General features: G+C 74.3%; 56 protein-coding genes and 2 tRNA genes (2 of these 58 only partly in view). 31 read left to right on the forward strand and 27 right to left on the reverse strand.

Annotated elements, in window-relative coordinates; all coding sequences use genetic code 11:
• Together ACWDXC_RS37035 and ACWDXC_RS37040 are read right to left on the reverse strand one after the other, a co-directional pair.
• On the reverse strand, positions 1-673 hold the 5' portion of the coding sequence (locus ACWDXC_RS37035) for a DEAD/DEAH box helicase (protein WP_364181866.1). It extends 1,826 nt beyond the left edge of the window; the window shows 673 of its 2,499 coding nt (coding positions 1-673); the start codon lies at positions 671-673; its stop codon lies beyond the left edge, outside the window.
• A gap of 44 nt (positions 674-717) precedes the next feature.
• The gene (locus ACWDXC_RS37040; RefSeq protein ID WP_449990174.1) at positions 718-1,986 is read right to left on the reverse strand and encodes an acyltransferase family protein; all 1,269 of its coding nucleotides are present in this window, start codon (positions 1,984-1,986) and stop codon (positions 718-720) included.
• 185 nt (positions 1,987-2,171) lie between these two features.
• Between ACWDXC_RS37040 and ACWDXC_RS37045 the strand changes: the two genes are divergently transcribed.
• Both ACWDXC_RS37045 and ACWDXC_RS37050 read left to right on the forward strand, forming a co-directional pair.
• Positions 2,172-3,419 carry a sensor histidine kinase gene (locus ACWDXC_RS37045; RefSeq protein ID WP_449990177.1) on the forward strand — a complete coding sequence of 416 codons (1,248 nt, stop codon included), beginning with the start codon at positions 2,172-2,174 and terminating at the stop codon, positions 3,417-3,419.
• Entirely contained in the window at positions 3,410-4,057 is a 648-nt protein-coding gene (locus ACWDXC_RS37050; protein WP_219519206.1) for a response regulator transcription factor, read from the forward strand. Before ACWDXC_RS37045 ends, ACWDXC_RS37050 begins: the two co-directional genes overlap by 10 nt.
• Before the next feature lie 160 nt (positions 4,058-4,217).
• Here ACWDXC_RS37050 and mihF read toward each other — a convergent pair whose 3' ends face one another.
• The 3 genes from mihF to ACWDXC_RS37065 all read right to left on the reverse strand — a co-directional run bounded on the left by mihF (position 4,218) and on the right by ACWDXC_RS37065 (position 6,370).
• On the reverse strand, positions 4,218-4,523 hold the full coding sequence (gene mihF / locus ACWDXC_RS37055; protein WP_049567253.1) for an integration host factor, actinobacterial type: 306 nt from the start codon (positions 4,521-4,523) through the stop codon (positions 4,218-4,220).
• Between the two features lie 105 nt (positions 4,524-4,628).
• Entirely contained in the window at positions 4,629-5,012 is a 384-nt protein-coding gene (locus ACWDXC_RS37060; protein ID WP_364181856.1) for a heme-binding protein, read from the reverse strand.
• A gap of 152 nt (positions 5,013-5,164) precedes the next feature.
• A complete protein-coding gene (locus tag ACWDXC_RS37065; RefSeq protein ID WP_449990182.1) occupies positions 5,165-6,370 on the reverse strand; it encodes an ROK family protein in 1,206 nt (401 codons plus the stop codon).
• A gap of 24 nt (positions 6,371-6,394) precedes the next feature.
• Here ACWDXC_RS37065 and ACWDXC_RS37070 point away from each other — a divergent pair, with 24 nt between their 5' ends.
• From ACWDXC_RS37070 to rbsK, 10 genes are all read left to right on the forward strand, one after another.
• Positions 6,395-7,615, forward strand: a complete 1,221-nt coding sequence (locus tag ACWDXC_RS37070) for an MFS transporter (RefSeq protein WP_449990185.1) — start codon at positions 6,395-6,397, stop codon at positions 7,613-7,615.
• A 165-nt stretch (positions 7,616-7,780) separates the two neighbouring features.
• Complete coding sequence (locus tag ACWDXC_RS37075; protein ID WP_449990187.1) at positions 7,781-8,851, forward strand: LacI family DNA-binding transcriptional regulator; 1,071 nt, start codon at positions 7,781-7,783, stop codon at positions 8,849-8,851.
• Positions 8,848-9,759 (forward strand): carbohydrate ABC transporter permease, encoded by a 912-nt coding sequence (locus ACWDXC_RS37080; RefSeq protein WP_449990190.1) that lies wholly within the window; start codon positions 8,848-8,850, stop codon positions 9,757-9,759. The genes ACWDXC_RS37075 and ACWDXC_RS37080 overlap by 4 nt, the downstream gene beginning before the upstream one ends.
• On the forward strand, positions 9,756-10,574 hold the full coding sequence (locus ACWDXC_RS37085; protein WP_219519715.1) for a carbohydrate ABC transporter permease: 819 nt from the start codon (positions 9,756-9,758) through the stop codon (positions 10,572-10,574). The genes ACWDXC_RS37080 and ACWDXC_RS37085 overlap by 4 nt, the downstream gene beginning before the upstream one ends.
• 10 nt (positions 10,575-10,584) lie before the next feature.
• Positions 10,585-11,895 carry an ABC transporter substrate-binding protein gene (locus ACWDXC_RS37090; RefSeq protein ID WP_364181843.1) on the forward strand — a complete coding sequence of 437 codons (1,311 nt, stop codon included), beginning with the start codon at positions 10,585-10,587 and terminating at the stop codon, positions 11,893-11,895.
• Complete coding sequence (locus tag ACWDXC_RS37095; RefSeq protein WP_449990195.1) at positions 11,892-12,890, forward strand: ADP-ribosylglycohydrolase family protein; 999 nt, start codon at positions 11,892-11,894, stop codon at positions 12,888-12,890. The genes ACWDXC_RS37090 and ACWDXC_RS37095 overlap by 4 nt, the downstream gene beginning before the upstream one ends.
• 5 nt (positions 12,891-12,895) lie before the next feature.
• Complete coding sequence (locus ACWDXC_RS37100; protein ID WP_449990197.1) at positions 12,896-13,864, forward strand: ADP-ribosylglycohydrolase family protein; 969 nt, start codon at positions 12,896-12,898, stop codon at positions 13,862-13,864.
• A complete protein-coding gene (locus ACWDXC_RS37105) occupies positions 13,861-15,000 on the forward strand; it encodes an ADP-ribosylglycohydrolase family protein (protein ID WP_219501974.1) in 1,140 nt (379 codons plus the stop codon). Before ACWDXC_RS37100 ends, ACWDXC_RS37105 begins: the two co-directional genes overlap by 4 nt.
• Before the next feature lies 1 nt (position 15,001).
• Positions 15,002-16,330 (forward strand): ADP-ribosylglycohydrolase family protein, encoded by a 1,329-nt coding sequence (locus ACWDXC_RS37110; RefSeq protein WP_449990199.1) that lies wholly within the window; start codon positions 15,002-15,004, stop codon positions 16,328-16,330.
• Positions 16,327-17,211 (forward strand): ribokinase, encoded by an 885-nt coding sequence (gene rbsK, locus ACWDXC_RS37115; protein WP_449990201.1) that lies wholly within the window; start codon positions 16,327-16,329, stop codon positions 17,209-17,211. The genes ACWDXC_RS37110 and rbsK overlap by 4 nt, the downstream gene beginning before the upstream one ends.
• 55 nt (positions 17,212-17,266) lie before the next feature.
• Here rbsK and ACWDXC_RS37120 read toward each other — a convergent pair whose 3' ends face one another.
• Entirely contained in the window at positions 17,267-17,872 is a 606-nt protein-coding gene (locus tag ACWDXC_RS37120) for a DinB family protein (protein ID WP_364181831.1), read from the reverse strand.
• A 101-nt stretch (positions 17,873-17,973) separates the two neighbouring features.
• Between ACWDXC_RS37120 and ACWDXC_RS37125 the strand changes: the two genes are divergently transcribed.
• Positions 17,974-18,213 (forward strand): hypothetical protein, encoded by a 240-nt coding sequence (locus ACWDXC_RS37125; RefSeq protein ID WP_449990204.1) that lies wholly within the window; start codon positions 17,974-17,976, stop codon positions 18,211-18,213.
• 15 nt (positions 18,214-18,228) lie between these two features.
• Here the strand turns inward: ACWDXC_RS37125 and ACWDXC_RS37130 are convergent, their stop codons facing one another.
• Positions 18,229-18,918: a FadR/GntR family transcriptional regulator gene (locus ACWDXC_RS37130; RefSeq protein WP_449990206.1), complete on the reverse strand. Its 690-nt coding sequence runs from the start codon at positions 18,916-18,918 to the stop codon at positions 18,229-18,231.
• A gap of 173 nt (positions 18,919-19,091) precedes the next feature.
• On the opposite strand from ACWDXC_RS37130, the gene leuA reads away from it, so the two are divergent.
• Positions 19,092-20,819 (forward strand): 2-isopropylmalate synthase, encoded by a 1,728-nt coding sequence (leuA, locus tag ACWDXC_RS37135; RefSeq protein WP_449990208.1) that lies wholly within the window; start codon positions 19,092-19,094, stop codon positions 20,817-20,819.
• On the opposite strand, the gene pyrF is transcribed toward leuA, so the two are convergent.
• A complete protein-coding gene (pyrF, locus tag ACWDXC_RS37140; RefSeq protein WP_449990210.1) occupies positions 20,783-21,589 on the reverse strand; it encodes an orotidine-5'-phosphate decarboxylase in 807 nt (268 codons plus the stop codon). The genes leuA and pyrF overlap by 37 nt on opposite strands.
• A gap of 159 nt (positions 21,590-21,748) precedes the next feature.
• Between pyrF and ACWDXC_RS37145 the strand changes: the two genes are divergently transcribed.
• Positions 21,749-22,243 carry a DUF6968 family protein gene (locus tag ACWDXC_RS37145; RefSeq protein ID WP_449990213.1) on the forward strand — a complete coding sequence of 165 codons (495 nt, stop codon included), beginning with the start codon at positions 21,749-21,751 and terminating at the stop codon, positions 22,241-22,243.
• Here the strand turns inward: ACWDXC_RS37145 and ACWDXC_RS37150 are convergent.
• Positions 22,240-22,683 (reverse strand): hypothetical protein, encoded by a 444-nt coding sequence (locus tag ACWDXC_RS37150; protein WP_449990215.1) that lies wholly within the window; start codon positions 22,681-22,683, stop codon positions 22,240-22,242. The genes ACWDXC_RS37145 and ACWDXC_RS37150 overlap by 4 nt on opposite strands.
• A gap of 63 nt (positions 22,684-22,746) precedes the next feature.
• On the opposite strand from ACWDXC_RS37150, the gene ACWDXC_RS37155 reads away from it, so the two are divergent.
• Positions 22,747-23,544, forward strand: a complete 798-nt coding sequence (locus ACWDXC_RS37155) for an HAD family hydrolase (protein WP_449990218.1) — start codon at positions 22,747-22,749, stop codon at positions 23,542-23,544.
• On the opposite strand, the gene ACWDXC_RS37160 is transcribed toward ACWDXC_RS37155, so the two are convergent.
• Positions 23,534-23,887, reverse strand: coding sequence for a winged helix-turn-helix transcriptional regulator (locus tag ACWDXC_RS37160; protein WP_449990221.1), 354 nt, complete (start codon positions 23,885-23,887; stop codon positions 23,534-23,536). The two genes, ACWDXC_RS37155 and ACWDXC_RS37160, sit on opposite strands and share 11 nt — an antisense overlap.
• 82 nt (positions 23,888-23,969) lie before the next feature.
• On the opposite strand from ACWDXC_RS37160, the gene ACWDXC_RS37165 reads away from it, so the two are divergent.
• Positions 23,970-24,629, forward strand: coding sequence for an NADPH-dependent F420 reductase (locus tag ACWDXC_RS37165; protein ID WP_449990223.1), 660 nt, complete (start codon positions 23,970-23,972; stop codon positions 24,627-24,629).
• A gap of 295 nt (positions 24,630-24,924) precedes the next feature.
• Entirely contained in the window at positions 24,925-25,299 is a 375-nt protein-coding gene (locus ACWDXC_RS37170) for a hypothetical protein (RefSeq protein WP_219501997.1), read from the forward strand.
• Between the two features lie 35 nt (positions 25,300-25,334).
• Here the strand turns inward: ACWDXC_RS37170 and ACWDXC_RS37175 are convergent, their stop codons facing one another.
• Entirely contained in the window at positions 25,335-26,006 is a 672-nt protein-coding gene (locus ACWDXC_RS37175) for an endonuclease V (RefSeq protein ID WP_449990226.1), read from the reverse strand.
• 126 nt (positions 26,007-26,132) lie between these two features.
• On the opposite strand from ACWDXC_RS37175, the gene ACWDXC_RS37180 reads away from it, so the two are divergent.
• Genes ACWDXC_RS37180 through ACWDXC_RS37190 form a run of 3 tightly spaced genes read left to right on the forward strand, consistent with a single transcriptional unit; the run spans position 26,133 to position 29,384 of the window.
• Positions 26,133-27,257: an alpha/beta hydrolase gene (locus ACWDXC_RS37180; protein WP_375074055.1), complete on the forward strand. Its 1,125-nt coding sequence runs from the start codon at positions 26,133-26,135 to the stop codon at positions 27,255-27,257.
• 36 nt (positions 27,258-27,293) lie between these two features.
• Positions 27,294-28,634 carry an FAD-dependent oxidoreductase gene (locus ACWDXC_RS37185; RefSeq protein ID WP_449990229.1) on the forward strand — a complete coding sequence of 447 codons (1,341 nt, stop codon included), beginning with the start codon at positions 27,294-27,296 and terminating at the stop codon, positions 28,632-28,634.
• Between the two features lie 9 nt (positions 28,635-28,643).
• Positions 28,644-29,384 (forward strand): sulfite exporter TauE/SafE family protein, encoded by a 741-nt coding sequence (locus ACWDXC_RS37190; protein ID WP_449990232.1) that lies wholly within the window; start codon positions 28,644-28,646, stop codon positions 29,382-29,384.
• Positions 29,385-29,403: 19 nt separating this feature from the next.
• Here ACWDXC_RS37190 and ACWDXC_RS37195 read toward each other — a convergent pair whose 3' ends face one another.
• The 6 genes from ACWDXC_RS37195 to ACWDXC_RS37220 are packed head-to-tail and all read right to left on the reverse strand — an operon-like array spanning position 29,404 to position 34,497.
• A complete protein-coding gene (locus tag ACWDXC_RS37195) occupies positions 29,404-30,081 on the reverse strand; it encodes a type 1 glutamine amidotransferase (protein ID WP_449990235.1) in 678 nt (225 codons plus the stop codon).
• A gap of 33 nt (positions 30,082-30,114) precedes the next feature.
• Positions 30,115-30,948 (reverse strand): bifunctional 5,10-methylenetetrahydrofolate dehydrogenase/5,10-methenyltetrahydrofolate cyclohydrolase, encoded by an 834-nt coding sequence (locus ACWDXC_RS37200; RefSeq protein ID WP_449990237.1) that lies wholly within the window; start codon positions 30,946-30,948, stop codon positions 30,115-30,117.
• Positions 30,945-31,550 (reverse strand): cyclodeaminase/cyclohydrolase family protein, encoded by a 606-nt coding sequence (locus ACWDXC_RS37205; RefSeq protein ID WP_449990240.1) that lies wholly within the window; start codon positions 31,548-31,550, stop codon positions 30,945-30,947. The genes ACWDXC_RS37200 and ACWDXC_RS37205 overlap by 4 nt, the downstream gene beginning before the upstream one ends.
• 28 nt (positions 31,551-31,578) lie before the next feature.
• Positions 31,579-32,160, reverse strand: coding sequence for a hypothetical protein (locus ACWDXC_RS37210; RefSeq protein ID WP_449990241.1), 582 nt, complete (start codon positions 32,158-32,160; stop codon positions 31,579-31,581).
• A 32-nt stretch (positions 32,161-32,192) separates the two neighbouring features.
• Positions 32,193-33,197 (reverse strand): LacI family DNA-binding transcriptional regulator, encoded by a 1,005-nt coding sequence (locus tag ACWDXC_RS37215; protein ID WP_449990244.1) that lies wholly within the window; start codon positions 33,195-33,197, stop codon positions 32,193-32,195.
• Positions 33,178-34,497 (reverse strand): rhamnulokinase, encoded by a 1,320-nt coding sequence (locus ACWDXC_RS37220; RefSeq protein WP_449990322.1) that lies wholly within the window; start codon positions 34,495-34,497, stop codon positions 33,178-33,180. The genes ACWDXC_RS37215 and ACWDXC_RS37220 overlap by 20 nt, the downstream gene beginning before the upstream one ends.
• 170 nt (positions 34,498-34,667) lie before the next feature.
• Between ACWDXC_RS37220 and ACWDXC_RS37225 the strand changes: the two genes are divergently transcribed.
• The 4 genes from ACWDXC_RS37225 (at position 34,668) to ACWDXC_RS37240 (ending at position 40,852) form a co-directional block, all read left to right on the forward strand.
• The gene (locus ACWDXC_RS37225; RefSeq protein ID WP_364181786.1) at positions 34,668-34,979 is read left to right on the forward strand and encodes an L-rhamnose mutarotase; all 312 of its coding nucleotides are present in this window, start codon (positions 34,668-34,670) and stop codon (positions 34,977-34,979) included.
• A gap of 13 nt (positions 34,980-34,992) precedes the next feature.
• Entirely contained in the window at positions 34,993-36,138 is a 1,146-nt protein-coding gene (gene rhaI / locus ACWDXC_RS37230) for an L-rhamnose isomerase (protein ID WP_449990247.1), read from the forward strand.
• Entirely contained in the window at positions 36,138-38,177 is a 2,040-nt protein-coding gene (locus tag ACWDXC_RS37235) for a bifunctional aldolase/short-chain dehydrogenase (protein ID WP_449990250.1), read from the forward strand. The genes rhaI and ACWDXC_RS37235 overlap by 1 nt, the downstream gene beginning before the upstream one ends.
• 362 nt (positions 38,178-38,539) lie before the next feature.
• The gene (locus ACWDXC_RS37240; RefSeq protein ID WP_449990253.1) at positions 38,540-40,852 is read left to right on the forward strand and encodes a DUF4132 domain-containing protein; all 2,313 of its coding nucleotides are present in this window, start codon (positions 38,540-38,542) and stop codon (positions 40,850-40,852) included.
• 97 nt (positions 40,853-40,949) lie between these two features.
• On the opposite strand, the gene ACWDXC_RS37245 is transcribed toward ACWDXC_RS37240, so the two are convergent.
• From ACWDXC_RS37245 to ACWDXC_RS37280, 8 genes are all read right to left on the reverse strand, one after another.
• Positions 40,950-41,591 (reverse strand): FMN reductase, encoded by a 642-nt coding sequence (locus ACWDXC_RS37245; protein ID WP_449990256.1) that lies wholly within the window; start codon positions 41,589-41,591, stop codon positions 40,950-40,952.
• Positions 41,592-41,604: 13 nt separating this feature from the next.
• Positions 41,605-42,708 carry an LLM class flavin-dependent oxidoreductase gene (locus tag ACWDXC_RS37250; protein WP_449990325.1) on the reverse strand — a complete coding sequence of 368 codons (1,104 nt, stop codon included), beginning with the start codon at positions 42,706-42,708 and terminating at the stop codon, positions 41,605-41,607.
• Between the two features lie 75 nt (positions 42,709-42,783).
• A complete protein-coding gene (locus ACWDXC_RS37255; RefSeq protein ID WP_449990258.1) occupies positions 42,784-43,404 on the reverse strand; it encodes an epimerase in 621 nt (206 codons plus the stop codon).
• Positions 43,401-44,165: an IclR family transcriptional regulator gene (locus ACWDXC_RS37260; protein ID WP_449990260.1), complete on the reverse strand. Its 765-nt coding sequence runs from the start codon at positions 44,163-44,165 to the stop codon at positions 43,401-43,403. The genes ACWDXC_RS37255 and ACWDXC_RS37260 overlap by 4 nt, the downstream gene beginning before the upstream one ends.
• Positions 44,166-44,219: 54 nt before the next feature.
• Positions 44,220-44,291: transfer RNA gene (locus ACWDXC_RS37265), tRNA-Val, on the reverse strand.
• Between the two features lies 1 nt (position 44,292).
• Positions 44,293-44,367, reverse strand: a tRNA-Gly gene (locus ACWDXC_RS37270).
• Positions 44,368-44,401: 34 nt separating this feature from the next.
• The gene (locus tag ACWDXC_RS37275) at positions 44,402-44,875 is read right to left on the reverse strand and encodes a hypothetical protein (RefSeq protein ID WP_449990263.1); all 474 of its coding nucleotides are present in this window, start codon (positions 44,873-44,875) and stop codon (positions 44,402-44,404) included.
• 104 nt (positions 44,876-44,979) lie between these two features.
• Complete coding sequence (locus ACWDXC_RS37280; protein WP_449990265.1) at positions 44,980-45,714, reverse strand: SDR family oxidoreductase; 735 nt, start codon at positions 45,712-45,714, stop codon at positions 44,980-44,982.
• Between the two features lie 57 nt (positions 45,715-45,771).
• Here ACWDXC_RS37280 and ACWDXC_RS37285 point away from each other — a divergent pair, with 57 nt between their 5' ends.
• Both ACWDXC_RS37285 and hutH read left to right on the forward strand, forming a co-directional pair.
• Positions 45,772-46,506, forward strand: coding sequence for an ArsR/SmtB family transcription factor (locus tag ACWDXC_RS37285; RefSeq protein WP_449990268.1), 735 nt, complete (start codon positions 45,772-45,774; stop codon positions 46,504-46,506).
• 17 nt (positions 46,507-46,523) lie between these two features.
• Positions 46,524-48,074, forward strand: a complete 1,551-nt coding sequence (gene hutH / locus ACWDXC_RS37290; protein WP_449990271.1) for a histidine ammonia-lyase — start codon at positions 46,524-46,526, stop codon at positions 48,072-48,074.
• Here hutH and ACWDXC_RS37295 read toward each other — a convergent pair.
• Positions 48,071-49,234 (reverse strand): NAD(P)-binding domain-containing protein, encoded by a 1,164-nt coding sequence (locus ACWDXC_RS37295; RefSeq protein ID WP_449990274.1) that lies wholly within the window; start codon positions 49,232-49,234, stop codon positions 48,071-48,073. The genes hutH and ACWDXC_RS37295 overlap by 4 nt on opposite strands.
• Before the next feature lie 57 nt (positions 49,235-49,291).
• Here ACWDXC_RS37295 and ACWDXC_RS37300 point away from each other — a divergent pair, with 57 nt between their 5' ends.
• The 4 genes from ACWDXC_RS37300 (at position 49,292) to ACWDXC_RS37315 (ending at position 52,820) form a co-directional block, all read left to right on the forward strand.
• Positions 49,292-50,209, forward strand: a complete 918-nt coding sequence (locus ACWDXC_RS37300; protein WP_449990276.1) for a LysR family transcriptional regulator — start codon at positions 49,292-49,294, stop codon at positions 50,207-50,209.
• Positions 50,179-51,189 (forward strand): chorismate-binding protein, encoded by a 1,011-nt coding sequence (locus ACWDXC_RS37305; protein ID WP_449990279.1) that lies wholly within the window; start codon positions 50,179-50,181, stop codon positions 51,187-51,189. The genes ACWDXC_RS37300 and ACWDXC_RS37305 overlap by 31 nt, the downstream gene beginning before the upstream one ends.
• Positions 51,186-52,016 (forward strand): aminotransferase class IV, encoded by an 831-nt coding sequence (locus tag ACWDXC_RS37310; RefSeq protein WP_449990282.1) that lies wholly within the window; start codon positions 51,186-51,188, stop codon positions 52,014-52,016. The genes ACWDXC_RS37305 and ACWDXC_RS37310 overlap by 4 nt, the downstream gene beginning before the upstream one ends.
• A gap of 102 nt (positions 52,017-52,118) precedes the next feature.
• Positions 52,119-52,820, forward strand: a complete 702-nt coding sequence (locus ACWDXC_RS37315) for a hypothetical protein (protein ID WP_449990285.1) — start codon at positions 52,119-52,121, stop codon at positions 52,818-52,820.
• Here ACWDXC_RS37315 and ACWDXC_RS37320 read toward each other — a convergent pair.
• Positions 52,814-53,510: the 3' portion of an LVIVD repeat-containing protein gene (locus tag ACWDXC_RS37320; protein WP_449990328.1), read on the reverse strand. The gene runs 677 nt beyond the window's last position; 697 of the gene's 1,374 nt are visible here — the last part of the coding sequence; its start codon lies beyond the right edge, outside the window; it ends in the stop codon at positions 52,814-52,816. The two genes, ACWDXC_RS37315 and ACWDXC_RS37320, sit on opposite strands and share 7 nt — an antisense overlap.

Below are 53,510 nucleotides of genomic sequence, written 5' to 3' on the forward strand. Positions count from 1 at the left end.
CCTCCAGCGACTCGTGCAGCGGCGTCATCCGGTAGGAGTAGACCAGCGGGACCGGCCGCTCGGCGTGCTTGACCACGGCCGTCGGCCGCCCGGTGCGCCGGGTCAGGTCGCGCTCGAACATCGACACGTCGCCGAGCGTCGCCGACATCAGGATGAACTGCACGTTCGGCAGCTCCAGCAGCGGCACCTGCCAGGCCCAGCCCCGGTCGGGCTCGGCGTAGAAGTGGAACTCGTCCATCACCACCTGGCCGATGTCGGCCGCCGCGCCGTCGCGCAGCGCCACGTTGGCCAGGATCTCGGCGGTGCAGCAGATGATCGGCGCGCCCGCGTTGACGCTCGCGTCGCCGGTCATCATGCCGACGTTCTCGGTGCCGAAGATCGCGCACAGGTCGAAGAACTTCTCCGACACCAGCGCCTTGATCGGCGCGGTGTAGAAGGTGCGCACGTCCCGGGTCAGGGCGGCGAAGTGGGCCCCGGCGGCCACCAGGCTCTTGCCCGAGCCGGTCGGCGTGGCCAGGATCAGGTTGCTGCCCGACACCACCTCGATCAGCGCCTCCTCCTGGGCGGGATAGAGGGTGAGCCCCCGTTCGGAGTTCCAGGACGCGAAGGCGTCGAAAATGGCGTCGGGATCGGCGTCGATCTCTTCCGGCAGGCGGTCAACGAGAAGGCTCACACCCCTATCCTGCCGAAGTTCACCGCGTGGTCGAACCGGCGCCCTCACATCCGGGTGCGCGGCCCGGTCAGGAGCAGCCCGCCCAGGACCGCGATGACGCCCAGGAACGGCACCCCGCCGGGCGCGAACCCGGCGACCGTGAGCGCCAGCAGCCCGCCGCCCGTCAGCGCCGCCGACGTGAGCGCCGTCGCCCAGGTGGCCTTCCCGTACGGCAGCACGGGCGGCTCCTCGAACCGGGAGAACCAGCGCAGCAGCGGCCACAGCAGCAGGCACAGCGCGCCGAACCACACCGGCCACCCGGCCAGCCAGAACGCGCTGCCCGGCGTGGGCGTCTGGACCCGCATCGCCACCACGACCACGCCCGTCACCGCGAACAGCGCCGGCATGTGCCACAGGTATGCGGTCATGATGCGCGGCCCGGCCCAGGCCAGCACCCGATTCAGCGGCAGCCGCACGATCCACGGCCGCAGCAGCGCCGCCAGCCCCACCTGCCCGAACGAGACGGCCAGCATCGCCAGCGTGGGCGGCGCCATGTTCGACATCTCCGCGCCGGGCAGCCCGATCATGCTGCCGGGGTAGGGCCCGTACGCCACCAGGAGCGCCGCCGCGCCGAAGCCGCCCGCCGCCATGAGCACGGGCAGCCGCAGCCGGCCGCCGGCGTACAGGAAGCCGAGCTGGTGCACCGCCAGCCACACGAACACGATGTTCGCGTAGCCCAGCGCGTCCACGCCGGTCGAGAAGCGCACCACGTCGGTCAGCACCGCGGCCGCCGCCAGCACGGCCACCACCCGCCACCCGTGCGCGGCGTGCAGCCGCAGCAGGTACGGCGTCGCCGTCACCGCGATCAGGTAGACCGCCAGGAACCACAGGAGCTGCCCGGTGAGGCGAGCCCCCACCTCCAGCGGCTGTTCCGGCACGCCCAGCGTCATCAGCACGTGGGGCAGCGGCAGCCACACCGCCGCCAGCGGCAGCAGCGGCCACGCCAGCCTGCGCACCCGCGTGACGATCCACTGCGGCCCGCCGTGCGCCGCCCGCCCGAAGCTGATCGCGTTGGCCGCCCCGCCCGCGAAGAACACCAGCGGCATCACCTGGCTGATCCACGTGACCACCCACACGCCCGGCTCGGCCAGCGCGTTGCCGGTGGTCAGCCGCGCCCCGTCGTAGTCCAGGACCGGGATCGTCCAGTGCTGCAGCACGACCAGCGCCATCCCGAACACCCGCAGGATGTCGATGAACGGGTCCCTGGCCCGGCGCGGAGAACCGGTGCGCGCCGGCTGCTCGCGCAGGGCGGGCCGCTCCAGCAGGACGGTCATGGAAGCCTCGTTTCATCGGGGGTGGGGCGATGTCCCAAGGCTTCCGTCCGGGCGGCTCACGCACATTGCCGCGAACCACCGTCTTGCGGTCGGCCCGCCACCACCCCGGGGGTGGGGCTGGCCCTACCATCGCAAGACCGGCGCACCGGTTCGAAAACGGCTTTCCGGGGCTCTAGCGTGGAGGCATGCGCTCCCTGATTCGGCGGGTCATGCTCGACACCCGCTACACCCTGGTGGGGTTCCCCACCACGCTGATCGGCTTCGCCGTCACCCTGGTCGGCCTGTCCGCCGGCGTCGGCACCGCCGTGGTGTGGATCGGCGTGCCGGTGCTCGCGGCCACCCTCCTGGCGGCCAGGGGATTCGCCGACGCGGAGCGCGGCTGGCTGTCCGACGTGCTCAAGCGGCCCCCGGTGCGGCCCCGCTACAAGCCGGCCCCGCCCGGGGCGGGCCGCTTCCGGCGGATCGTCAACCCGCTCACCAGCGGGCAGTCCTGGCTCGACCTGCTGCACTCCATCGTGAACTTCCCGCCCGCGCTGATCGCGTTCGTGCTCACCGTGGTCTGCTGGGCGCTGCCGCTGGCCGGCCTGACCTACCCGATCTACGGGCTCATCACCTCGCGCATCGAGGACAACGTGGAGCTGCCCGAGCTGCTCGGCCTGGGCGACGGCTACCTGATCAACTCGATCTTCTACGTGGCGCTGGGGCTGCTGTTCCTGCTCATCCTGCCCTTCACCGTGCGCGGGGCGGCGCTGGTGCGCGCCGGGCTCGGCCGGGCCCTGCTCACCGGCGTCGCCGAGCTGCAGGAGCGCATCGACGACCTGGCCCAGGGCCGCGCCGCCGCCGTGTCGGCCGAGGCCAACGCGCTGCGCAAGCTGGAGCGCGACATCCACGACGGGCCGCAGCAGCGCCTGGTGTCGCTGGCCATGGAGCTCTCGCGAGCCCAGCGGCAGCTGAAGAAGGACCCCGAGGCCGCCCAGGCCACGCTCACCTCCGCGATCTCCGCCACCCGCGAGACGCTCGACGAGCTGCGCGCGCTCTCGCGCGGCATCGCCCCGCCCATCCTGTCCGACCGCGGCCTGGCCCCGGCGCTCGCCGCCCTCGCCGGGCGCTCGATCGTCCCCGTCGAGCTGGACGTGCGCGCCACCGGCCGGTACGAGGCCGCGGTGGAGAACGCCGTCTACTTCGTCGTCGCCGAGACCCTCACCAACGTCGCCAAGCACAGCCAGGCGACCGTGTGCACCATCCGCCTCACCCACACCGACGACGCCCTCGTGCTGACGATCGTGGATGATGGGGTCGGCGGCGCCCACGTCGCCAAGGGACATGGTCTCGCCGGGCTGTCCGACCGGCTCCGCGCGGTCGACGGGGAGCTGGAGGTGCACTCGCCCGACGGCGGGCCGACGGTGATAGCAGCGGAGGTACCGTGCGCGTAGTCGTGGCCGATGACGCGGTTCTGATCAGGGAGGGCCTGGTCAGGCTGCTCGAGGAGTTCGGCTGCGAGGTGGTCGCGACCGTCGGTGACGGCGACGGCCTCGTCGAGGCGGTGGCCGAGCACCGGCCCGACGTGTCGGTGGTGGACGTGCGCATGCCGCCGTCCTTCACCGACGAGGGGCTGCGCGCCGCCGTGGAGGCGCGCCGCCGGGTGCCGGGCGCGCCGGTGCTCATCCTGTCGCAGTACGTCGAGGTCTCCTACGCCGACGACCTGCTCGCCGACGCCCGGGGCGCGGTGGGCTACCTGCTGAAGGACCGGGTCGTCGACGTGGACGAGTTCATGGAGGGCCTGCGGCGGGTCGCCGCGGGCGGGACCGTGTTCGATCCGCAGGTGGTGTCGCAGTTGATGGTGCGCAGGCGCAAGGACGACCCGCTGGCCCAGCTCACACCGCGGGAGCGTGAGGTGCTCGGCCTGATGGCGGAGGGCAAGTCCAACCCCGCGATCGGCCGCCAGCTCGTGATCAGCGACGGGGCCGTGGAGAAGCACATCAGGAGCATCTTCAGCAAGCTCGGCCTCTACGCCGACGACAGCGACCAGCATCGGCGCGTGCTCGCGGTGCTGGCCTACCTGCGCAGCTGAGCGCCCGGCCCTCCCGGGGGCGGCACCGGGGAGGTCCCTGGCGGGGGCGTCGCGGATCTCTCCGGGAGGCGGCCGGTGATGCGGAGGGGTGTGCCGGTCTCCTGGAGCGTTGCCGGCCGGTCCGCGCGGCGCTGCGCGCGGACCTGGCCGCCCGGCCGGTTTAGCCGAGCGCGTCGACCAGCTTCTTGCGCTGCTGGGCGCCCAGGCCGCCGAGGCGGCGCTTCTCGTCGACGCCCGCCTCCTCCATGAGCGCGGTGGCCTTGGCCGGGCCGACGCCCTTCACGGCGCGCAGCGCCTGCGACACCTTGATCTTCTTGGCGATGTCGTCATCGCGCTCCAGCAGCTGCGAGAACGACAGCTCGCCGGTCTTGACCTTGGCGAGCAGGGCGGTGCGGGCGGCGCGAGCCTCCGCGGCCTTCTCCAGCGCGGCCTTGCGCTGCTCTGGGGTAAGAGTGGGAAGTGCCATCTGCTGTTCTCTCCTCGGGGAGTTGACGATCGGGGTTTCTGTTACCCGTAGTGCAGTGGCTAATCATGGCGGATACCAGCGGTTCGTGTTGCCCAAAGCGCCCGGTCAACGTGTCCGCCACACCGAGGCGGCCGCTTCGGCGCACGCCTGGTCCTGCTCCGGGGTGCCGCCGCTGACCCCCACGCCGCCGGCCACGCACCCGCTCCGGCCGCGGCCGGACCACAGCGGCAGGCCGCCCGGCGTGCGCTCCCACGGCCCGGCTCCCGGGCCGCCCGTCCCGGGCAGCTCGGCCGTCGGCCTGCGGTGGGCCGCGGCGGCGCTCGCCCGTCCGGGCGCGAGCGTGGTGCCGGCGAACCCCGCACCCGCCATACGCTGGAAAGACACCAGATGTCCGCCGGCGTCGACCACCGCCACGGAGATCGCCGAACCCTCCCGGGAAGCCTGCCGCAACGCCGCCTCGCACATGCGCAACGCGATCTCCAAGTCCATCGGCCGTCCCCCTCGCGTCAGGTCACCTGCCTGCTCGACGCCTCACCGCCGCCGCCGGTGCACAGACCCGCCGGGATCGCCGTACGGATCACGTACGGGATGGTCGTTTTCAGCCTTAAAGCGTGCTTTCTAGCGATATTTCGTGGTATGCATCACACTGTGCTCCCGGGCGTGTCGCGCGCGAGCCAGCCGGCCAGGCCCTCCGGGGTCAGGAACGCGTCGAAGACCGACTCCATCGCGCCCACCAGCGAGGCGCGCCGGCCCATCGCGGCCGGGGTGACGAGCGGCGGGCGCTCGCGGCGGATCGTCATCAGCCCGCCCGTCAGCGACTCCGCGAGCACCGCGCCGGCCTGTCCGTGCAGGTCGGCGGCCAGCCCGGAGAGCGTCACCACCTCCGGGTCGTGCGCGTTGACCAGGGCGGCCGCGCCCCGGCCGAGCGCCCGCGCGGCGGCCGCCACCGCGCGCGCCGCGGCCGGCTCGCCCGCCCGTGCCGCGGCCATCACCCGCTCGGCCTGCTCGCGGCCCCGGCCGCCGCCGTGGGCCAGGCCCATGTGGCGCAGCAGCGCGTTCGCGCCCACGTCGAGCGCCCAGCAGCCCGTCGCGCCGCACGCGCACGGCAGCGAGCCGCCCGTCAGCGGCATGTGGCCGAACTCGGCGCCCATCCCGCCGGCGCCCTCCAGCGGCCGGCCGCCGACGACGAGCACGCCGCCCAGGTCGAAGTCCACGTGCAGGTGCAGGCCGACCCCGACGCCGCGCAGCAGCCCGCGCCTGGCCTCGGCCAGCCCGGCCAGCGCGGTGTCGTTGCCGACCCGGGCCCAGCCGGGCGGCAGCCCCAGCAGGGCGGGCACGTCGACCGCGCGCCAGCCGAGGTGCGGCACGTCCGCCAGGCCGCCGGGGCCGATCGGGCCCGCCACCGCCACGCCGGCGCCCACGGCCCGCCCGCGAAGGCGCGCCCGGTGCGCGCGCAGCGCGGCCCCCAGCGGCTCCAGCGCGCCGCGCGGGGTGCCGTCGTGGCCGCGCACCTCCAGCACGGCCGTCCGGCCGCCCAGCTCGCACGCCGCCAGCTCCCAGGCGTCCTCCCGCAGGTCGGCGGCCAGCACGACGGGACCTCGCGGATGCGGTCCCGGCACCATCGTCGGGCGGCCCCTGGCCTGCTCGGGGGCCGGCTCCTCGTGCAGCAGCGCGTCCTCGGCCAGGCCGCCGACCAGCACCGACGCGGTGCCTCTGGCCAGCTCCAGATCGCGGGTGAGCCGCGACCTGGTCAGCGTGGCCCCGCCGTCGTGCACGGCGCGCAGCAGCCGCACCCGGTTGTGCGCGCGCAGCTCGCCGGTCGTCGTCGCTCCACTGTTCCCAGACATCGTGACTCTCATTATGCTCTAGACGTGAACAAAAGACGCGATGACGCTCGACGTGCCCGTATCGGGGTGTTCGGCTTCTTCTTCCTGGCGGGACTCGTCATGGGCCTGTGGGCGGCCGGGCTGCCGTCGCTGAACGACCGGCTGGACCTCGGCCCGGCCCGCCTGGGCAGCGTGCTCCTGCTCATCTCGGGTGGCGCGCTGGTGTCGATGCTGGTGGCCGGGCCGCTGGTGGACCGGTGGTCCAGCCGGGCGGTGTGCTGGTTCGCCGGGCCGGCGTCGGCCGTGGTGCTGCTCGGGCCCGCGCTCGCGCCCGACTACCTGTGGCTGGCGGTGCTGGCGGTGCTGTTCGGCCTGGGACTGGGCGTCACCGAGGTGGCCATGAACGCCCACTCGGTAGAGGTCGAGCGGCGTTACGCGCGGCCGATCATCTCGGCGTTCCACGGCACCTGGAGCCTCGGCGGGGCGGCCGGCGGCGCGATCACCGCCCTCGTGCTGCAGGCCGGGCTGGACGCCCAGGCGCTGCTCGTCGTGGCGGGCGTGGTGGTGCCGTTCCTGTACCTGCCGGCGGCGCGGCTGCTGCTGCCCGACCCGCCCCCGCACGCCGCCGAGCGGCAGGCCGCCCGGTCCGGGTCGCCGCTGAAGTGGGGGCTGATCGCGCTGCTCGGCGTCGCCGCGTTCGCCGGGCACCTGGCCGAGGGCGCCGCCATCGACTGGGCCGCGCTGCACGCCCGCTGGGTCCTCGACGCCGACCCGGCCGCCGCGCCGCTGGCCTACACGGTCTTCGCCGTCGCCATGACCACCATCCGCCTGCTGGGCGACCCGATCCGGGCCCGCCTCGGCTCGATCCGCACCATCCAGCTCGCCGGGCTGCTCGCCACCTGCGGCTACGTGCTCGTGCTCGTCGCCCCGGCGACCGGCTCGCTCGCGCTGGCCTGCGCCTGGACCGGCTGGGCCCTGGCGGGCGTCGGCCTCGCCACCGTCGTGCCGGTGATCTTCAGCGCGGTCGGCGCCGCGGGCGGGCCCGTCGGCAAGGCGCTCTCGCTGGTGACGGCCTTCGGCTACAGCGGGCTCCTGGTCGGCCCCGCCGTGCTCGGCTACGTGGCGGAGGCGTCCTCGCTGCCGATCGCGCTGATCGTGCCCGCCGTCCTGTCGGCCGTCGTGGCCCTCACCGGGGCCCCGTCCATCCGCTCGCTCGACCGGCTGACGCCCGCCCCCGACCCGGTGCCCGCCACGGCCCGCGACTGACGCTCCGTAGCCGTCCGCCTGGCCCCGATTTGGGAGACAGCCTCCTGACCTGGTGTTATGGGATCGTGACTTGACCCTGCGGTTACGGGGGCTGTTTCATGTGCCAAACACCGTAAACGTTTACAGCAGGTGTCTGAAATCGTTTACGACTCTGGAAGGACAGCCTTGGCCGACGGACCCACGATCACCACGATCGCCGAGCGCGCCGGTGTCTCCATCGCCTCGGTGTCGCGGGTGCTCAACGGCCTGCCGACCAGGCAGGAGACCGTGCGCAAGGTGATGGCCGCCGCCGACGAGCTCGGCTACGTGCGCAACGCCGTGGCCCGCTCGCTCAAGTCGCGCCGCACCCACCAGGTCGCCTTCGCCATGGCCGACGTCGGCAACCCCGCCTACCTCGCCATGCTCCGGCAGATCCAGCCCGTGCTCAAGGCCGCCGGCTACCGGCTCGTGCTGCACTCCACCGACGCCGTGGCCGCCGACGAGATCGACGTGCTGCACAGCCTCGGCGAACGCTACGTCGACGGGCTCATCATGAGCCCGCTGCGCGTCACCGAACAGCACCTGCAGATGCTGCGCGCCGCCCGCGCCCCCGTCGTGATCATCGGATCGGTGCCGGAGGGCACCCCGGTCGACAACGTGCGCGCCGACTCGCGCACCGGCGTCAAGCTCGCCGTCGACCACCTGCACGCGCTCGGGCGGCGGCGCATCGGCATGGTCAACGGCCCGCTCGACACCGTGCCCGGCGCGGCCCGCGGCGCCGCCTACCGCGAGGCGCTGGAGGCGCTCGGGCTGCCCTACGACGAGAACCTGGTCGAGATCGGCGACTTCTACCGCGCCGAAGGCGCCCGGGCCGTCGCCGAGCTGCTGCTCCGCGAGCCCGGGGTCGACGCGCTCATGTGCGCCAACGACCTCATCGCGCTCGGCGCCCTCGACGTGCTGCGCGCCGCCGGCCGGCGGGTGCCCGAGGACGTGGCCGTGGTCGGCATGGACGACACCGACCTGGCCGCGGCCTCATGGCCGTCGCTGACCAGCGTCTCGCTCGGCTCGGCCGAACGCGGCAAGGCCGCGGCCGAGCTGCTGCTGGACCGGCTGCAGCACGGCGACCGCGAGCCCCGCCTGGTGACGGTCCCGCCCCGCCTGGCGGTGCGCGCCTCGACGACGGGGGAGGAGCCCTACCCGGCTTCCCGGGCGGCGGGCCGTACACGAGCTGACAAGAGGGAGGGGGGCAGGTCATGACGGCCACCGCGACGAAGCCGGCGCCGCCGGCGCGGCACGCGCGCGGCCGGCAGCGGCCGAGGCAGACCCGCGAGATGTGGGTGCTGATGCTGCCGGCGCTGGTGCCGGTGGTGCTGTTCAGCGTGGGCCCGCTGCTGTACGGGATCGGGCTGGCGTTCACCGACGCCGAGGCCGGGCGCAACCACGAGACGAGCTTCGTCGGCCTGGAGAACTTCGCCGACCTGCTCGGCGACGGCGACTTCTGGTCGTCCATGCGGATCGGCCTCATCTGGTCGGTCACCGTGACCGTGCTGCAGTTCCTCGCCTCGCTGGGGCTGGCGCTGCTGCTCAACCAGAAGCTGTTCCTGCGCGGCCTGGCCCGGGTGCTCGCCGTCGTGCCGTGGGCGATGCCGCCCGTGGTCATCGGCCTGATGTGGCGGCTCGTCTACCACCCCGACGCCGGCATCGTGAACAGCACGCTCGGCACCGACATCAACTGGCTGGCCGACTTCTCCTGGGCGCTGCCCGCCATCATCGTCATGGGCATCTGGAGCGGCATGCCGCAGACCACCGTGGTGCTGCTGGCCGGCCTGCAGAACGTGCCCAAGGAGCTGTACGAGGCCGGCGCGATGGACGGCGCGGGCACCTGGCGCAAGTTCTGGAGCATCACGCTGCCCCAGCTGCGCCCGATCATCGTCACCATCACCTCGCTCGACTTCGTGTGGAACGTCAACCAGTTCAGCCTGGTCTACGTGCTCACCCAGGGCGGGCCCGGCGGGCAGACGCGGCTGCCGATGCTGTTCGCCTACGAGGAGGCGTTCCGCTACGGCTTCTTCGGCTACGCCGCCGCGCTCGGCGTCAGCATCGTCATCGTCGTGCTCGGCCTGCTCGGCGTCTATCTGTGGCGGCAACTGAGGGAGGCGTCATGAAGAAGATCCCCCAGTACGTCGCGCTGCTGGCGTACATGGTGTTCCTGGCCTTCCCGCTGGTGTGGCTGCTGTCGACGGCGCTGAAGACGCCGCAGGAGATGGCGAGCCTCGACCCCACGTGGATCCCGCGCAGCCCGACGCTGGCCAACTTCTCCGACGCGTTCAGCGAGCAGGACCTCGTCGGGGCCGGGCTGCGCAGCCTGGTCGTGGCCCTGGCCAGCTCGGCGCTGACGGTGGCCGTGGCGCTGCCCGCCTCCTACGCGCTGGCCCGCTACCAGGGCGCGCTCAAGCGGGTCGCGCTCGGCTGGGTGCTCGTCAGCCAGGTGTTCCCGTTCATCCTGATCATCATCCCGCTGTTCATGGTGCTGCGGCAGCTCGACCTGGTGAACACCCTGCCGGGACTCGTCGTCGTGCACGTGACGTTCACGCTGCCGTTCGCGCTGTGGATGCTCCAGGGCTACGTGCGCTCGGTGCCGCGCGAGCTGGAGGAGGCCGCCTCCGTCGACGGGGCGACCCGGCTGCGCGCGATCGTCAGCGTCGTCGCGCCGCTGCTCGCGCCCGGCGTGGTGGCGACACTGCTGTTCTCGTTCATCTCCTCGTGGAACGAGTTCCTGTTCGCGCTCGTGGTCCTGAAGGACCCGGACGTGATGACGCTCCCCCTGACGCTGGTGAGGTTCACCGGCCCGGAGGGCGTGTCGAGGCTCGGCCCGCTCGCCGCGGCGTCGCTCATGGCGACGATCCCGAGCCTGATCTTTTTCGCAATCATCCAGCGCAGGCTGAGGTCAGGTCTGATGGCCGGCGCTGTGAAGGGCTAGGAGGGCTCACATGCGTATCAAATCCGCGTTGGCTGCGGCGGCGGTCGTCGCGCTGGCCGCCGGGTGCGGCGGCAGCGGCGGGGACAGCGGGTCCTCCGGCACCCCGAACGAGCCGGTCAAGCTCGACTTCCTCAGCCTCGCCTGGCAGAAGGAGTCGGTCGCGGCCAACAAGGCGCTCGTCGAGGAGTGGAACAAGGCCAACCCGAACATCCAGGTCACCTACGTCCAGGGCAGCTGGGACAACGTCAACGACCAGCTCGTCACCTCCTTCGAGGGCGGCGACGCGCCGGACGTCATCCACGACGACTCCCCGGCGCTGTCCGGCTTCGCCTCCAAGGGCTACCTGCTCGACCTGACCGGCAAGGTGCCGGACGAGCTCAAGTCCGACATCCCGCAGGCCGCCTGGGACACCGTCACCTTCGACGACGGCAAGGGCAACCAGGGCGTCTACGGCGTGCCGTTCCTGCAGGAGTCGCAGGTCATCATCGCCAACAAGAAGCTCCTGGACGCCGCCAAGGTGCGCATCCCCACCGCCGGCGAGCCGTGGACGTGGGACGAGTTCGCCGAGGTCAGCAAGAAGCTCACCAAGGGCGACACGTTCGGCGTCGCCTGGCCGATGAAGTCGCCCGTCAACAAGACGCTCAACCTGGCGCTCAACTTCGGCGGCACCTTCTTCCAGACCGGCGCCGACGGCAAGACCACCGTCAAGGTCGGCGCGGAGGAGAAGGAAGTCCTCCAGCGCATCCACGACCAGCTCTACAAGGACAAGACGGCCGACACCTCGGCGCTCGGCATGGGCACCGCCGACCCGCTGCCCGGCTTCTTCGCCGACAAGTACGCGATGCTGCCCGTCGGCGTCTACCTGCGCCAGCAGGTCGCCGAGCAGGCGCCCGACGGCTTCGAGTGGGTGACGCTGCCGCCGCTCAAGGGCACCACCACCGAGCAGGGCGCGGTCTCCCAGACGCTGTCCATCGCCGCCGACAGCAAGCACCCGGAGGAGGCCATGAAGTTCATGGCGTTCTTCCTCAACGGCCCCAACCAGGCCAAGCTCGCCAAGGGCGACTGGCTGCTGCCGACCTCGCAGAAGGCCGCCGCCGACCCCGCCATCACCACCGAGGAGAACGGCTGGGACGTGGCCACCGCCTCCGCCAAGAGCCTCGTCGTCGCGCCGTTCCTCAAGGTGAACGGGTTCGACGAGTGGAAGAGCAAGGTCGCCACGCCGGTGCTGCAGGAGTTCTTCGCCAACAAGATCACCCTGGACGAGGCGGCCAAGCGGCTCGTCGAGGAGGGCAACGAGGTGCTGGAGCGGTACCAGCGGTGACGAATCGCGACAGGGCCCGGGGGTGTCTGCTCGGCCTGGCGGCCGGCGACGCCCTCGGGGCGCCCGCCGAGAACCTGACCCCCGCCGAGATCCGCCGCCGCTGGGGGCGGCTCACCGAGATCGAGGGCGGCGGCACCGACGACACCGAGTACGCCATCTTCGCCGCGTCGCTGCTGGTGGCGCACGGGCACGAGCTGACCCCGGCCGACGTGGCCGCCGCCTACCGGGAGCGGATCATCCCGCTGGTGACCGGGCCGATGCGCGGCGCCGGGTTCTCCGAGCTCGGCACCATCGAGGCGCTGCGCCGCGGGCTGGAGCCGCCGCTGACCGGGATGGTGCACCAGCACGGCTGGTCCGACGGGCTGGCCATGCGGGCCGCGCCGTACGGGATCTTCTGTCCCGGCGACCCGGCGGAGGCGGCGCGGCTGGTCGAGCAGGACGGGCTCGTCAGCCAGTCGGGCGAGGGCATTCTCGGCGGCCGCGCGGTCGCCGGGGCGGTCGCCGCCGCCATGGGCGGCGCCGCGCCGGGCGACGCGGTCGGCGCGGCGCTCGCGGTGGTGCCCGCCGACTCCTGGACGGCGCGGGCGATCGGCCGCGCCGTCGCGGTGCTGGAACGGTCCGGCCCGCCGTCCCCGGACGGCGACGACGGGCCGCTGGTCGAGGCGCTGCACGAGGCCGTCGTCGTACGCCACTACCCGTGGACCGACGTGGCGCCGGAGGCCGTCGCGCTGGCGCTGGCCGCCTACCTGGCGGGCGGCGGCCAGGTGGAGGCGTCGGTGACGTTCGGGGTCTCCCTGGGCCGCGACGCCGACACCATCGGCGCCATCGCCGGAGCCGTGGCGGGCGCGACCTCCGGAGAGGGCGGCGTGCCCGGGAGGTGGGCGGCCCGCATCGGCCCGGTCACCGGGAAATGCCTGCCCGTCGTGGCCGGGAAGCACGTGCTGGACGTCGCCGACGAACTGGCCGGGGCCGTGGCAGACACGAGAGGACGCTGAGGACGATGTCGGGGGACAGGATCACGGGGGCCTTCGCGGGGCTCGCCGTGGGCGACGCCGCGGGCTGGCCCGCGAGCAGGCACCGGGCGGCGCTGCACGCGCCGTGGAGCCGGCGCCTGCACCGCGAGCTCGACGCGTTCGCCGAGGAGCACCAGGTCACCACGCTGCCGGTGCCGTTCGCGCTCAACCAGCCGATCGCGCCGCTGGCCGTCGGCCCGTCCGACGACGCCGAATGGCTCGCCTGGACGGCGCTCACCATCGACCGGCCCCGCGCCGAGGCGTTCCGCGCCCTGGCCGGCCGCGACGACCTCCGGGCGCGCGTGTCCGTGGCCACCGCGCTGGACAACCTCGCCCGGGGCGTCGAGCCGCCCGCGAGCGGCCACGACAACCCGCACCACTTCGACGACGCCGCCGCCGTCCGGGCGGTCGCCTTCGGCGCGCTCGGCCGCGACCCCGGCGACGACGCCCGGGTCACCAACGCGGGCGACGGCGTCCTCGGCGCGCTCGCGATGGCGGCGGCCGTGGCCGAGGCGGTCGCCACCGGCTCGGCCACCCGCGCGGTGGCCGCCGCGCTGGACGTCCTGCCCGAGGACACCGCCATCGGGCACAACGCCCGCGTGGCGCTGGCGGCGGCCCGCGCGGCGGGCGACCCGTTCGCGGCGGTGCCCGCGCTCGACGCCGCGCTGCTCGACCACGTCTACAGCTACGGGGTGGGCGCCGCGCAGACGGTGCCCGTGGCGCTGGCCCTGACCGAGGCCGCCCAGGGGGCGCTCGTCCGGGCCGTGCCGGCCGCGGCCTGCCTGGCCGCGCTCGCCGACTCCGCGCCGGCGCTGACCGGCGCGATCACCGGCGCCTGCGGGGGGTACGGTGCGATCCCGGAGGGGTGGACCGCATCGGCCCGCAGGCTGGCCGGCTGCTGCCTGCCCGAAACGGCAGGCCAGGATCTCATCGACATTGTGGAGGGACTTTCATGACGCCGCTTGACGACAGGGCGATCGGCTGCGTGGCGGGGGCGGCGGTCGGTGACGCGCTGGGCGGCGCCACCGAGGGGTGGACCCCCGAGCAGATCGTCGAACGCTACGGCGGCCAGGTCGAGGGCATCGTGCCGCCGTTCAACGAGGACTGGCGCAACGCCCGGCCCATCGCCCCGTACCACAAGGGCGACGGCCACATCACCGACGACACCCTGATGACGCACGCGCTGATCCGCGTCTACGAGAAGGTCGGCGGCCACCTCGGCGCGTACGCGATGGCCGAGCACCTGGTGCCCGAGCTCATGGGGCAGCGCCAGTGGATCCCCGAGCTGGAGGCCGAGGCGCTGCCGCTGCAGCGGATCTTCCTGGCCGAGAAGTGGATCGTGGCCCGGCTGCACTACGGGCACGTCGACCCGCGCGAGGCGGGCGTCGGCAACATCGTCAACTGCGGTGCCGCCATGTACGTCGCCCCGGTCGGCATCGTCAACGCCGCCGACCCCGACGCCGCCTACGCCGAGGCCATCGACCTGACCGGCGCCCACCAGTCCAGCTACGGCCGCGAGGCCGCCGGCGTCATGGCCGCCGCCGTCGCCGAGGCCATGCGGCCCGGCGCCACCCCCGACTCCGTCGTCGCCGCCTGCCTGCGCCTGGCCAAGGACGGCACCCGTGCCGCCATCGAGGCCGTGTGCGAGGCGGCCCGCGGGCTCGGCCACTGGGACGGCTCGTTCGCCACGCTGCGCGCCGCCATGCGCCCGTACGACACCGTCGCCGACACCTACCGCGACCAGGGCCTCGGCGCCCGCCGCCCGAGCCGCACGCACAGCATCGAGGAGCTGCCGCTGGCGCTGGCCTTCCTCGTCATCGCCAAGGGCGACTACCGCGACACCGTGCTCGGCGGCGTCAACTACGGCCGCGACGCCGACTCCATCGCCTCGATGGGCGGCGCGATCGCGGGCGCCCTCGGCGGCCTGGCCGCCGTCCCCGCCGAATGGGTCGAGCAGGTGGGCACGGCCAGCCGCACCGACATCGTCGGGCCCGGCCGCGTCATCGCCGAGGTGGCGCGCCGCGTCCACGCCGGCGACCTGGCCCGCCGCCGCGCCCACGAGGCGGCCTTCGCCGGTCTCCTGGAGGACTGACATGATCCGGCTGACCTGGGTGCAGCCCGAGGACCTGGTGGGGCACGAGCTCCGCCAGGCCGCCGAGGACGGCCGTGACGCGAGCGCCGTCGCGGCGCGCTGGCACGAGGCCGGGGGCCACGACGCGCCGCCGCGCGCCGGCGCCTCCGAGCCCGGCGCGCAGCGGCTGCGCGGCCTGGCCGAGGAGCTGCTGGACGAGCTGGCCGCCGTCCCGTCCCCGCTCGACGAGCCCGGCGAGCTGGCCGCCGTCATCGACGCCTGCCCCGGCTGGCCGGCGCCCAAGCCCCGCGCGGCCGTCTCCCCGGAGCGGGTGCTGGGCGCCTGGCAGGGCCGGGCGGCGGGCTGCGTGCTCGGCAAGCCGGTGGAGAAGATCCCCCGCGCGGGCATCAGGGAGATCGCCGAGGCCACCGGCAACTGGCCGATCCGCGGCTGGTTCACCGCCGAGGGCCTGCCCGCCGACGTGGCCGCGCGCTGGCCGTGGAACCGGCGCAGCGCCGTCAACTCCCTGGCCGAGAACATCGACGGCATCCCCGAGGACGACGACCTCAACTACCCGCTGCTCGCCCTGTCCCTGCTCGAACGGCACGGGCGTGACTTCACCACCGGCGACGTGGCCAAGCTGTGGCTCGACGAGCTGCCCGCCGGGCGCACGTTCACCGCCGAGCGCGTCGCCTACCGCAACCTGCTCGCCGGGATCGAGCCGCCCGCCACCGCCACCTACCGCAACCCGTTCCGGGAGTGGATCGGCGCGCTGATCAGGGCCGACGTGTACGGGTGGGTCAACCCCGGCGATCCGGGCGCGGCGGCCGGGCTGGCCTGGCGTGACGCCCGGCTCACCCACACCGCCAACGGCGTCTACGGCGCCATGTTCGTGGCGGCCATGTGCGCCTCCTCGATGGTCGCCGGCAACGTGGAGGAGGTCGTCGAGGCCGGGCTGTCCGTGGTGCCGCCGCGCTCCCGGCTGCACCGGGCCGTCAGCCAGGCGGTCGACGACGCCGGACGCGAGAGCGACTTCGAACGCGTCGTCGACCGGCTGCACGAGCGGCACGGCGGCCTGCACTGGGTGCACACGATCAACAACGCCGCCCTCGTCGCCGCCACGCTCGTGCACGGCCGGGGCGACTTCACCGCCACCATCGCCGGGGCGGTCGCCGGAGGCTGGGACACCGACTCGGCCGGCGCCACCGCGGGCTCCGTCGTGGGCGCGCTCAACGGCGGCGTCCCCGCCCGGTGGCGGATGCGCGACAGCCTGGCCAGCAGCCTGACCGGCTTCGACGGCATCACGCTGGAGGAGTTGGCCCGCCGCACGCAGGAGATGATGACCTCATGATCTCGGTATTCGGCAGCGCGAACATGGACCTCGTGGCGTACGTCTCCCAGGCCCCCAGACGGGGCGAGACGGTGACGGGCCGGGAGTTCCGCACCATCCCCGGCGGCAAGGGCGCCAACCAGGCCATCGCCGCCGCCCGCGCGGGAGCCCGGGTGGCCTTCCTCGGCGCGGTCGGCGACGACGCCTTCGGCGCCGAGATGCGCGACACGCTCGCCGGGGCCGGCGTGGACGTCGCCCTGCTGCGCCAGGTCTCCGGCAGGTCCGGCATCGCGCACATCGTGGTCGACGACGACGGCGGCAACTCGATCATCGTGGTGCCCGGCGCCAACGGCACCGTCGCCGGGCCGACCGAGGAGGAACGCGCCGTCATCGCCGCCTCCCAGGCGCTGCTGCTGCAGCTCGAACTGCCCATGGAGGCCGTCGTCGCCGCCGCCGGGGCCGCCCGCGAGGCCGGGGTGCCCGTCATCCTGACCCCGGCGCCGTCACAGCCGCTGCCCGCCGCCCTGCTCGACGCGGTCACGCTGCTGCTGCCCAACGAGCACGAGGCCGCCGACATCACCGGCGCCGCCGACCCGGAGGCGGCGATGGACGCGCTGCTGGAACGGGTGGACGAGGCCGTCATCACGCTCGGCTCCGAAGGTGCCCTGTACGGCGGGCGCACGGGGGAGCGGCTGCGCGTGCCGGCGGTCAAGGTCAGGGCGGTCGACACCACGGCCGCCGGCGACACCTTCGCCGGGGCGTTCGCGGTGGCCCGCGCCGAGGGCCGGGAGGCGGCCGGCGCGCTGCGGTTCGCCTCGGCGGCGGCGGCGCTGTCGGTGCAGCGGGAGGGCGCCAGCACCTCGATGCCCACCCGCGCCGAGATCGACGCCGCCCTGGCCTGAGATCGGCGCCGCCCTCGCCCGGAAGGGACGCCGCCCTGGCCTGACCGCTGGTGGGTCACTGGCCGGTGCGGCCGTCGATGCGTTCGCGCAGCAGGTCGGCGTGGCCGCAGTGGCGCGCGTACTCGGCGATCTGCGCCACCAGCATGTCGCGCAGCTGCAGGTTCGCGCCGTCGGGGCCGAGGTCGGAGGCTCCCGCGTTCCAGGCGCCGAGGTCGTCGACCCCGGCCACGTACCGGTCGGTGGCCGCCGACTCGGCCCGCCACCGCCGCCAGGCGTCCGCGACGACCTCCGGGTCGGCGACCGCGCCGTTCCAGTCGCCGTCGCGGTCCTGCTCGGTGCGGTAGAGCGGGGGAGCGTCCTCGCCGGCCATGACCCGGCGCAGGTGCCGCTCACCCTCGGCCAGGTGCCGCACCAGCCCGAGCAGCGACATGGTGGACGGCGGCGCGGAGCGCCGGGCGAGCTGCTCGGCGTCCAGGTCGGCGCACTTCATCTCCAGGGTGAGCCGGTAGTGGCGCAGGTAGTCGAGCAGGATGCCGCGCTCGCCGGTGGGCGCGGCGTCGCTCTCGCGGGGGTCGTCGTCCGGGTCGACCCACATGTCGGGGTAGACGGTCGCCCGCGTCCATCGCGCGGGTACGGGTTCGCTCGCGTCCGAGGTCGTCATCCCGGCATCGTCGGCCATCCGCCGCCCGGCCGCCACCGAATAACCGGCGCCGCCACCCGGGCCCGGGGCATCAGCCGAGGTCAGGGGGGAAGAGAGGGGACATGAGCGACAGAACGGACGAGTTGCCGGAGGCCGTCTCCGGTCTGGGCGGGGAGAGCGACGTGGTCGCCGAGCGGTCCGGGTCGACCACGCCCCGGCTCCGCCGGCCCGTCCCCGTGGATCCGCCGGAGGCCAGGGACGAGCCCGCGGACGATGATGAGGCCGAGAGCAGGGCCGGGGGTGAGGAGCGGGACGACGACGAGGACGACGTGACCCGCCCGGACGCGGGCCCCACCGGCTAGGCGTCCGGCAGCTCCCTACGCTTTCCGGAGCAGGGCCAGGGTCTGGTCCAGCTCCGCCTGGAGGACGGCTTCCGCGGTGTCGGGGTCGCCCGCCTCGACGGCCTCGACCAGGCGGGCGTGCGCGTCGTCGCCGGGGTTGGCGTCGTCGTGCCGCAGCCCCAGCAGCTCCACCAGGTCGATCAGCCGCTCGCGCAGCGCGGGCGCGAACTCGGCGAACAGGCCGGTGAGCACCGGGTTGCCCGCCGCCGCGACGACGGCCGCGTGCAGGGCGATGTCGGCGTCCACGAAGGCCGCGTCGCCGCCGCCCGCCGCCGCCCGCCGGGCCGCCAGCGCCGCCCGGAGCGCCTTCACGTCGTCGTCGGTACGGCGTGCCGCCGCCAGCCGCGCGGCCCGGGTCTCGACGATCACGCGGACCTCGTACACGTCGGTGATGGCGGCGCGGCGCAGGCGGGCGGGCCAGTCCTCGGCCGGTTCGGCGGCGATGACGAAGACGCCGCTGCCCTGGCGCGGCTGGACCAGGCCGGCGCCGGTGAGGGCGCGCAGCGCCTCGCGCACGGTGGAGCGGCCGACGCCGAGGGTCTGGGCCAGCGCGTTCTCGCTGGGCAGGCGGGTGCCGACGGGCCAGTGGCCGCCGGTGATCTGCTCGCGCAGGCGGGCGGTGGCCTGCTCGACCAGCGGGCTGGGACGCAGCGCTCCGAGCGCCATCGGGATCCACCTCTCAGCTTGTCTGAGGACCTGAGTTGTGGCTATCGTACCCGGCATGACGTACCGCGGTCTCCTTCTCGGCCGCCGCGGCGGGGCCTGACCCAGGGCCGGCACCCCGCCGCGGCGGGATCGAGTGCTGCCGGTCCGCGTTCGGACCAGAGAAGGAGACGACCATGCGGTGGAATCCGCAACAGCCCAGCGTCATGCCCTCGCACCGCTACCGGCCCGCGCACGAGCGGGTCAGCGTGCCCCTCACCGACCGGCAGTGGCCGGCGAACCGGACCACGCGGGCCCCGCTCTGGGTGCCCGTCGACCTGCGCGACGGCAACCAGGCGCTGGCCGAGCCGATGGACCCCGCGCGCAAACGGCGCATGTTCGAGCTGCTGGTGCGCATGGGCTACAAGGAGATCGAGATCGGCTACCCGTCGGCCAGCCGGACGGACTTCGACTTCGTCCGGCAGCTCGCCACCTCCGGGACGGTGCCCGACGACGTGACCGTCGTGGTGTTCACCCCGGCCAGGGCCGACCTGATCGAGCGCACCTACGCCGCCGCCGAAGGGCTGCCCCGCGTCGTCGTGCACCTCTACACCGCCACCGCCCCCGTCTGGCGCGACGTGGTGCTCGGGCGCGACCGCGACGAGCTGCGCGCGCTCATCGTGGACGCCGCCGCGCTCGTCGCCAGGCTGGGCGACGCCCGCGACGGCGTGCGCTACCAGTTCTCGCCCGAGGTGTTCAACCTCACCGAGCCCGACTACGTGCTGGAGGTGTGCGACGAGCTGACCGCGCTGTGGGACGCGAGCCCCGACCGGCCGGTGATCCACAACCTGCCCGCCACCGTCGAGATCGCCACGCCCAACGTGTACGCCGACCAGATCGAGTACATGCACCGCCACCTGGTCCGGCGCGACTCGGTCATCCTGTCGGTGCACCCGCACAACGACCGCGGCACCGGCGTCGCCTGCGCCGAGCTGGCCGTGCTGGCCGGGGCGCAGCGGGTGGAGGGCTGCCTGTTCGGCAACGGCGAGCGCACCGGCAACGTCGACCTCGTCACGCTCGCGCTCAACCTGCACGCCCAGGGCGTCGACCCGATGATCGACCTGTCCGACATCGACGAGGTCAGGCGCACCGTCGAGCACTGCAACCGGCTGCCCGTGCCCGAGCGCCACCCGTACGCGGGCGACCTCGTCCACACGGCCTTCTCCGGCACCCACCAGGACGCGATCAAGAAGGGCCTGGCCCACCACGCCCGGCGGGCCGCCGCGCTCGGCGTGCCGGAGTCACAGGCGCCCTGGGAGGTGCCCTACCTGCCGATCGACCCGGCCGACGTGGGCCGCGGCTACCAGGCGGTCATCCGCGTCAACAGCCAGTCGGGCAAGGGCGGCATCGCCTACCTGCTCGGCGCCCGCCACGGGCTGGAGCTGCCGCGCAGGCTGCAGATCGACTTCTCCGCCGTGGTGCAGCGCGACGCCGACGGCAGCGGCGAGGAGATCACCGCCGAGCGGCTGTGGACGCTGTTCAGGCGGACGTACCTGGACGTGGCCGGGCCGCTCGCGCTGACCGGCTGGCGCACCGCCGAGACCGCGCTGGGGACCCACGAGTTCACCGGCACGCTGGACGACGGCACGCCGCTGCGCGGCACCGGCAACGGGCCGCTGGCCGCGCTCGCCGCCGCGCTGGCCGGGGCCGGAATCGAGGCCGACATCCTGCACTACGCCGAGCACGCCACCGGCACGGGCAGCGGCAGCCAGGCCGTCGCCTACGTCGAGGCGCGCGCCGGCGGCGTCACCCGCTGGGGCGCGGGCCGCGACTCGTCGGTCCTCACCGCGTCGGTGCGCGCCGTGCTCGCCGCCGTCAACCGGGCCCTTCAGAGCGACAGCGCCTTGGCGCACTCGTCCCGGTAACGCTCGGTACGGGCGCGCAGCCGCGCCGGGTCGCCCAGCACCGCCCGGGACACCGACGGCACCACCGCGTGCCGTACCGAGGCGAACCGCCGGCCCACGTCGGCGGGCGAGGCGCCCTGCGCGCCGAGCCCCGGCGCCAGCACCGGCCCGTTGAGCCGGTCGAGCGCGTAGCCCGGCGAGGCGACGGTCGCGCCGACGACCACGCCGACCGAGCCGAGCGGCCGCACCCCCTCGTTGGCCGCCCGCACCCCCTCGTACACCTCGCCGGCGACCGCGCTCTGCAGCGCGGCCGCCTCGGGGTTGGAGGTGCGGGCGAGCACGAACACGCCCGCGTCGCCGGCGAGCGCGGAGGTGATCGCGCCGCTCAGGCTGCCGAAGCCCAGGTACGGGCTGAGCGTCACCGCGTCGGCGGCCAGCGGGCTGCCCCGGTCGAGGTACGCCTCGGCGTAGGCGGCCATCGTGCTGCCGATGTCGCCGCGCTTGACGTCGAGCAGCACCAGCGTGCCCGCGTCGCGCAGGTCGGCGATCGTGCGCTCCAGCACCGCGATGCCGCGGCTGCCCCAGCGCTCGTAGAAGGCCGACTGCGGCTTCATCACGGCGACCAGGTCGCCCACCGAGTCGGCGACCGTGCGGCTGAAGCGCTCCAGCCCCATCGGCGAGTCGTCGAGGCCCCACGCCCCGAGCAGCTCCGGGCTCGGATCGATGCCCACGCACAGCGGTCCGTACTTGTCCATCCTCGCCCGCAACCGTGTTCCGAACGGCTCATCCATCCCCAGGCCCCCTCACGACCGGTAGGAAGACTATGGGGCGGGAGCCGCACAGCAGTAGTCCGGGCGGCGGATCCGTGGGCTCCCGCCCCCCACAGCATCCGATATGTCCGGCATGTCGGCCAGAGTCCCGCGCTCTGACAGTCTTTCCGGGTATGAGTCATGGGTAGATCAGCCAGCATGTACGAGATCGCCCGACGGACGCTGACGTTGCGCACCGAGCCGCCGGGGGAGGTGGTCGCGGCGGTCGGGATGCCGTACGAGGAGCCCACGGGGGAGTGGTCGTGCCCGTACCGGATCGACGGGCTGGCCGGATGGGAGCACGAGCGGAAGGTCACCGCCGACGACTCGCTGCGCGCCGTCGAGCTCGCCCTCGTCACCGTGCGGGCGGCGCTCGCGGGCTCCCACGAGGCCAAGGAGGGCCTGCTCGCCTGGGACGACGAGCCCGGCGGCAGGCGCCCGCTGACCGTGTACGTCGACTGGGACGCCGCGCACGACGTCGCCTACGTCGCGATGAGGCCCGAGGCGGCGCCCGGCGAGGCGACCCGCCACGTCGTAGCCGAGGACGTCGTGCTCGGCTACGGCGACTCCGGCGAGCTCCTCGGCCTGGAGATCGCCCAGGCCGGCGTCCGGCTGCCCCCGGAGCTGGGGATCTAGCGCCGCAGCAGCCACCGCCAGCGCGGCAGCTCCAGCACCGCCGTCACCGCCGCCAGCGCCGACACGACCCCGGCGGCCACCGGATGCCAGGCCGCCCACGACGCCGCCACCGCCACCACGAGCTGCAGCAGCACCAGCGCGATCGTCACCGGCCCCGGCACCGCCACGAGCACCTGCCGCTTGTCGCCCGGCGTCGCGAACACCGTCGGCAGCCCGATCAGCACCACCACCGACAGCACCGCCAGCGGCACCGAGAACGAGGCCAGCGCCCACGGCGCCGCCACCCACGCGACCAGCTCGGTCGCGAACCGGAACACCGAGGCGACCCGGTCATCAGGCCGGGCGCCGGCGCGGCCGTCCGGCCGGGCATGGGCCCGGTCGTCCGCACGATCGTCCGCACGGTCGCCTGCCCGGTCGTCCGCGTGCTCGGGGGAGGTCACGCGGCGCACCCTACCGCCGGGCGGCCCCGGCCCGGAAGGCGGCCGGCGCCCATAATCGGGTACGTGAACCCTCCGCGCATCGTCGCCACCGACCTCGACGGAACCCTCCTGCGCTCCGACGGCACCGTCTCCCCCCGCACCCGGGACGCGCTGCGGCTGGCCCGCGACGCCGGGGCCGAGATCGTGTTCGTCACCGCCCGCCCGCCCCGCTCCATGGCCCCCATCGCCCGCCAGGCCGGCGCGCTCGGCACCGCCGTGTGCAGCAACGGCGCCATCGTGTACGACGTGACCGCCGACGAGATCGTCACCATGCACGCCCTCGACCCGGCGGCGGCCAGGAAGGTCGTCGGCGCGCTGACCGAGGCGCTGCCCGGCATCGCGTTCGGCGCCGAGACCGGCCACGCCGTGCTGTGCCAGCCCGGCTACGGCCGCAGCCACCCCGGCGACGAGGCCTGGCGCCGCTCGGTGCCCGACGTGTGCGCGGCGGGCGAGCCCATCGTGAAGCTGCTCGCCTGGCTGCCCGAGCACCCGCTGGACGACCTGTTCACCGCGGCGACCGCGGCCGTCGAGGGGCAGGCCGAGGTCACCCACTCGGGCGTGCCCGGCCTCCTGGAGATCAGCGCCCCCGGGGTGACCAAGGCCGGCACCCTGGCCGCCTTCTGCGACCGGCTCGGAGCCGGGCCGGACGACGTGGTGGCCTTCGGCGACATGCCCAACGACCTCGCCGTGCTGGCCTACGCCGGAGCCGGCTACGCCATGGCCAACTCCCACCCCATGGTGCTGCGGGCCGCCGGGCGGCGCACGCTGTCCAACGACGAGGACGGGGTGGCCGTCGTCCTGGAACAGCTCTTCACCCGCTGACCGGCTGCCCGGGGCTCGCGTCCTGGGCGGCCATCACCTCCTCGGCGTGCTCGAACGCCCACTCGCCCAGCACGCCGATCGGCCCCAGCAGGCTCCCGCCCAGCGCCGTCAGCTCGTACTCCACCCGGGGCGGCGCCTCCGCGTACGCCCGCCGCGTCACCAGGCCGTTGAACTCCAGCCGGCGCAGCGTCTCCGTCAGCACCTTGGCGCTGATGCCACCGATGCCCGCCCGCAGGTCCGCCGGCCGGCGCGGGCCGTCGCGCAGCGACCACAGGACGACCGCGTTCCACGTGTTGGAGATCAGGTCGAAGGCCAGCCGCGCCTGGCAGTCGGCGAGAAACACGAGCCCTCCCGATAGGCACCGTCCGGTGCGTATTGGCATTCCTAGAGTCCCCATGCAAGCAGACGTCCTCGGAAGGATGAGCATGAGGATCGGCATTCTCGGCGCCGGCGGCATGGCCGACGCCCTCGGCACGCAGTGGGCCCGCGCGGGCCACGCCCTGATGGTCAGCGGCCGCGACCCGGGCCGCGCCGCGGCGACCGCCGCCACCCTGACCGCCGCCGCCCCGCACGGCCTTCCCGCCACGTCCGGCACGTTCGAGGAGGCCGCCGCGTTCGGCGACGTGGTCGTGGTCGCCGTGCTGGAGGAGGCGGCCGACCAGGTGGTACGGGCCGCCGGACCGGCTCTGCGCGGCAAGCCGCTGATCGACGTGACCAACGCCGTCGGGCCCGGCGCGTACGACGTGACACGCTCCGTCGCCGAACGGATCGCCGCGCTCACCGGCGGGCACGTGGTGAAGGCGTTCAACCTGTGCCACGTGGACGTGTGGCGCATGACGCCCCCGGTGTTCGACGGCCGGCCGCTCGCCGTGCCCCTCTGCGGCGACGACGACCACGCCCTCGGCCTCGCCCGCACCCTCGTCACCGACCTGGGCTGCACCCCCGTCCACGGCGGCGGCCTCGACCGGGCCAAACTCCTGGAAGCCACGGCCGCCTTCATGATCGGCCTCTGGGTCAGCGGCGCCGACGCCCAAGCAGTCCTCCCACCCCTCCCTCACTCCGGCCCCCACCCGGACGAGCCTTAGGAACCCTGGGGGAAGGGCTCCGCTCCTTGGGGTGGCCCCCGGCGTGGCCCTCCGGCGTGGCCTCCCGGCGTGACCCCCGGGGGTCCCCTCGGGGGGTGGTTCCCTTGGGGCGTCGCGGCTGTCGGGCCGCCCTGCCCCTCCACCCGCGGTCCCGGCCCCCGGGTGTGTGAGGTCGTGGGGTGAGGGCGGTCGGGGTGTACGACCGGGGGTGTAGGGCGGATGACGACGTGGGGTGGATGTACGGGCGCCGCGGCGCCGGGATGCTGGGGGCCCGCACCGAGCGAAGGAGAGTCGCGTGGTCACCGAGGTCGCCCCCAGGACGAGCGGATATCTGACCGCCTTCAAAGCGGTCGCCCTGCTGAACGCCGCCGCCGTGCTGCTCCAGGCCGTGACGGCCGGGCAGCTGATGGAGGGTGCGGGCCGGGCGCTGCACGGCGCGGGCGCGGGTGCCGTCCACCTGCTGGGTCTGGCGCTGGTCGTCAGCGCGGTGCTCGTGTGGCGGCCGGGCCGGGGCCCGCTGTGGCCGTCGCTGGTGGGCCTGGCGGTGCTGCTGCTGGGCCTGGTCCAGTCCATGGTGGGCGGTTCGGGCGCGGTCGCCGTGCACGTGCCGCTGGGCATGGTGCTGTTCGGGCTCAGCGTGTGGCTGCTGGCCTGGACGTTCCGCCGCTGACACCGGGCTCGCAGGCCCGCAAGCGCCGCAGGGGGTCAGGCGCCGTGGCGGGCCAGGTGGTCGGCCTGGCGTACGGGCTCGGGCAGCCGGTAGCGGGGCGACAGGCGCAGCACCTGGCCGGTGACGGTGTCGAGGCTGATGCGGTGCCCCTGGGACACGTACACCGGCTTGGTGCCGGTCCGGGTGCGCAGCGCCCGTCCCACGGGGACGCCGTCGAGGACGATGGGCGACCAGGAGCCGCGCGCCGCTCCGGGCGGTTCGTGGGCGCCGACGAACGGCGTCTTGCCGACCCCGAGCGACGGCAGCCCGGTGAGGACGCCCAGGTGGCAGGCCAGGCCGAAGCCGCGCGGATGCGCGAGCCCGTAGCCGTCGCAGACGAGCAGGTCCGGCGTGACGGTGAGCCGTTCGAGCGCCTCGACGAGCGCGGGCAGCTCGCGGAAGGCGAACAGGCCGGGCACGTACGGGAAGGCCGCCCGCCCGTGCACGACCACCCGTTCCACGACGTCGAGTGTCTCGGCGTCGAGCACGACGACGGCGGCCGACAGCGCGTCGTGGTCGTCGCCCCGCCCGTGGTAGTGCACGTCGAGGCCGGCGACCGTGGTGAACGTGCCGGGCCCGTCCAGCTCGATGTGAGGCCGGAGCCGCTCCTGGATCGCCTCCGCCTCGGCGACGCTGTCAGGCCACGGGTGAAGCTGCTTTACACGCACCCGACCCAACTTACGACCTTTCAACTAGGCCGCGGCACGCCTTCCGGAAGACCGGAATTCGATCTCCATCCCGATACCAGCACGAACGTGGGCTTGCTGGGAGGAAGTTCTGTAGTGTCGGGATTCGTGAGCGATGTCTTGGTGCTGATCGGGCCGGGAGCGGCGATCGACGAAGCTCTGCTGGGCGAGATCGCCGAAGGCGAGTTCACGGCGCTGGGCGTGCGCGGGGTGATCACGTACGCGCGTGACGCCGCCGCCGTCCGGGCCCGCACCGCCAGGCGCCGGGGCGGCTCAGAACGGGCGGTCGTGATCATCCCGGGCCCGGACGAGGGCATCAGGAGCCTGATGCGCGAGCCGCTCGGCCTGGTCGTCTGGCTGGACGTCTGGCGGGCCGACGGCGTCGAGACCGGCGAGGGCGCCACGCACATCCACGGGCGCGGGCTCGACGGCCTGTCGTGGGCGATCCGCCACGCCGTGCACCGCCTGCGCCACCCGCGCCGCCGTGTCGCGTACGGCGAGCACCGGCAGCAGTGGGGCGAGCTGTACCTGCCCGAACGGCTGCCCGGGGACGGCGGGCTGCCGGTGGTGGCGCTGGTGCACGGCGGGTACTGGCGGTCGGTGTGGCAGGCCGACCTCATGGAGGCGCTCTGCGCCGACCTCACCGGCAGCGGCCACGCGGTCTGGAACCTGGAGTACCGGCCGCCGGACCTGCACGGGTGGGAGGCGACGACGGCCGACGTGGCGGCCGGGCTGAAGGCGCTGACCGGCCTGGACGCGCCGCTCGACCTGGACCGGGTCGCCGTGGCGGGCCACTCGGCGGGCGCGCAGCTCGCCCTGCGCGCCGTCGCTGACGGCGCCCCCGCCAAGGTCGCGGTGTCGCTCGCGGGCGTGCTCGACCTGGTGGAAGGCGGCAGGCGCTGGATCGGCCAGGGCGCCGTGGCCGACGCGCTCGGCGCCCCCGCCCCGCCCCCCGGACCGCCGGGGCAGCCCGAGCCGGGCGGCCCCGCGGACCTGTACGCGCAGGCCGCCCCGCTCGCCAGGCTGCCGCTGAAGGTCAGGCAGGTCGTCGTCCAGGGCACCGGGGACGATCCGGACCTGCGCGACTTCGCGCGACGCTACGCGCGGGCCGCCGCCACGGCGGGGGACCGGGTGACGTACGTCGAGATGCCCGGCGACCACTTCGACGTGATCGATCCGCGTTCGCCGATCTGGCAGGCCACGGTCCGCGCCGTCGACGCCGCGCTCGGATAGCTGGACATTCCCCGCCGCCCGCCGTACGAAGGAAGGATGGAGGTCACGATCGTCGGCGCCGGCCTCGTCGGCTGCCTGCTCGCCTGCTTCCTGGCCCGCCGCTCGCACCGGGTGACGCTGTACGAGCGCCGCCAGGACCCGCGCGAGCGCGGCGCGGACCGGGGCAGGTCGATCAACCTGGCGATCTCCGAGCGGGGCATCGACGCGCTGCGCCGGGTCGGGCTCGACCGGGAGGTGCTCAAGGACGCGATCCCGATGCCGGGCCGGATGATGCACGCGCTCGACGGCGGCCTGACCTTCCAGCCCTACAGCGCCGACCACCGGCAGGCGATCAACTCCATCGGCCGCGCCGAGCTGAACATGAAGCTGCTGGACGCCGCCACCGCGCTGCCCGGCGTCGAGGTCCGCTTCGGCCACCGGCTCACCGGGCTGGACGAGCGGACCGGACGGCTGACGTTCGAGACGGAGAGCGGACCGGGCGAGGCGCGGGCGCGGGTGGTGATCGGCGCCGACGGCGCGTTCAGCGCGGTGCGCGCCCGGCTGCAGGCGCTGCCCGGCGTGAGCTTCAGCCAGAGCTACCTCGACTACGGCTACAAGGAGCTCACGATCCCGGCCAGGGGCGGCGCGTTCGCGCTGGAGCGGGGCGCGCTGCACATCTGGCCGCGCGGCGCGTCGATGATGATCGCGCTGCCGAACCCCGACGGCTCCTTCACCTGCACGCTCTTCTGGCCGCACCGCGCGTTCGCCGGGCTCGGCGACCCGGCGCGGGTGCGGGAGCACTTCGCCGAGCACTACCCCGACGCCTTCGCGCTGATGCCGGACCTGGCCGCGGACTTCGCGGCGAACCCGGTCGGCCACCTCGTCACCATGCGCTGCGACCCGTGGCACGTGACCACCGGCGCCGCCGTGGTCGGCCTGGTGGGCGACGCCGCGCACGCCATCGTGCCGTTCTACGGCCAGGGCGCCAACTGCGGTTTCGAGGACTGCGTCGAGCTGGACCGGTGCCTGGACGAGACGGGCGACGACTTCGCCGGGGCGCTGGCGCTGTTCGAGCGCCGCCGGGCCGACACGGACGTGATCGCCCGGCTGGCGCTGGCGAACTTCGTCGAGATGCGGGACAAGGTCGGCTCCCGGATGTTCCTGGCGGGCAAGCGGCTGGAGCACGCGCTGGAGCGGGCGCTGCCGGGACGGTACGCCTCCCGCTACGAGCTGGTGTCGTTCTCCACGACCCCGTACGCCGAGGTGGAGCGCCGGGTGGCCCGCCAGCGCGGGTGGGCGGCGGGCGGGCTGCTCCTCGGCGCGGCGGGGCTGGCGGGACTCGGGATGATGGCACGGGGACGCCGGCCCGGTGGACTGGACAAAACGGACAAGCCCTAGCATGTCTGGGTGATCGTCGGCGAGGTTCTCGGGCTGCTCGGAGTCGGGCTGGCGGCCGGGGTGGTCAGCACCGTGGTGAGCCTCGCCTCGATCGTCTCCTACCCGGCGCTGCTGGCGTTCGGCCTGCCGCCGCTCACCGCGAACGTCACCAACACCGTCGCGCTGCTGTTCACCGGCCTCGGCGCGGCCCTCGGCTCCCGGCCCGAGCTGGCCGGACAGGGGCCCCGGGTGCTCCGGCTCGGCTGGCTGACCGCGCTCGGCGGGGCCACGGGCGCGTACCTGCTGCTGGTGACGCCGTCGCGGACGTTCGAGCAGATCGCCCCGTGGCTCATCGGCCTGGCGTCGCTGCTGCTGATCCGGCCGCCGAAGGGGGAGCGGCACAGCGAGCACGGGCTGCTCACCCGGTGCGCGCTGTTCGCCGTGGCGGTCTATGTCGGCTACTTCGGGGCGGCGGGCGGCATCCTCATGTTCGCGGTGCTGTCGTCGATGCTGGCGGGCACCCCGGCCAAGCTCAACGCGCTGAAGAACGTGCTGTCCGGGCTGGCCAACGCGGTGGCGGCGACCGGGTTCGCGCTGTTCGGGCCGGTCGACTGGGGGGCGGCGGCGCCGCTGGCGGCGGGCTTCCTGGCCGGCGGCTGGCTCGGCCCCAAGATCGCCCGCCGCCTGCCCGGCCACAGCCTGCGCTACCTGGCCGCCGCCTGCGGCCTGGCCGTCGCCGTCAAGCTCGGCTGGGACGCCTACACGGGCTGAGCGCCTCGCCCGCCACTCGTCAGACGAGCTTGGCGAAGCGGGCGGCCACCTCGCGCCAGATCGGCGTGGAGACCGGCTCGTCGGCGACCGCGCGGGAGTAGACCTCGTCGGGGTCGAAGCCGTCCACCTCCCACTGGCGGATGCGCTCCGGCAGCACCTCGGGGTGGAACTGCACGCCCCACGCCTGCTCGCCCACGCGGAACGCCTGGTAGGGGCAGCGTTCGGTCTCGGCCAGCCACACCGCGCCGGGCGGCAGCGCGGTGATCGCGTCCTTGTGGTGCTCGATGGCGGGCACCACCGGCGGCAGGTCCTGGAAGAGGGCGTCGGCGGCCGCCTCGGGCCTGATCGTGACCGGGACGCTGCCGTTCTCGGGCGCGCCCGCGTCGCCGGTGACCTCGCCGCCGGCCACCTCGGCGAGCATCTGGCCGCCCAGGCAGATGCCGAACAGCGGGACGCCGCGCTCGATCGCCTCGCCCACCAGCCGCCTGGCCGGGGCCAGCCACGGGGCCCGGTCGTCCTCGCTCGGCAGGTAGCCGCCGCCCAGCATGATCATGGCGTCGTGGGTGAGCCGGTCGGGCACCGGGGCGCCCTCGTGCGCGTGGACCACGTCCAGCCGCAGCCCCGCCTCCTCCAGCCAGCCGCCGAACCGGCCCGGGCCGCCGCTCCGGCTGTTCTGGATGATCAGGACGTCACGCATGGAAGAGCCTTTCGGAAAGGTACGGCTGGACGTTCACGGCAGGTTCGCCGCGCGGGCGGTGTGGCGCAGCAGCAGGGCGGTGGTGACGGGGCCGACGCCGCCGGGGACCGGGGTGAGGGCCGAGGCCCGCTCCGCGACCGCGTCGAAGTCGACGTCGCCGGTCAGGCCGCCGTCGTCGGTGGGGTTGGTGCCGACGTCGATCACCACCGCGCCGGGGGCGACGTGGCCGGCGCCGATCAGCCCGGCCCGCCCCACGGCGGCCACCAGGATCTCGCCGGTCGCGGTCACGGACGCCAGGTCGCGGGTGCGCGAGTGGCAGACGGTGACCGTGGCGTGCCGGTCGAGCAGCAGGTGCGCCAGCGGCTTGCCGACGACCGTCGAGCGTCCCACCACCACGGCCCGCCGGCCCGCGAGCTCGACCCCGTAGTGGTCGAGCAGTGCCATCACGGCAGCCGCCGTCGCCGGCACGAACGCGGGCAGCCCGGCGGCCAGCCGGCCCAGCGACAGCGGGTTGGCCCCGTCGACGTCCTTGCGCGGGTCGATCGCGCCGGCCAGCTCCTGCGCGACGGCGCCCTCGGGCAGCGGCGTCTGCAGCATCACGCCGTGCACGCCCGCGTCGGCGCTGAGCCGGGCCAGCGTCTCGCGGATCTGCTCCGGCCGCGCCTCGGGTCCCAGGTCCACGACGTCGGCGGCGATGCCCACGCCCTCGGCGGCCTTGGCGATGGACCGCACGTACCACAGGCTCGCCTCGTCGCCGGTGGCGACGACCACGGCGAGCCTCGGCTGCGGCCCGGCGGCCACCTCGGCCGCCGTCTGCGCCCTGATGGCCGCCGCCAGCTCCTTGCCCGTCAGCTTGCGCGCGGTCATCGCGTGATCTCCTTCAGTACGGCGGCCGTCACGGCGTCGGCGCGGGCCACGGCCCCGGCCACGACGGCCAGCCGGTCGCGCAGCCGCTCGCGGGCGGCCGGGTCGGTGAGGCCGGCGACGTTGACCTCGACGTTGACGCGGGCCGTGGTGAGCGCGGCGCGGGCGGCCTCGGCGGCGGCGGCCACGTCGGTGACCAGGTTGCGGTTGCCGATCGGCAGCAGCAGCTCGCAGAGCTCCACCAGGCGCGCGGCGGTCTCGGCCACCCGGGCGGGCGGCTCGGCGGCTCCCACCAGCGCGGCGGCGATCGCGGCGGTGCGCGCCTCGCCCTTGGGCAGCCGGTAGGCGTCGGTGACGGCGGTGAACGCCGCCGCGTCGGCCTCCGCCAGGTCCAGCGCGCCGGCGCGCAGCGTGTCGGTCTCCGCGATCACGGCCTCGACAGCCTGGGCGTGCTCGGCGTACTTCTCGCCGGTGGTGTAGCGGGCGACCATGCCGAGGAGCGCGGCGGCCTGCGCCGCGTGGAGCGCGGCGGTCGCGCCGCCGCCCGGCGCGGGGACCCGGTCGGCCAGGGTCGTCAGGAAGTCGTCGATCGTGGAGTCGCGCATGGCGGCATTCTGCCAGGCGGCGCCGGGCTCACTCGCGGTGCATCGGCCGGGTGGTGTCCTCGGGACGGGACTCGGCGCCGTAGGACGGCTCCGGCGGGTACGGCCGCGCCTGGTAGGGGTCCTGGTAAGCGGCCTGGTCGGCGGGACCCGGGTAGGCGGGAGGCGGGTAGCCCGGGTAGGCGGGCGTGGCGTCGGCCCTGGCCCGGCCCCGCCAGCGCGACGGGAACGCCGAGGCCGCCAGCAGCATCACGCCGAGCATGAGCAGGATGCCCTGGAGCGCCAGGCCGGTGTAGCCGTTGCGCAGGAGGCCGGGCAGCAGCTGCTCGGGCCGGAAGTCGATGCCGTACATCGTCAGGAACGGCACCACGCCCAGCAGCACGTACAGCAGCCCGCCCATGAGCGAGGCGATGGGAGAGATCCGTGACCCGGCGAGGAACGCCAGCCCGGCCCCGGCGAGCACGACGAGGCCGAGCCCCGGGAACGACAGCTCGAAGCGTTGCGCCAGCGTGAGCGAGAGGTGCGACACCCCGTACATCAGGGCGAGGGCGGCCAGCGGCGGCAGGAGCAGCCCGGCGACGAACCCCAGCCCATGACGAACACCATTTGACATCATTCACCCCGTTGCTCCGCTTATGTCCCAAGCTACCGCGTGGACTCCCGCACGACGAGGTCCGGCTGGAACATGACCTGCTGGTGGGCGTGCGTGGCCGGGTTGTCGCACTCGTCCAGCAGCAGCTCGGTCGCCGCCCGGCCGAGCTGGTAGGTCGGCTGCCGGATCGAGCTCAGCGACACCGCGGACGCCGAGGCGAAGTCGATGTCGTCATAGCCGATCAGCGACACGTCGGCGGGCACCCGCACCCCCGCCTGGAGCAGCCCGCGCAGCACGCCGAGCGCCAGCAGGTCGTTGGCGCAGAACAGCGCGTCGGGCAGCGCGTCCTCGGCGAGCAGCGTCAGGGCGGCCTGCTGGCCCGCCGCCGCCGTCATCGCCGGCATGGCCAGCTCCCGCAGCTCCGCCGGGTCGCGCCCGGCCGCCGCCAGCGCCCGCCCGGCCCCCCTCAGCCGGTCCTGGCACTGCCGGATCGAGGCGGGCCCCGACACGTACGCGATCCGGTCGGCCCCGCCCGCCAGCAGATGCGCCACCGCCAGGGAGCCGCCGGCGACGTCGTTGACCGCGACCGCGCACTGGTCGGGCCGCTCGGCCGGGTGGTCGACCAGCACGACGGCGATGCCGCGCTCGCGCAGCAGGGCGAGCCGGCGCGGGTCGGCGCCCGACGGCGTGATGAGCACCCCGCGCACCCGCTGCTCGGCGAAGACCAGCAGGTTGCGCTCCTCCTTGGCCGGGCTGCCCGAGGAGTTGCCCAGGATGACCGCGTAGCCGCGCTCGCTGGCCAGGTCCTCCACCCCGGCGGCCACGTCGGTGAAGAACGGGTTGCCGATGTCGATCACCGACAGGCCGACCGTGCGGCTGTGGCCGGCGCGCAGCGTGGAGGCCGAGCCGTGGCGGACGAAGCCGAGCTGCCTGATCGCGGTCTCCACCCGGTCGCGCGTCGAGCCGGCCACCTTCTCGGGCCGGTTGAGCACGTTGGACACCGTGCCGGGGGACACCCCGGCCAGGGCCGCCACGTCCTTAATGCTCACCGTGGTCATCTTCGCCCCCGTGTGGCTCGTAGGTGCGCACGCCCGCGCTGCGCCGGATCAGGTCCCGCATCTCGGCCAGGTCGCCGACCAGGCCGCGCGCCCGGGCCTGCATCAGCGCGTTGCCGAGCGCGGCCGCCTCGACGGGCCCGGCGACGACCGGCAGCCCGGTCGCCCGGGCCGTCAGCCGGCACAGCAGCTCGTTGAGCGAGCCGCCGCCGACCAGGTGGACGACCTCGACGGGCCGGCCGCTGAGCCGCACCGCGTCGTCGATCGCCCGCCGGTAGGCGAGGGCGAGGCTCCGCAGGATGCATCGTACGACCTGCGCCCGCCCCTCCGGAGCGCGCTGCCCTGTCCTCGCGCAGTGATCGGCGATGCGCGCGGGCATGTCGCCGGGCGGCAGGAACGCCGGGTCGTCCGGGTCGACGACCGCCTCGGCGCGGACGCGCTCCGCCTCGGCCAGCAGCGGCTCCAGCGGCGGGTTCCCCCACACGCGCAGGCACTCCTGGAGGATCCACAGGCCCATGACGTTGCGCAGGTAGCGGGTGGTGCCGTCGACGCCCGCCTCGTTGGTGAAGTTCGCCAGCCGGCTCTCCTCGGTGAGCACCGGCGCGGGCAGCTCCACGCCGACCAGCGACCAGGTGCCGCACGAGATGTAGGCGAACCGGGAGGTCTCGGCGGGCACGGCCACCACGGCGGAGGCGGTGTCGTGCGAGGCGACCCTGACCACCCGGGTCTGATAGCCGACCTCCCCGGCCACGTCGTCCAGCAGCGCGGCGCCGCCGTCCGCGGAGATGGCCGGGAAGATCCGGCGCGGCAGGCCCAGCGTGTCGATCAGGTCCCACGCCCAGTCGCGCCGCCTCACGTCGTACAGGCCGGTCGTGGAGGCGTTCGTCCGCTCGGCCCCGATCGTCCCGGTCAGCCAGTAGCCGAGCAGGTCCGGGATCATCAGCATCGTCGCGGCCCCGTCGAGGCGCTCGCGCAGCAGCTGGTTGACCGTGTTGAACGGCAGGAACTGCACCCCCGTCACCTCGTACGGGTCCACCCGCGCGGTGACGCCGGCGGTGCGCGCGTCGCGGTAGTGCACCGGGTTGCCGATCAGGCGCCCGGCGCCGTCGAGCAGCCCGTAGTCGACGGCCCAGGAGTCGATGCCGACGGACTCGGCCGGTCCCGCCGCCCGCAGCCCGTCGAGCACGCCCCGGTAGAGGCCGAGGATGTCCCAGTGCAGGGTCCCGGACACCCGTACGGGCCGGTTGGGGAAGCGGTGCACCTCCGTCAGCGTCATCCGCCCGGCCGACACGTCGGCCCGCATCACCCGTCCGCTGGACGCACCCAGATCAACAGCCGTGAATCGCACAGCCCGATTAAAACGTAACAATCACATCTGCGCCAGAGTGCTCCTGGAGGCATTGACGACGGAAAGAACAGCACCTAGATTCCGGAGGCGGCTGGTTAAAACGTTCCTAACGAAGGAGATCGCGCGTGGAGCGGGTGTGCTTCCTGCTGAACGTACGGCCCGGCCGCCTCGACGAGTACCGGGAACGGCACCGGCAGGTGTGGCCCGGCATGCTCGACGCGCTGCGGGAGGCCGGATGGCGCAACTACTCGCTCTTCCTGCGCGACGACGGGCTGCTCGTCGGCTACCTGGAGACCGACGACTTCGCCGCCGCCCGGCGCGCGATGGCCGCCACCGAGGTGAACACCCGCTGGCAGCGCGACATGGCGCCGTTCTTCGAGGAAGGCCGGCCCGACGAGAGCATGGTCAGGCTCGGCGAAATCTTCCATCTGGACTGATTCGGGGATGTGGATGATCAAGGAAGCGCTGCGCAAGCAGCGGATAGAGACCCCCTCGTGGGCCTACGGCAACTCCGGGACCCGGTTCAAGGTCTTCGCGCAACCGGGCGTCCCTCGCGACCCGTACGAGAAGATCGCCGACGCCGCGCAGGTGCACCGGTTCACCGGCGTCGCGCCCACCGTCGCCCTGCACATCCCGTGGGACAGGGTGGACTCCTACGCCGACCTGGCCCGGCACGCCGCCGAGCTGGGCGTCGGGATCGGCGCGATCAACTCCAACGTGTTCCAGGACGACGACTACAAGCTGGGCAGCGTCACCCACCCCGACCCGGCGGTGCGCGCCAAGGCGCTGGCGCACCTGCTGGAGTGCGTGGACATCATGGACGAGACCGGGTCCGACACGCTGAAACTGTGGTTCTCCGACGGCACCAACTACCCCGGCCAGGACGACATCCGCGCCCGGCAGGACCGGCTCGCCGAGGCCCTGTCGAGCGTGTACGAGCGGCTCGGCGACGGGCAGCGCTTCCTGCTGGAGTACAAGCTGTTCGAGCCCGCCTTCTACGTGACCGACGTGCCCGACTGGGGCACCGCCTACGCCCATTGCACGAGGCTCGGGCCCAAGGCCCAGGTCGTCGTCGACACCGGGCACCACGCGCCGGGCACGAACATCGAGTTCATCGTGGCGTTCCTGCTGCGCGAGGGGAAGCTCGGCGGGTTCGACTTCAACTCGCGCTTCTACGCCGACGACGACCTCATGGTGGGGGCGGCCGACCCGTTCCAGCTGTTCCGCATCATGTTCGAGGTGATCGGCGGCGGCGGTTACACCGAGCGGACCGCGTTCATGCTCGACCAGTGCCACAACATCGAGCCGAAGATCCCCGGGCAGATCCGGTCCGTCATGAACGTCCAGGAGGCCACCGCCAAGGCGCTGCTCGTCGACCGCGACGCGCTCGCCGCCGCGCAGCGCGCCGGTGACGTGCTCGGCGCGAACGCGGTGCTCATGGACGCGTACAACACGGACGTGCGGCCGCTGCTGGCCGAGCTGCGTGAGGAGATGGGGCTGGCGCCCGACCCGATGGCCGCCTACGCCAAGTCCGGATACTTCGCGAAAATCGCCGCCGATCGGGTGGGCGGCAACCAGGCAGGATGGGGAGCCTGATGACCGTCGTCGACGAACTGCTCGCCCGGGCGCACACGCTCGGCTCCGACCCGCGCAACACCAACTACGCCGGCGGCAACGCCTCCGCCAAGGGCACCGGCACCGACCCGGTCACCGGCGGCGACGTCGAGCTCATGTGGGTCAAGGGCTCCGGCGGCGACCTCGGCACGCTGACCGCCGCCGGGCTGGCCGTGCTCCGCCTCGACCGCGTCCGCGCCCTCACCGCCGTCTACCCGGGCGTCGAGCGCGAGGACGAGATGGTCGCCGCGTTCGACTACTGCCTGCACGGCAAGGGCGGCGCCGCCCCGTCCATCGACACCGCCATGCACGCCCTCGTCGACGCCGCCCACGTCGACCACCTGCACCCCGACTCCGGCATCGCCATCGCCACCGCCGCCGACGGGCCCGCGCTGACCGAGCGGATCTTCGGCGACCGCGTGGTGTGGGTGCCCTGGCGGCGGCCCGGCTTCCAGCTCGGCCTCGACATCGCCGCCGTCAAGGAGGCGAACCCCGCCGCCATCGGCTGCGTCCTCGGCGGCCACGGCATCACCGCCTGGGGCGCCACCAGCGACGAATGCCAGGCCAACGCCCTCGACATCATCCGCACCGCCGAGCGCTACATCGCCGAGCACGGCCGCCCCGACCCGTTCGGCCCCGTCGTCCACCAGCCGCTGCCCGAGGACGCCCGCCGCCGCCGCGCCGCCGAGCTGTTCCCCGTGATCCGCGGCCTGGCGGGCACCGACGCCCGGCAGGTCGGCCACTACACCGACAGCCCCGAGGTGCTCGACTTCCTGTCCCGCGCCGAACACCCCCGCCTGGCCGCCCTCGGCACCTCCTGCCCCGACCACTTCCTGCGCACCAAGGTCGCGCCGCTCGTCCTCGACCTGCCGCCCGACGCCCCCCTGCCCGACGCCCTGGCCAGGCTGCGCGAACTGCACGCCGCCTACCGCGAGGAGTACGCCGCCTACTACGCCCGCCACGCCACGCCCGGCTCGCCGCCCATGCGGGGGGCCGACCCGGCCATCGTGCTCGTGCCCGGCGTCGGCATGTTCAGCTTCGGCAAGGACAAGCAGACCGCCCGCGTCGCCGGCGAGTTCTACGTTAACGCCGTCAACGTGATGCGCGGGGCCGAGGCCCTGTCGTCGTACCGGCCCATCGACGAGGCCGAGAAGTTCCGCATCGAGTACTGGGAGCTCGAAGAGGCCAAACTCCGCCGCCTGCCCGCGCCCAAGCCGCTCGCCGGCCGCGTCGCGTTCGTCACCGGTGGCGGCTCCGGCATCGGCGCCGCCACCGCCCGCCGCCTCGCCGCCGAAGGCGCCTGCGTCGTCGTCGCCGACCGCGACCACGCCGCCGCCGAGAAGGTCGCCGCCGAACTCGGCGCCCGCGCCCACCGGCCCGCCGACGCCGCCATCGCCGTCGCCGTCGACGTCACCTCCGAGGACCAGGTCACCGACGCCGTACGGCAGGCCGTCCTCGCCTTCGGCGGCATCGACCTCGTCGTCAACAACGCCGGCCTGTCCCTGTCGCGCTCCCTCCTGGAGACCACCCTCGACGACTGGGACCTGCAGCACGACGTGATGGCGCGCGGCTCGTTCCTCGTCTCCCGCGAGAGCGCCCGCGTCCTCATCGACCAGGGCACGGGCGGCGACATCGTCTACATCTCCTCCAAGAACTCCGTCTTCGCCGGGCCCAACAACGTCGCCTACGGCGCCGCCAAGGCCGACCAGGCCCACCAGGTACGGCTCCTCGCCGCCGAGCTCGGCGGCCACGGCATCCGCGTCAACGGCGTCAACCCCGACGGCGTCGTCCGCGGCTCCGGCATCTTCGCCTCCGGCTGGGGCGCCAACCGGGCCGCCGTGTACGGGGTCGAGGAGGAGAAGCTCGGCGAGTTCTACGCCCAGCGCACGCTGCTCAAGCAGGAAGTCCTGCCGGAGCACGTCGCCGCCGCCGTCCTGGCCCTCACGTCCGGCGACCTCAGCGTCACCACGGGCCTCCACATCCCGGTCGACGCCGGCGTCCCCGCCGCCTTCCTCCGCTGACCCACCCCGCCCCGGCCGCCGGGGCACCTCGTCCGCCCCGCCCGCGCCTCGGGCCGCCGCCGCCCGCCCCCACCGCATGGCCTGCCCGCCGCTCAGAGAACCCGCCCCGACCGGGAGCTCCCCGTGCGGGGGGTGTTCCCGGGCGGTCGGCCATCCCCGGGCCGGGGCCGACCCGGGCGAGGGTCCACCCCGTGCGGTGACCGGCGCTGGGCGGGGGCCCTCCGCTCTCCAGGAGCCGCCACCCCACCGGGAGGGCCCTCAGGCGGTCACCAGGGGCGGCTCTTTCCGTACGGGGCCGGGCCCCGGTGGGGAGGTTCGCCTGGAGGGGTGGATTGTCGGTGCGGTACGGCAGGATCGGCCGCATGATTCCCTCGCTCGACGAGCTGGCCGCCCATGACCGGGAGATGGCTGCGCTCCCGCTGACCGCGCACGACGTACGGGAGAAGCTGCGCGACCGGGTGAGGCCGGTGCGCCGCGCGGTGGCGGCGGAGCTGCGCGAGGCGGACCACGAGACGTGCCGCCGGGCGGCGCTCGCCCTCGCCCGGCTGACGGCCGACGACCACAGCGAGGAGTTCACGCTGGCGTTCACCCGGTCCGACGGGTGGAGCGTCGAGGAGCTGACGGAGCTGTGCGAGGCGGTCGGCAGGGGCGGCAGCGGCTGGCGCGACCTGGAGTGGATCCCGCTGCTGGGCGAGCGCGCCGCCGCGTTCCCCCCGGAGCGGCGGGCGGGGCTGTGGGCGGTGGCCGAGCGGCTGATCGACGAGACGGGACGCTTCTACCTGGGCGGGCAGGAGAGCCGGCTGGTGCAGCGGGCGCTGGCTCCGGTCAACCCGGAGGCGCCGCCCCTGCCGCTGGGCCTCGACGGCTGGGGCGCCCTGGTCCGCGCCCACCTGGGCGGTTCGCCGGCTCCGCACCTGGTGGAGCTGGTGGAGCATCTGGCGGAGGCGGGCAGCCCGCGGCCGACGAAGGCGTGGCGTGCCCGCGCCGTGGACCTGCTGGCGGCCGACGGCGCGGCGGAGCTGGTGGCGGCGGCGGTGCGCGCGTTCGACGGCCCGGTGCCCGCCGGGCACGTCCGGCTGCTGCGGGTCGAGGTCAACAGCGACATGGCCCGGGGTTTCGCCTGGGCGGCGGCGCTCACCGGCGTCGACGGGGCTGTGGCGGCGCTGGCCCGGCTGGCGGAGGCCGCGGCGGGCGGCGGGCGTGAGGTGGTGATGGATCTCAAGCTGGCCGGCGCGGCCGTCCACGCGATGGCCGAGTGCGACGGCGCGGTCGAGGCGCTGCGCCACCTCCAGCGGACGGTCAGGAGCCGGGCGCTGCACAAGCAGATCGACGCGGCCCTCACCACGGCGGCGGCCCGCGACGGCATCACCGCCGCCCAGCTCGTCGAGCGCGCCGTCCCCGCGCACGGGCTGGCCGCCGACGGCACCCGCTCGTGGCGGTGCGCCCCGTGGACGGTCACGCTCGCGGTCGAGGACGCCCGGACCGTACGCGTCTCCGCCCGCTCCGACGACGGCACGGTCCGCCGGAGTTTGCCCGGTGACCTCGGCGGCGGCCCCGAGCTCGCGGCCGAGATCAAGGCCGTGGCCAAGGAGGTCCGCCGCACCCTGTCGGCCGAGCGGGCCCGCCTGGAGTCCCTGTTCACCGTCGACCGTTCGTGGCCGTACGAGGAGTGGGCCCGCCACTACCGCGACCACCCGATCACCGGGGCCGTCACCCGCGCCCTGATCTGGCAGAGCGGCGACGGCAAGCCCTTCCTGCCGGGCGAGTCCTTCCTGCCCGGAGAGTCCGAGCCGGTGGGGGACCGCGTCCGGCTGTGGCATCCGGCCCGCGCCTCCCTGGACGAGGTGCGCGAGTGGCGCGAAACGGTGACGGCGCGGCAGCTGCGCCAGCCGTTCAAGCAGGCGTTCCGCGAGGTCTACCTCCTCACCCCGGCCGAGCTGGAGACCTCGCCCCGCTCCGAGCGGTTCGCCGCCCACCTCGTCGTCCACGACCGCCTCTACGCCCTGGTCAAGGAGCGCGGCTGGCAGGCCGAGTGGCTGCACCACTACGACGAGGCCGACGCCCGCAAGGAGCTGGCCGAGGGAGCCTGGCGGGCGCGCTTCCGCTACGTGTCGGCCGGGCGCGAGGGCGGCGAGCTGGTGGCCTCGACCGGCGCGGTCCGCTTCGAACGGCGCGCGGGCCGCCGCTGGGCGGAGGCGCCACTGGCCGAGGTGCCGCCGCTGGTGTTCAGCGAGGCCATGCGTGACGTGGACCTGTTCGTCGCCGTCACCTCGATCGGCGCCGATCCGGGCTGGTCGGGCCGGGGCGGCGAGCGGCACCGCGCCTACTGGCGCACGCTGCCGGACGCCGAGCTGCCCCCGTCGGCGGAGGTGCGCCGCGACGCGCTCGCCCGCATCCTGCCGCGCACCGCGATCGCCGGCCGCTGCGAGCTGGCCGACCGGCAGCTGATCGTCCGCGGCGACCTGCGCACCTACCGCATCCATCTGAGCAGCGGCGCCGTCTTCATGGAGCCGGGCGACGTCTACCTGTGCGTGGTCGCCCGCCGGGCCACGGGCAGGCAGTTCCTGCCGTTCGAGGAGGACGGCCGGCTGGCGGAGATCCTCAGCAAGGCGTTCCTGCTCGCCCGCGACAACGCGATCACCGACGAGTCCATCCTGCGGCAGATCCGCCGCTGAAGCCCCGCCCCTGAAGCCCCGCCCGATCACCGGTACACGCTGCCGATCGCCCGCAGACCCGGACGCGATAGCCGGAAATGTCGGGCGATCTACGGGCCTATCCCTGGCGGACCGCCGCGAGCTGCTGCTCGAACGGGACGACCTCCTCGATCTCCGGCGGCCCGCTCACGTCCTCGGCCTGCCCGGCCTTCGGCTCCCGCGCGGGGGCCACGCGGAGCATGAGGTCGGCCAGCTCGCCCGACGCGCGGGTGATGCGGTCCGGCAGGCCGCCGGTGTAGGCGTCGCCGGTGCCGCCCCAGTCCTCCGACGCCGCGTACACCGCCGTGGGCACGACCACGGCGCGCAGGTAGGCGAACAGCGGCCGGAGCGCGTGCTCCAGCGCCAGCGAGTGCCGCGCGGTGCCGCCGGTGGCGGCGATGAGCACCGGCGTGCCCGCCAGCGCGTCCTGGTCCAGCAGGTCGAAGAACGACTTGAACAGCCCGCTGTAGGACGCGCTGAACACCGGCGTGACCGCGATGACCCCGTCGGCCTCGGCCACGGCGTCCAGCGCCGAGCGCAGCCGGGCCCCGGCGAAGCCGGTGACGAAGTTGTTGGCGATGTCCACCGCCAGCTCCCGCAGCTCGACGACGCGCGGCGTGGCGCCGCCGAGCCGCCGCCCGGCCGCCTCGGCGAGGCGGTCGGCCAGCAGGCGGGTGGAGGACGGCTGGGTCAGTCCCGCCGTGACGACGACGAGCTTCATCGGGGTTTCTCCTTTACGAACGGGGGGCGGGCTGGGAAGGCTGTCCGGTGCGGGCCGCCAGCAGGGAGGCGTGGCTGGGCGCGTCCGGCACCTCGGCCGGGCGGCCCTTGGCGAACTCGGCGCGCAGCACCGGCACGACCTCCTCGCCGAGCAGGTCGAGCTGCTCCAGGACCGTCTTGAGCGGCAGCCCCGCGTGGTCCATGAGGAACAGCTGCCGCTGGTAGTCGCCGAAGTGCTCGCGGAACTCCAGGGTCCGGTCGATGACCTGCTGCGGGCTGCCCACGGTCAGCGGCGTCTCGGCGGTGAACTCCTCCAGCGACGGCCCGTGACCGTACACGGGGGCGTTGTCGAAGTACGGCCGGAACTCGCGCACGGCGTCCTGCGAGTTCTTGCGCATGAACACCTGGCCGCCGAGCCCGACGATGGCCTGTTCCGGGGTGCCGTGCCCGTAGTGGGCGTAGCGCTGCCGGTAGAGGGTGATGAGCCGGACGAAGTGCTCCTTCGGCCAGAAGATGTTGTTGGCGAAGAACCCGTCACCGTAGTAGGCGGCCTGCTCGGCGATCTCCGGGCTGCGGATCGAGCCGTGCCACACGAACGGCGGCACGCCGTCGAGCGGCCGGGGCGTGGACGTGAAGCCCTGCAGCGGGGTGCGGAAGCGGCCCTCCCAGTCCACGACGTCCTCGCGCCACAGCCGGTGGAGCAGCGCGTAGTTCTCGATGGCGAGCGGGATGCCCTGGCGGATGTCCTGGCCGAACCAGGGGTAGACGGGCCCGGTGTTTCCGCGGCCCATCATGAGGTCGACCCGGCCTCCGGACAGGTGCTGCAGCATCGAGTAGTCCTCGGCGATCTTGACCGGGTCGTTGGTCGTGATCAGCGTGGTGGCGGTGGACAGCTGCAGCCGCTCGGTCCTGGCGGCGATGTAGCCGAGCATGGTCGTGGGGGAGGACGGCACGAACGGCGGGTTGTGGTGCTCGCCGGTGGCGAACACGTCGAGCCCGACCTCCTCGGCCTTGAGCGCGATCGTCACCATCGCCTGGATCCGCTCCGCCTCGGTCGGGGTGCGGCCCGTCGTCGGGTCGGTGGTCACGTCGCCGACACTGAAGATCCCGAACTGCATATTGGTCACCAGCCCATACTGTTGAAGTTTCAACAGCCAGCTCAGCAATCGAGGCTGCCTGTTTATTCCGGCGGTTCACCAGGCGTCGATGTCGGCCGCCGTGAGGACCCGCCGCGGAGCCCCCCGTTCGGCAACGGCGATCATAGCCCGCCCGAGCTGCTCGGCCGTGGTGACCGCCGCCGCCGGGCGCAGGAGGCGCAGCAGCAGGCGGAACGGCGCCGCGGCCACGTAGGCCGGCCGGTGCAGGCGGGTGCGCGCGACGCCGCCGTGCATGGGCTGTGCATACCCGGGCCCCTCGCGCGGCACATGCCCGGGCACATACCCGGGCCGGAAGATGTAGGCCCGCAGCGGCAGCGCCAGCAGCGCCTCCTCGGCCGGATCCCCGTCCTCCGCGCCCGACACGTACAGGAACGCCGACCCCGGGGCGACCTCCGCCAGCGCCGTCCCGGCGGCCAGGGCGACGTCCGCCGGAGAACCCTCCGGGCAGCAGAAGCAGGCGTCGTGGCCCGCCAGCGCGTCCCGTACGGGCGCGAGGTCGGACAGATCGGGGCGCACGAGCTCGCGCAGCTTGGGATGCCGCTCCCCGATGGGGACGCGGGAGACGGCGAGCACCGCCCCGACGCGGTCGTCGGCCAGGCACACCCGCAGCACGCCCCGCCCGATCACGCCCGCCGCCCCCACGACGATCACCTTCACGGATCCTTGCCTCCCAGGTCCCTGGCGGCCTCCCGCAGCACGGACGGCGCCCATGGCGGGATCTCCAGGCCGAGCGTGGAGATCCCGAGGGTCCACCGGCAGTCACCCTCGCCGCCGGTCGGCACGGGCACGGTGATGGCCGCGCACGCCACCTCTTCCCGGTACTGGCCGTGCTCCTCCACCACCTGCCCGGGACGCAGCCCGTACAACTCCTTCTCCACGTCGTCGGCGGTGGCGGGTGTGCGGGAGGTGAAGCGGCGCAGCCCCGACTCCTCGAGGATCGCGCGCCGCTCGGCGGGCGGCAGCGCGACCAGCAGCGCCTTGCCGAGCGCGGTCGCGTGCGGCGCGGCCTCCAGCCCGGCCTGGAGGTCCTCCAGCCACGGCGAGTAGAGGCCCTCGGCCACCTCGGCGACCACCAGCCGTCCCTCGGTCAGCCGCGCCAGGTAGGCGGTGTGGCCGGTGCTGGCGGCCAGGTGGCCGAGCACGGCGCGGGCGTTGGGCGGGCGGCCCAGCGCGCCGAGCATCTCGTGGAAGCGCTCGGCCACCTGCGGGCCGGGCAGATAGTCGCCGCTGGGCAGCCGGAGCAGGTAGCCCTCGTAGCAGAGCGTGCGGACCAGATGATAGGAGGTGGAGAGGTTGAGCCCGCACCGGCGGGCGATCACCTTGACCGTCAGCGGCCGGTCGGACTGGGCGACCTCCTCCAGCACGCGCAGTGCGCGTGACACGCTGCGGATCAGGTCGCTGGGTTCATCGCCGCTCATGCACCCCAGCATCCGCCGTGGCGGGCCGGTGCGCCATTTGAAAAGTTGACCGTGTGGACGATACTGGGATTGAACCAGTGACCTCTTCCGTGTCAGGGAAGCGCTCTCCCGCTGAGCTAATCGTCCTTGGAGCGGAAGACGGGATTCGAACCCGCGACCCTCACCTTGGCAAGGTGATGCTCTACCACTGAGCCACTTCCGCGCCCGCCCGGCCGGTGCCGGGCGACGAGAGAACTCTAGCGAAAACTCGCCGACTCCCCAAACCGGAGCGCTCCGACCTGCTCGGCGTACCAGGTGATCCCGGCGACGTGGGCGGCGATCTCACGCAGCGTCCAGTTCGGGTCGCGCGGGGTGTCCCAGGCGCTGGGGGCGGTGGCGTAGCGGTGCACGTACGCCTGGGCCAGGCGGGGCCAGCGGGCGCGTGCCTCGTCCAGGTCGAGCTCGGTGAAGCGGGCCCAGTCGGAGTCGAGCGTCACGGTCCGCCCGTGCCAGGGGGTGTCGAGCGGCGGCTCGCCCGCCAGCAGCGCCTCCACCTCGGCCAGGTGGTCGACGAGGTGGTCCTGGATGCGGCGGGCGGCCTTGGCGGGGGTCCACAGGCCCTCGGTGACGATCGGCCTGCCGTCCCAGGCGAGCCAGGTGGCGGCCAGGGCCAGGCAGCGGTCGGCGGCCTCGGCCACGGCGATCGCGGGGTTCGTCGCGGAATCGGTCATGGCCCGATCCTGGCCGCCGGACGTTCAACCGGGGGTCTAAGCGTGCCCGCCGTTGATGGCAACCGGGGGTCTAAGCGTGCCCGCCGTTGACGGCGACCGGGGGTCTACGTGTGCCCGCCGTTGACGGTGACGCGCTCGCCCGTGATGAACGCGGCCGCGTCCGAGGCGAGGAAGCAGACCGCTCCGGCGATGTCGCCGGGGGTGCCCATGCGGCCCAGCGGCACCTCGGCCAGGTACTCGTCCACCTCCAGGCCCGCGTGGCGCTCGACCGGGATCCAGCCGGGGGCGACGAGGTTGACGGTGACGCCGTGCGGGCCGAGCTCGCGGGCCCAGGAGCGGGTGAGCGCCTGCTGCGCCGCCTTGGCCGCGATGTAGGCGGACATGCGGGGCAGCGCGCGGTCGACCACGTCGGAGCCGATCTGGATCACCCGGCCGCCGCCGCGCTCCTTCCATCCGGGCAGGAAGGCCCGTACGAGCAGGGTGGGGCTCTTGACGAAGAACGTGAGCTGGTCGAGGTGGTCCTGCCAGGTCAGGTCCTCGATCGGCACCTCGGGCTGCGGCCCGGTGGCGTTGAGCACGAGCGCGCCGACCGGCCCGAGCCGCCCGGCGACGGTCTCGGCCAGCGCGCGGGTCGACTCCTCGTCGGTCACGTCGGCGGCGAACGTCTCCGCCCGGCCGCCCGCGGCCCGGATCCCGTCCGCCACCCGCTCGGCTCCGTCGTGGTCGGAGCGGTAGTTCACCGCGACGGTCCAGCCGTCGCCCGCCAGCCTGCGCGCGATGACCGCGCCGAGCCCCCGCGACGCGCCCGTGACGAGCGCGACCTTTGCCTCAGTTGTCACGGTCGCGAGCCTATTGCTTCGTCCGGCGGCGAAGGATGGGTGGGCTAACGTCACGGTATGGCTGCTGACCACACCGTTCGTGACGCCGACATCGCCCCCGTGGCGGCGCTGATCGCCGACCCCACCCGGGCGGCCATCCTGACGGCGCTGCTGGGCGGGCGCGCGCTGGCGGCGGGCGAGCTGGCCCGGCTGGCCGGGGTGAGCGCCGCCACCACGAGCGCGCACCTGGCGCGGCTGCTCGACGGCGGCTTCGTCACCGTGGTCCAGCAGGGCCGGCACCGCTACTACCGCCTGTCCGGGCCGGAGGTGGCCGAGGTCCTGGAGGTGCTGGCCCGCGTCAGCGCCCGCCCGCCGGTGCGGTCGCTGCGCCAGTCGCGGCAGGCCCGCCTGCTGGAGGAGGCGCGTACGTGTTACGACCACCTGGCGGGGAAGGCGGGGGTGGCGCTGCTGGAGGCGTTGCGCGGCAGCGGCTGCCTGGCGGGGGAGGAGGTCACCGCCGAGGGGGAGCGGCTGCTGGCCGGGATCGGCGTGCACGTGGCCGGGGCGCGCGCGACCAGGCGGCGCTTCGCCCCGGAATGCCTCGACTGGACCGAGCGGCGGCCCCATCTCGGCGGCGCGCTCGGCGCGGCGGTCACGGCGGTGCTGCTGGAACGCGGCTGGTTCCGGCAGGGCGCGGCGCCCCGCGCGCTGACCCTCACCGACGAGGGCAGGAGTGAGCTGGCGGCGCTCTTCCCGAGCCACGTGACAGCGCCCTGGAGTAAGGAGCTAACCTGGCAATCGCCGGTTACCTAAGCGGGAGAAAACACATCATGCGCGACAACGGAGTCGTGAACGTCGGTCCCGAACCCCTCACCTTCGACGACGTCATCCGGGTGGCCCGCCACGGCGCCGCCGTACGCCTCACCGACGACGCCATGGCCGCCGTCGCGGCCTCCAGGCAGCGGGTGGACGAGCTGGCCGAGAGCCCGGTCCCCGCGTACGGGGTGTCCACCGGGTTCGGCGCTCTGGCCACCCGCCACATCGACCCCTCGCTGCGCGCCCAGCTCCAGCGCTCCCTGGTGCGCTCCCACGCCGCCGGCAACGGGCCCGAGGTGGAGACCGAGGTGGTGCGCGCGCTCATGCTGCTGCGCCTGCACACTCTGGCCACCGGCCACACCGGCGTGCGGCCGACCACGGCCAAGGCCCTGGCCGCCCTCATCAGCTCCGGCATCACGCCGATCGTCCACGAGTACGGCAGCCTCGGCTGCTCCGGCGACCTGGCCCCGCTGGCGCACGTCGCGCTCACGCTCATGGGCGAGGGCGTCGTCCGCGACCCGTCCGGCAACGTCACGGCGGCGGGCGAGGCGCTCAAGCAGGCCGGGATCGAGCCCGTCGAGCTGGCCGCCAAGGAGGGCCTGGCGCTCATCAACGGCACCGACGGCATGCTCGGCATGCTCGTGCTGGCCATCGACGACCTCACCCGGCTCGTGCGCACCGCCGACGTGAGCGCCGCGATGAGCGTCGAGGCGCTGCTCGGCACCGACCGCGTGTTCGCCCCCGAGCTGCAGGCGCTGCGCCCGCAGCCAGGCCAGGCGCTCGCCGCCGCCAACATGGTGAAGATCCTGGCCGGCTCCGGCATCATGGCCAGCCACCGCGACCCGGAGAACTGCACCCGCGTCCAGGACGCCTACTCGCTGCGCTGCGCCCCCCAGGTCGCCGGCGCCGCCCGCGACACGATCGCGCACGCCGCCGCCGTCGCCGGCTGGGAGCTGGCCAGCGCCGTCGACAACCCGGCGGTGCTCGCCGACGGCCGCGTCGAGTCCAACGGCAACTTCCACGGCGCGCCCGTCGCGTACGTGCTCGACTTCCTGGCGATCGTGGCCGCCGACCTGGCCTCGATGTCCGAGCGGCGCACCGACCGCTTCCTCGACGTGGCGCGCAACCACGGGCTGCCCGCGTTCCTGGCCGACGACCCCGGCGTCGACTCCGGCCACATGATCGCCCAGTACACGCAGGCCGCGATCGTGTCGGAGCTCAAGCGCCTGGCCGTGCCCGCCAGCGTCGACTCCATCCCGAGCTCGGCCATGCAGGAGGACCACGTCTCGATGGGCTGGTCGGCCGCCCGCAAGCTGCGCCGCTCCGTCGACGGGCTGACCCGGGTGCTGGCCGTCGAGGTGCTCACCGCTGCCCGCGCGCTCGACCTGCGCCGCCCGCTCGAGCCCGCCCCCGCCACGGCCGCCGTGGTCAAGGCGCTGCGCGAGACCGTGCCGGGTCCCGGCCCTGACCGCTTCCTCGCGCCGGAGATCGAGGCCGCCGTGCGGCTCGTCGCCGACGGCGGCGTGGTCGAGGCCGTCGAGTCGGTGACCGGCCCGCTGGCCTAACGCCGGGGCAGCGCCACGATCGCGTCCACCTCCAGCAGCAGGCCGGGCATGAACAGCCGGGACACCTCCACGGTCGTGCTCGCCGGCGGCGTCCCGGTGATGTACTTCCTCCGTACGCGCCCGTACTCGACCCTGTCGTCCATGTTCGTCAGGTACGTGCGGATGAAGGCGAGATCGGCGAACGTGGCGCCCTGGTCGGCCAGGATGCGCGACAGGTTCTCGAAGACGCACTCGGCCTGGGCCGCCATCGAGCCTTCGCCGACCACGTCGCCGTTCGCGTCGAAGGCCGCCTGGCCCGAGACGTACAGCATGTCGCCCACGCGGACCGCGTGCGAGTACATGCCGTTCGTGGCCGGAACCGCCGCCGGGTTCAGTGGCACCGCCCGGCCCGGCGCGGCGGGCCGGGCGACGTGCCCGGCGATCGCGGTCAGGTCGCGCTCGCCCAGGCCCGCCGCCTCGGCCTCGCGCAGGCGGCGCAGCGCGGCGGCGGCCAGCGAGGCGCCGTCCCACGCGGCCAGGTCCAGATCCTTGGCCGCCAGCCCGAGCGCGTAACGGGTCTCCCGCGCGGGCGCGGCCAGCCGCCCGGCCAGCGCGCCGAGCGGGGTGCCCGCCAGCACGGCGGCGAGCGCGTCCCGGTCCACGCCGTGCGCCTCGCCGTACGCGAACGTCTCCGCGAGCAGCACCTGGGCGGGCACGAGCGCGCTCATGACGGCGAGCTTCAGCGCCGCGCCCGCGCCCAGCGGCCCGAGCTCCCGCACGGTGCCGAACACCGCCAGCACCTCGCGCACGGCCGCCACGTCGCCCCCGGCCAGCACGGTCAGCGTGCCCTCGGCCGCCGGGGCGACGCTGCCCAGCACCGGCGCGTCCACCAGGCCCGCCTCGGGCGGCAGCAGCGCCCGCAGCTCGCGCACCGCGTCCGGGCCGATCGTCGACATCTCCACCACGGTCACGCCGGGCCGCAGCCCCGGCAGCGCCGCCGTCAGCACCTCGCGCACCGCGTCGCCGTCGCGCAGCATCGTGATGACCAGGTCCGCCCCGGCCACCGCCTCGGCGGGCGAGATCCCGGTCCCGCGCCGCCACGTCGTCACCTCGTGCCCGGCCTCCGCGAGCCGCCGGGCCATGGGGACGCCCATGCGCCCCTGTCCAAGAAATGCAATCACGTCACCATTGAAGGGATTCGCACGGTATTCCACCACCGACTAGATTGCATGCCAGCCATGCCTGACGTGAATGCCTTCGACACCGCGGCCCTGCGCCTGTTCGACGAGGTGGCCAGGGGCGGCTCGTTCACGGCCGCCGCCGAGCTGCTCGGCCAGACCCAGTCGGCCGTCTCCCGGCGCGTCGCCGCCCTGGAACGCGCCGCCGGCGGCCCGCTGTTCGAACGGCTGCCCAGGGGCGTGCGGCTCACCCCCGCCGGGGCCGCGCTGCACCGGCACGCCACCGCGGTGCTCGACCGGCTCGACCGGGCCAGGGAGGAGCTGGCCGCCATCCACGGCGGCAGCGGCGGCACGCTGCGCGTGGGCGCGTTCGCCACGGCCAACGCCGAGCTGGTGCCCGCGACGCTCAGCCGCTTCGCCGACCGGCGGCCCGGCGTGGAGCTGCGGCTCGTCGAAGCGCTCAGCCCCCGCCTCACCGAACGGCTCCAGGCCGGTGCGCTGGACCTGGCCGTTATCAGCGACTACCCGGCCGGGCTGCCCGGCGACGGCGGCGGCCGCGTCGTCCACCTGCGCGACGACCGGCTGCTGGTCTGCCTGCCGCACGGGCACCGGCTGGCCGGCGAGGACGCCGTCGACCTGCGCGAGCTGGCCGGCGAACGGTGGATCGAGGCGGCGCCGCGCGGCCAGCCGACGCTGCTCGCCGCCGCCTGCGCCGCCGCCGGGTTCACCCCGCGCGGCGGGCTGCGGGTGGCCGAGTGGTCGGGCAAGTTCGGCTGCGTCGCCGCCGGGCTCGGCGTCACCCTCGTCCCCGAGCTCGCCGCCCGCGCCGTCCCCGCCGGGCTCGTGCTGCGCCCCCTGCGGGACGAGCTGCCCGTGCGGAAGGTGTACGCTGCCCTGCCCGAAGCGCCACTGCCCGCGGCGCTGGAGTTTGTCCGAATGCTGAAAGAATGGGAAGCGTGTACGGCTTCGCCCACCTGAACGGCCGGCTCGCCACCGGGCTGCGTGACGTGACCACCGACCTGGCCGCGCTCGACTCCGAAGGCTGGTGGGCCGTCGTGGTCGGCTTCGAGGGCAAGGTCACCTGCGCCCGCTTCGACCAGGTGCGCCAGGCCCCGCTGCCCCGCCCGCGCGCCCCCTGGCAGGGCCCGCGCCCCGGCGACTGGCGCGGCTCCCTCGACCAGGACGCCTACGAGCGGGGCGTCCGCACCATCCGCGACCACATCGAGCGCGGCGAGGTCTACCAGGCCAACCTGTGCCGGGTGCTGACCGCGCCGCTCCCCGACGGGGCCGACCCGCTCGCCCTCGCCGCCCGCCTCGCCGAGGGCAACCCCGCCCCCTACGCGGGCGTCATCCAGGTGCCCGGCCTCGCCGTCGTGTCCGCCTCGCCCGAGCTCTACCTGTCGCGCGACGGCGACGTCGTCGAGTCCGGCCCCATCAAGGGCACCGGCGTCACCGCCGGCGACCTGCTGGAGAAGGACCACGCCGAGAACGTGATGATCGTCGACCTGGTCCGCAACGACCTCGGCCGGGTCGCGGCCGTCGGCACCGTCGAGGTGCCCCGGCTGTGCGCCGTCGAGGAGCACCCCGGGCTCGTCCACCTCGTCTCCACCGTGCGCGCCAGGCTCGCGCCGGGAGCGGGCTGGCCCGAGCTGTTCGCCGCCACGTTCCCGCCCGGCTCGGTCACCGGCGCGCCCAAGTCGTCGGCCCTGCGCATCATCAATGCGCTCGAACCCGAGCCGCGCGGGCCCTACTGTGGGGCAGTGGGCTGGGTCGACGCCGACCGGGGCACGGCGGCGCTGGCCGTCGGCATCAGGACGTTCTGGATGAGCGGCGGCGAGATCCGCTTCGGCACCGGAGCGGGCATCACCTGGAGCAGCGACCCCCGGCGAGAGTGGCTCGAAACCGAGCTCAAGGCGTCCAGGCTCATGGCACTGGCATCCTCAGGAGGAAATCGATGAACATCCCGGTCTGGGTCAACGGAGAGCTGATCGACCCCGCGCAGGCCACCGTCTCGGTGTTCGACCACGGGCTCATGGTCGGCGACGGCGTCTTCGAGACCGTGAAGATCGTGCGCGGCGAGGTCTTCGCGCTCACCCGCCACCTCGACCGGCTCGCGCTGTCGGCCCGCCGCATGGACCTGCCGGAGCCCGACCTCGACGCGATCGCCGACGGCGTCGCCCGGTGCCTGGAGGCCGCCCCCGCCTGGGCGCTCGGCCGCGTCCGCATCACCTACACCAGCGGCCCGGGCCCGCTCGGCTCCGACCGCGGCGACCAGGGCACGACCTGCGTCGTCATCGTGGACGAGCAGAAGCCGTTCCCCGCCACGGCCAAGGTCACCGTCGTGCCCTGGCCGCGCAACGAGCGCGGCGCGCTGTCCGGCGTCAAGAGCACCTCCTACGGCGACAACGCCAAGGCCCTGGCCTACGCCAAGACGCGCGGCGGCGGCGAGGCCGTTTTCGGCAACCTGGCCGGCAACCTGTGCGAGGGCACCGGCTCCAACGTCTTCATCGTCCGCGACGGGCAGCTGCTCACGCCGACGCTCGAGTCCGGCTGCCTGGCCGGCGTGACCCGCGCCCTGGTCCTGGAGTGGTTCGGCGCCGAGGAGGTCGACGTGCCGCTGAGCGCCCTCTACGGGGCCGAGGAGGCGTTCCTCACCTCGACCACGCGCGACGTGCAGCCGATCAGCCTCGTCGACGAGACCGAGCTGCCGGCCGCGCCGGGGCCGATCACGGCCAAGGCGATGCGCGTCTTCGCCGAGCGCTCCGCCGCCGACCTCAACCCCTGACCTGCCGGGTCCGGCGGGCGTGATCATGACGAGGCGGGCGGAGACGTGATGGCGGGGCAGGGCGCGACACCGGCACGACGGCGGAACAGGGCGGTGGCGGGCGTGGTGTCCGTCGTGGCCGCGGCCGCCGTCGTGGCCGCCGGCGTGGCCGCCGGCCTGGCCTGGTGGCAGGGCGGCGGCGACCCCGCCGCCACCACCGCGGCCGTACGCCCCCTGCCCGCCGCCTCACCGCCGGCCGGGCCGTCGCTCGCCGCCTCCTTACGGCATGCGCTGGCGCGCACCCCGGCGGCCGATTTCACCTACGAGGGCGGGCTGTCGCAGAGCGACTTCTACGCCGACGCGCGGGGCCGCATCGCCCACCGGCGGGGCGGCGCCGAGCTCGCGATGACCGTCACCTCGCCCGCCTCCGAGAACAGGCCCGTCGAGGTCACCGTCCGCGACGGCCGCCCCGGCAGGGTCCCCGAGGGCGTGGCCGACCACGCCCGGGTGATCGCCGTCCTGGCCTCCACCGGCACCGCCGCCGCGCTGGCCGCCGCCACCACCGGCGTGACCCGTACGGGAGACGTCCACCGCGGCGAGGTGCCCGCCACGGACGCCCCGCAGGACGTCCAGGAGCTGCTGCGCGACATCGCCGGCGGCTGGAGCAGGGACGAGCTGGCGCGCAGCACCCTCGTCTGGACGCTCACGCTCGGCGCGCACGGCCTGCCGTCACGGTTCGCCGTCGAATGGCGGGCGCCGGTCCAGGGCGCGGTGCTCACCTCGTCCTGGACCACCGCCTACAGCGGCTGGCGCGCCGCTCAGTAGCTCTTCTGCGTCTGCACGTTGAAGTCGGCCATCTCCACCTTCGCGGCCGGGTCGGTCAGCGGGTCGTCGATCCGCAGCACGTCCAGGCCCTCGCGGATGTCCGCCGAGTACACGTACCCGTTGTAGTAGTAGGCCGACCACGAGCCCGCGATGCCGCCGTCGTCACCGTCGAACGGGCCGCGCTCGAAGTAGCCGATCTCCTTGGGGTTGTCGGAGTCGGTGAAGTCGACGAACGACACCCCGCCCTGGTACCAGGCCTGGACCATGATGTCCTTGCCCGGCACGGGCAGCAGGGAGCCGTTGTGGGCGACGCAGTTCTCGTCCTCCTGCTGCTCACGCGGGATCTTGAAGTAGCCGCGCTTCTGCAACTGGCCGTCGACCAGGTCGTAGACCGCGTCGGCGCCCTTGGTGGCGGGCGTGTTGCGGTCGCAGGTGGCCGCCGAGCCGCCGCCGAGCTCGTCGGTGAACAGCACCTTGGTCGCGTCGTTGTTGAACGTCGCCGAGTGCCAGATCTGGAAGTTCTCCCGGTCGCTGACCTGCTGCAGCAGCTTGGGGTTGAGCGGGTCGGCGATGTCCAGCAGGAAGCCGTCGCCGAAGCAGGCGGCCGCGGCCAGGTTCTTCTCCGGGTAGGCGGTGATGTCGTGGCAGCCGGTGGCCTCCTCGTGCCCCTGGATGGGCAGGTCGGGCGAG

The organism is Nonomuraea sp. NPDC003214 (assembly GCF_053590035.1).

Excerpts from the sequence above, each read along its gene's own strand:
- ACWDXC_RS37040 (WP_449990174.1), bottom strand. The coding sequence starts at position 1,986 with ATGACCGTCCTGCTGGAGCGGCCCGCCCTGCGCGAGCAGCCGGCGCGC.
- ACWDXC_RS37045 (WP_449990177.1), top strand. The coding sequence starts at position 2,172 with ATGCGCTCCCTGATTCGGCGGGTCATGCTCGACACCCGCTACACCCTG.
- mihF (WP_049567253.1), bottom strand. The coding sequence starts at position 4,523 with ATGGCACTTCCCACTCTTACCCCAGAGCAGCGCAAGGCCGCGCTGGAG.
- ACWDXC_RS37060 (WP_364181856.1), bottom strand. The coding sequence starts at position 5,012 with ATGGACTTGGAGATCGCGTTGCGCATGTGCGAGGCGGCGTTGCGGCAG.
- ACWDXC_RS37065 (WP_449990182.1), bottom strand. The coding sequence starts at position 6,370 with ATGTCTGGGAACAGTGGAGCGACGACGACCGGCGAGCTGCGCGCGCAC.
- ACWDXC_RS37080 (WP_449990190.1), top strand. The coding sequence starts at position 8,848 with ATGACGGCCACCGCGACGAAGCCGGCGCCGCCGGCGCGGCACGCGCGC.
- ACWDXC_RS37085 (WP_219519715.1), top strand. The coding sequence starts at position 9,756 with ATGAAGAAGATCCCCCAGTACGTCGCGCTGCTGGCGTACATGGTGTTC.
- ACWDXC_RS37090 (WP_364181843.1), top strand. The coding sequence starts at position 10,585 with ATGCGTATCAAATCCGCGTTGGCTGCGGCGGCGGTCGTCGCGCTGGCC.
- ACWDXC_RS37100 (WP_449990197.1), top strand. The coding sequence starts at position 12,896 with ATGTCGGGGGACAGGATCACGGGGGCCTTCGCGGGGCTCGCCGTGGGC.
- ACWDXC_RS37105 (WP_219501974.1), top strand. The coding sequence starts at position 13,861 with ATGACGCCGCTTGACGACAGGGCGATCGGCTGCGTGGCGGGGGCGGCG.
- ACWDXC_RS37110 (WP_449990199.1), top strand. The coding sequence starts at position 15,002 with ATGATCCGGCTGACCTGGGTGCAGCCCGAGGACCTGGTGGGGCACGAG.
- rbsK (WP_449990201.1), top strand. The coding sequence starts at position 16,327 with ATGATCTCGGTATTCGGCAGCGCGAACATGGACCTCGTGGCGTACGTC.
- ACWDXC_RS37120 (WP_364181831.1), bottom strand. The coding sequence starts at position 17,872 with ATGACGACCTCGGACGCGAGCGAACCCGTACCCGCGCGATGGACGCGG.
- ACWDXC_RS37125 (WP_449990204.1), top strand. The coding sequence starts at position 17,974 with ATGAGCGACAGAACGGACGAGTTGCCGGAGGCCGTCTCCGGTCTGGGC.
- ACWDXC_RS37130 (WP_449990206.1), bottom strand. The coding sequence starts at position 18,918 with ATGGCGCTCGGAGCGCTGCGTCCCAGCCCGCTGGTCGAGCAGGCCACC.
- leuA (WP_449990208.1), top strand. The coding sequence starts at position 19,092 with ATGCGGTGGAATCCGCAACAGCCCAGCGTCATGCCCTCGCACCGCTAC.
- pyrF (WP_449990210.1), bottom strand. The coding sequence starts at position 21,589 with ATGGATGAGCCGTTCGGAACACGGTTGCGGGCGAGGATGGACAAGTAC.
- ACWDXC_RS37145 (WP_449990213.1), top strand. The coding sequence starts at position 21,749 with ATGGGTAGATCAGCCAGCATGTACGAGATCGCCCGACGGACGCTGACG.
- ACWDXC_RS37165 (WP_449990223.1), top strand. The coding sequence starts at position 23,970 with ATGAGGATCGGCATTCTCGGCGCCGGCGGCATGGCCGACGCCCTCGGC.
- ACWDXC_RS37185 (WP_449990229.1), top strand. The coding sequence starts at position 27,294 with ATGGAGGTCACGATCGTCGGCGCCGGCCTCGTCGGCTGCCTGCTCGCC.
- ACWDXC_RS37195 (WP_449990235.1), bottom strand. The coding sequence starts at position 30,081 with ATGCGTGACGTCCTGATCATCCAGAACAGCCGGAGCGGCGGCCCGGGC.
- ACWDXC_RS37200 (WP_449990237.1), bottom strand. The coding sequence starts at position 30,948 with ATGACCGCGCGCAAGCTGACGGGCAAGGAGCTGGCGGCGGCCATCAGG.
- ACWDXC_RS37205 (WP_449990240.1), bottom strand. The coding sequence starts at position 31,550 with ATGCGCGACTCCACGATCGACGACTTCCTGACGACCCTGGCCGACCGG.
- ACWDXC_RS37210 (WP_449990241.1), bottom strand. The coding sequence starts at position 32,160 with ATGTCAAATGGTGTTCGTCATGGGCTGGGGTTCGTCGCCGGGCTGCTC.
- ACWDXC_RS37215 (WP_449990244.1), bottom strand. The coding sequence starts at position 33,197 with ATGACCACGGTGAGCATTAAGGACGTGGCGGCCCTGGCCGGGGTGTCC.
- ACWDXC_RS37220 (WP_449990322.1), bottom strand. The coding sequence starts at position 34,497 with ATGCGGGCCGACGTGTCGGCCGGGCGGATGACGCTGACGGAGGTGCAC.
- rhaI (WP_449990247.1), top strand. The coding sequence starts at position 34,993 with ATGATCAAGGAAGCGCTGCGCAAGCAGCGGATAGAGACCCCCTCGTGG.
- ACWDXC_RS37235 (WP_449990250.1), top strand. The coding sequence starts at position 36,138 with ATGACCGTCGTCGACGAACTGCTCGCCCGGGCGCACACGCTCGGCTCC.
- ACWDXC_RS37240 (WP_449990253.1), top strand. The coding sequence starts at position 38,540 with ATGATTCCCTCGCTCGACGAGCTGGCCGCCCATGACCGGGAGATGGCT.
- ACWDXC_RS37245 (WP_449990256.1), bottom strand. The coding sequence starts at position 41,591 with ATGAAGCTCGTCGTCGTCACGGCGGGACTGACCCAGCCGTCCTCCACC.
- ACWDXC_RS37250 (WP_449990325.1), bottom strand. The coding sequence starts at position 42,708 with ATGCAGTTCGGGATCTTCAGTGTCGGCGACGTGACCACCGACCCGACG.
- ACWDXC_RS37260 (WP_449990260.1), bottom strand. The coding sequence starts at position 44,165 with ATGAGCGGCGATGAACCCAGCGACCTGATCCGCAGCGTGTCACGCGCA.
- ACWDXC_RS37275 (WP_449990263.1), bottom strand. The coding sequence starts at position 44,875 with ATGACCGATTCCGCGACGAACCCCGCGATCGCCGTGGCCGAGGCCGCC.
- ACWDXC_RS37285 (WP_449990268.1), top strand. The coding sequence starts at position 45,772 with ATGGCTGCTGACCACACCGTTCGTGACGCCGACATCGCCCCCGTGGCG.
- hutH (WP_449990271.1), top strand. The coding sequence starts at position 46,524 with ATGCGCGACAACGGAGTCGTGAACGTCGGTCCCGAACCCCTCACCTTC.
- ACWDXC_RS37300 (WP_449990276.1), top strand. The coding sequence starts at position 49,292 with ATGCCTGACGTGAATGCCTTCGACACCGCGGCCCTGCGCCTGTTCGAC.
- ACWDXC_RS37305 (WP_449990279.1), top strand. The coding sequence starts at position 50,179 with ATGGGAAGCGTGTACGGCTTCGCCCACCTGAACGGCCGGCTCGCCACC.
- ACWDXC_RS37310 (WP_449990282.1), top strand. The coding sequence starts at position 51,186 with ATGAACATCCCGGTCTGGGTCAACGGAGAGCTGATCGACCCCGCGCAG.